Origin of the sequence: Arthrobacter pascens (genome assembly GCF_017052465.1) — a bacterium.
Lineage (GTDB): Bacteria > Actinomycetota > Actinomycetes > Actinomycetales > Micrococcaceae > Arthrobacter > Arthrobacter pascens.
On sequence record NZ_JAFHKT010000110.1, the window covers coordinates 1 to 53098 of the forward strand.

Annotated in this window: 43 protein-coding genes and 2 pseudogenes; 22 read left to right on the top strand and 23 right to left on the bottom strand. The window is 61.8% G+C overall.

All coding sequences use genetic code 11. The features are described from left to right. Window positions 1-662 precede the first annotated feature (662 nt). A complete protein-coding gene (locus tag JYA52_RS03565) occupies window positions 663-1523 on the bottom strand; it encodes a GntR family transcriptional regulator (protein WP_307869300.1) in 861 nt (286 codons plus the stop codon). A 149-nt stretch (window positions 1524-1672) separates the two neighbouring features. Here JYA52_RS03565 and JYA52_RS03570 point away from each other — a divergent pair, with 149 nt between their 5' ends. From JYA52_RS03570 to JYA52_RS03600, 7 genes and pseudogenes are all read left to right on the top strand, one after another. Next, on the top strand, window positions 1673-2686 hold the full coding sequence (locus JYA52_RS03570) for a 2-keto-3-deoxygluconate permease (RefSeq protein WP_205651778.1): 1014 nt from the start codon (window positions 1673-1675) through the stop codon (window positions 2684-2686). A gap of 37 nt (window positions 2687-2723) precedes the next feature. Next, the gene (locus JYA52_RS03575) at window positions 2724-3989 is read left to right on the top strand and encodes a RuBisCO large subunit C-terminal-like domain-containing protein (protein WP_205651779.1); all 1266 of its coding nucleotides are present in this window, start codon (window positions 2724-2726) and stop codon (window positions 3987-3989) included. A 1-nt stretch (window position 3990) separates the two neighbouring features. Continuing rightward, complete coding sequence (locus JYA52_RS03580; RefSeq protein ID WP_205651781.1) at window positions 3991-5289, top strand: four-carbon acid sugar kinase family protein; 1299 nt, start codon at window positions 3991-3993, stop codon at window positions 5287-5289. Between the two features lie 54 nt (window positions 5290-5343). Beyond that, window positions 5344-6387 (top strand): alcohol dehydrogenase catalytic domain-containing protein, encoded by a 1044-nt coding sequence (locus JYA52_RS03585; RefSeq protein ID WP_205651782.1) that lies wholly within the window; start codon window positions 5344-5346, stop codon window positions 6385-6387. Between the two features lie 808 nt (window positions 6388-7195). Next, a complete protein-coding gene (locus JYA52_RS03590; protein WP_205651784.1) occupies window positions 7196-7366 on the top strand; it encodes a hypothetical protein in 171 nt (56 codons plus the stop codon). A gap of 194 nt (window positions 7367-7560) precedes the next feature. Next, window positions 7561-8590, top strand: a pseudogene (locus tag JYA52_RS03595) (NADPH:quinone reductase). A gap of 360 nt (window positions 8591-8950) precedes the next feature. Continuing rightward, window positions 8951-9556: a TetR/AcrR family transcriptional regulator gene (locus JYA52_RS03600; protein WP_205651786.1), complete on the top strand. Its 606-nt coding sequence runs from the start codon at window positions 8951-8953 to the stop codon at window positions 9554-9556. 741 nt (window positions 9557-10297) lie between these two features. On the opposite strand, the gene JYA52_RS03605 is transcribed toward JYA52_RS03600, so the two are convergent. Next, window positions 10298-11230 (bottom strand): LysR family transcriptional regulator, encoded by a 933-nt coding sequence (locus JYA52_RS03605; protein WP_205651788.1) that lies wholly within the window; start codon window positions 11228-11230, stop codon window positions 10298-10300. A 160-nt stretch (window positions 11231-11390) separates the two neighbouring features. Between JYA52_RS03605 and JYA52_RS03610 the strand changes: the two genes are divergently transcribed. Both JYA52_RS03610 and JYA52_RS03615 read left to right on the top strand, forming a co-directional pair. Continuing rightward, entirely contained in the window at window positions 11391-12695 is a 1305-nt protein-coding gene (locus tag JYA52_RS03610; RefSeq protein WP_205651789.1) for an aromatic ring-hydroxylating oxygenase subunit alpha, read from the top strand. Then, window positions 12692-14104 carry a ferredoxin reductase gene (locus JYA52_RS03615; RefSeq protein ID WP_205651791.1) on the top strand — a complete coding sequence of 471 codons (1413 nt, stop codon included), beginning with the start codon at window positions 12692-12694 and terminating at the stop codon, window positions 14102-14104. Before JYA52_RS03610 ends, JYA52_RS03615 begins: the two co-directional genes overlap by 4 nt. Before the next feature lie 593 nt (window positions 14105-14697). Here JYA52_RS03615 and JYA52_RS03620 read toward each other — a convergent pair. The 5 genes from JYA52_RS03620 to JYA52_RS03640 form a co-directional block, all read right to left on the bottom strand. After that, window positions 14698-15930, bottom strand: a complete 1233-nt coding sequence (locus JYA52_RS03620) for an amidohydrolase (RefSeq protein WP_205651792.1) — start codon at window positions 15928-15930, stop codon at window positions 14698-14700. 245 nt (window positions 15931-16175) lie between these two features. After that, window positions 16176-17369: a dipeptidase gene (locus JYA52_RS03625; protein ID WP_205651793.1), complete on the bottom strand. Its 1194-nt coding sequence runs from the start codon at window positions 17367-17369 to the stop codon at window positions 16176-16178. Continuing rightward, window positions 17366-18469 carry an S-methyl thiohydantoin desulfurase family protein gene (locus tag JYA52_RS03630; protein WP_205651795.1) on the bottom strand — a complete coding sequence of 368 codons (1104 nt, stop codon included), beginning with the start codon at window positions 18467-18469 and terminating at the stop codon, window positions 17366-17368. Before JYA52_RS03630 ends, JYA52_RS03625 begins: the two co-directional genes overlap by 4 nt. A 43-nt stretch (window positions 18470-18512) precedes the next feature. Then, a complete protein-coding gene (locus JYA52_RS03635) occupies window positions 18513-20060 on the bottom strand; it encodes a hydantoinase/oxoprolinase N-terminal domain-containing protein (protein WP_205651797.1) in 1548 nt (515 codons plus the stop codon). Beyond that, the gene (locus JYA52_RS03640; RefSeq protein WP_205651799.1) at window positions 20057-21412 is read right to left on the bottom strand and encodes a purine-cytosine permease family protein; all 1356 of its coding nucleotides are present in this window, start codon (window positions 21410-21412) and stop codon (window positions 20057-20059) included. Before JYA52_RS03640 ends, JYA52_RS03635 begins: the two co-directional genes overlap by 4 nt. A 177-nt stretch (window positions 21413-21589) precedes the next feature. On the opposite strand from JYA52_RS03640, the gene JYA52_RS03645 reads away from it, so the two are divergent. From JYA52_RS03645 to JYA52_RS03690, 10 genes are all read left to right on the top strand, one after another. Then, window positions 21590-22681: a DUF917 domain-containing protein gene (locus JYA52_RS03645; RefSeq protein ID WP_205651801.1), complete on the top strand. Its 1092-nt coding sequence runs from the start codon at window positions 21590-21592 to the stop codon at window positions 22679-22681. Between the two features lie 38 nt (window positions 22682-22719). Beyond that, a complete protein-coding gene (locus JYA52_RS03650) occupies window positions 22720-24264 on the top strand; it encodes a PucR family transcriptional regulator (protein ID WP_205651802.1) in 1545 nt (514 codons plus the stop codon). Between the two features lie 479 nt (window positions 24265-24743). Next, a complete protein-coding gene (locus tag JYA52_RS03655; RefSeq protein ID WP_205651804.1) occupies window positions 24744-25799 on the top strand; it encodes a LacI family DNA-binding transcriptional regulator in 1056 nt (351 codons plus the stop codon). Between the two features lie 354 nt (window positions 25800-26153). Then, on the top strand, window positions 26154-27116 hold the full coding sequence (locus JYA52_RS03660; protein ID WP_205651806.1) for an ABC transporter substrate-binding protein: 963 nt from the start codon (window positions 26154-26156) through the stop codon (window positions 27114-27116). A gap of 73 nt (window positions 27117-27189) precedes the next feature. Then, a complete protein-coding gene (locus JYA52_RS03665; protein WP_205651807.1) occupies window positions 27190-28722 on the top strand; it encodes a sugar ABC transporter ATP-binding protein in 1533 nt (510 codons plus the stop codon). Next, window positions 28715-29761 (top strand): ABC transporter permease subunit, encoded by a 1047-nt coding sequence (locus JYA52_RS03670; RefSeq protein WP_205651808.1) that lies wholly within the window; start codon window positions 28715-28717, stop codon window positions 29759-29761. The genes JYA52_RS03665 and JYA52_RS03670 overlap by 8 nt, the downstream gene beginning before the upstream one ends. Before the next feature lie 111 nt (window positions 29762-29872). Further along, entirely contained in the window at window positions 29873-31222 is a 1350-nt protein-coding gene (locus JYA52_RS03675) for a hypothetical protein (RefSeq protein WP_205651809.1), read from the top strand. Window positions 31223-31382: 160 nt separating this feature from the next. After that, entirely contained in the window at window positions 31383-32387 is a 1005-nt protein-coding gene (locus tag JYA52_RS03680; RefSeq protein ID WP_205651860.1) for a LacI family DNA-binding transcriptional regulator, read from the top strand. 125 nt (window positions 32388-32512) lie between these two features. Then, entirely contained in the window at window positions 32513-32794 is a 282-nt protein-coding gene (locus JYA52_RS22760) for an enoyl-CoA hydratase/isomerase family protein (protein WP_205651812.1), read from the top strand. Beyond that, on the top strand, window positions 32743-33396 hold the full coding sequence (locus tag JYA52_RS03690) for an enoyl-CoA hydratase/isomerase family protein (RefSeq protein WP_307869301.1): 654 nt from the start codon (window positions 32743-32745) through the stop codon (window positions 33394-33396). Before JYA52_RS22760 ends, JYA52_RS03690 begins: the two co-directional genes overlap by 52 nt. 1233 nt (window positions 33397-34629) lie before the next feature. On the opposite strand, the pseudogene JYA52_RS03695 reads toward JYA52_RS03690, so the two are convergent. The 10 genes and pseudogenes from JYA52_RS03695 to mftA all read right to left on the bottom strand — a co-directional run bounded on the left by JYA52_RS03695 (window position 34630) and on the right by mftA (window position 43630). Beyond that, window positions 34630-35706 (bottom strand): annotated as a pseudogene (locus JYA52_RS03695) (glycosyltransferase family 4 protein). 79 nt (window positions 35707-35785) lie between these two features. Continuing rightward, on the bottom strand, window positions 35786-35932 hold the full coding sequence (locus JYA52_RS03700; protein WP_205651815.1) for a hypothetical protein: 147 nt from the start codon (window positions 35930-35932) through the stop codon (window positions 35786-35788). Window positions 35933-36450: 518 nt separating this feature from the next. Beyond that, window positions 36451-38214, bottom strand: a complete 1764-nt coding sequence (locus JYA52_RS03705; protein WP_205651817.1) for a GMC family oxidoreductase — start codon at window positions 38212-38214, stop codon at window positions 36451-36453. A gap of 33 nt (window positions 38215-38247) precedes the next feature. Further along, the gene (gene mftF, locus JYA52_RS03710; protein ID WP_205651824.1) at window positions 38248-39657 is read right to left on the bottom strand and encodes a mycofactocin biosynthesis glycosyltransferase MftF; all 1410 of its coding nucleotides are present in this window, start codon (window positions 39655-39657) and stop codon (window positions 38248-38250) included. Next, a complete protein-coding gene (locus tag JYA52_RS03715) occupies window positions 39654-39992 on the bottom strand; it encodes a hypothetical protein (RefSeq protein WP_205651826.1) in 339 nt (112 codons plus the stop codon). Before JYA52_RS03715 ends, mftF begins: the two co-directional genes overlap by 4 nt. After that, complete coding sequence (mftE, locus tag JYA52_RS03720; protein ID WP_205651827.1) at window positions 39989-40741, bottom strand: mycofactocin biosynthesis peptidyl-dipeptidase MftE; 753 nt, start codon at window positions 40739-40741, stop codon at window positions 39989-39991. Before mftE ends, JYA52_RS03715 begins: the two co-directional genes overlap by 4 nt. Next, window positions 40738-41940: a pre-mycofactocin synthase MftD gene (gene mftD, locus JYA52_RS03725; RefSeq protein WP_205651829.1), complete on the bottom strand. Its 1203-nt coding sequence runs from the start codon at window positions 41938-41940 to the stop codon at window positions 40738-40740. The genes mftE and mftD overlap by 4 nt, the downstream gene beginning before the upstream one ends. Before the next feature lie 31 nt (window positions 41941-41971). Further along, window positions 41972-43207 (bottom strand): mycofactocin radical SAM maturase, encoded by a 1236-nt coding sequence (mftC, locus tag JYA52_RS03730; protein WP_205651837.1) that lies wholly within the window; start codon window positions 43205-43207, stop codon window positions 41972-41974. Continuing rightward, window positions 43204-43500, bottom strand: a complete 297-nt coding sequence (gene mftB / locus JYA52_RS03735) for a mycofactocin biosynthesis chaperone MftB (RefSeq protein WP_307869302.1) — start codon at window positions 43498-43500, stop codon at window positions 43204-43206. The genes mftC and mftB overlap by 4 nt, the downstream gene beginning before the upstream one ends. A 16-nt stretch (window positions 43501-43516) precedes the next feature. Next, window positions 43517-43630 (bottom strand): mycofactocin precursor MftA, encoded by a 114-nt coding sequence (gene mftA / locus JYA52_RS22910; protein WP_205651842.1) that lies wholly within the window; start codon window positions 43628-43630, stop codon window positions 43517-43519. 116 nt (window positions 43631-43746) lie between these two features. Here mftA and mftR point away from each other — a divergent pair, with 116 nt between their 5' ends. Then, the gene (gene mftR / locus JYA52_RS03745; protein WP_205651844.1) at window positions 43747-44337 is read left to right on the top strand and encodes a mycofactocin system transcriptional regulator MftR; all 591 of its coding nucleotides are present in this window, start codon (window positions 43747-43749) and stop codon (window positions 44335-44337) included. Here mftR and JYA52_RS03750 read toward each other — a convergent pair. The 5 genes from JYA52_RS03750 to JYA52_RS03770 all read right to left on the bottom strand — a co-directional run bounded on the left by JYA52_RS03750 (window position 44334) and on the right by JYA52_RS03770 (window position 48918). Continuing rightward, the gene (locus JYA52_RS03750) at window positions 44334-44663 is read right to left on the bottom strand and encodes a Dabb family protein (RefSeq protein ID WP_205651846.1); all 330 of its coding nucleotides are present in this window, start codon (window positions 44661-44663) and stop codon (window positions 44334-44336) included. The genes mftR and JYA52_RS03750 overlap by 4 nt on opposite strands. Before the next feature lie 68 nt (window positions 44664-44731). Beyond that, on the bottom strand, window positions 44732-45904 hold the full coding sequence (locus JYA52_RS03755; RefSeq protein WP_205651848.1) for an ABC transporter substrate-binding protein: 1173 nt from the start codon (window positions 45902-45904) through the stop codon (window positions 44732-44734). 23 nt (window positions 45905-45927) lie between these two features. Further along, entirely contained in the window at window positions 45928-46878 is a 951-nt protein-coding gene (locus JYA52_RS03760; RefSeq protein ID WP_205651850.1) for an ABC transporter permease, read from the bottom strand. Beyond that, window positions 46871-47779, bottom strand: coding sequence for an ABC transporter permease (locus JYA52_RS03765; RefSeq protein WP_205651851.1), 909 nt, complete (start codon window positions 47777-47779; stop codon window positions 46871-46873). The genes JYA52_RS03760 and JYA52_RS03765 overlap by 8 nt, the downstream gene beginning before the upstream one ends. Then, window positions 47776-48918: an ABC transporter ATP-binding protein gene (locus JYA52_RS03770; protein WP_240459925.1), complete on the bottom strand. Its 1143-nt coding sequence runs from the start codon at window positions 48916-48918 to the stop codon at window positions 47776-47778. Before JYA52_RS03770 ends, JYA52_RS03765 begins: the two co-directional genes overlap by 4 nt. A 501-nt stretch (window positions 48919-49419) precedes the next feature. On the opposite strand from JYA52_RS03770, the gene JYA52_RS03775 reads away from it, so the two are divergent. Next, entirely contained in the window at window positions 49420-50007 is a 588-nt protein-coding gene (locus JYA52_RS03775; RefSeq protein WP_205651853.1) for a helix-turn-helix domain-containing protein, read from the top strand. Between the two features lie 304 nt (window positions 50008-50311). Beyond that, window positions 50312-50809, top strand: coding sequence for a putative nucleotidyltransferase substrate binding domain-containing protein (locus JYA52_RS23050; protein WP_372433716.1), 498 nt, complete (start codon window positions 50312-50314; stop codon window positions 50807-50809). A 38-nt stretch (window positions 50810-50847) separates the two neighbouring features. Here the strand turns inward: JYA52_RS23050 and JYA52_RS03785 are convergent, their stop codons facing one another. Next, on the bottom strand, window positions 50848-52386 hold the full coding sequence (locus JYA52_RS03785) for an APC family permease (RefSeq protein ID WP_205651856.1): 1539 nt from the start codon (window positions 52384-52386) through the stop codon (window positions 50848-50850). Window positions 52387-53098 lie beyond the last annotated feature (712 nt).

Sequence of the window (53098 nt, forward strand, 5' to 3'; positions counted from 1 at the left end):
ATAGCCAACAAATTAGCCAAGCAGTTCTGAGACACAACGCGACGATTCACGGCCCGACTCCGCTGCTACGGGCAGTTTGCTGCTGCTTGTCGAATAGCGCGTGCATCTCAGGCCCTCAGGCCCACCCAACGGGTCCTGCATATATACCTTGGAGTCCAATAGGTCAAGCTTTGTCCACACTCTGCGCGAAAAAAGCCTCTGACCTGCGGAAACACTGTGCCCGAGGTGGGACTCGAACTGCATGCCGGCCCCTGCAAATACAGGGAACCGGCGAAAACATGCGGAATCCGGTCCGAACCAAACCCAGTACCGCCCAGTCTGAAGCCAAGGGTGTGGACATTGTCCACACCCTTAATTCGTCCCCCATGCACCTTCGAACAACACCACTCCCGACTTGTCACGTGAGTAAGACGTGGCGTTTCTGACGCGTGCAGGGACCAGCGCGTCCATTTGCAGCTCGACGCTCTGGCTAAAAGTACTGACACGGGTGTGCCCCAGTTGCCTCCCCAGGCCATTCTGGCTCGAAAAGCCCGGTCGAAACAGTTGCACGATGAGGCGCGTTTCCGGGACGCAGGGGCTGGCATGCCCGTCCTCCCGACCTGCCAATTTCAGAAGCCATCTGTACCAAGTGTCAGAAGTCGTCTGCACTGGCTGGGAGTCTTTTAGCGTGCGCCGCGTTCAAGATCGGCGAGTTCGGATTCAAGTTGCTGTGTCAGGTTGCGTAGGCGCCGGATGTGTTCTTGGGATACGCGTCCGGGTTGTGATGTCACTTGCGCGTCGACATCGAAGACGGTGTTGGGGCTGTGCCAGACGTTGAACCATTCAAGACCGTGGCCGAGCGCGTCACGGGTTACCCCTTGAAGCAGAAGCAGGGGTTCGCGGGTACCGGTATGGAGTTTTTGAGCCAGGTCGGCACCTGCGGCCACGGCCTGGACCTGCCTGGGTCCGCCTGCCGGATGGTAGCCGTGCTCTCGCATGAGGCCGAGTAGTGAAGCGTTTTCCAGCAGTTCCCTGGTGAAGTGCGGGAAGAGGTCACGTGGCACCCAGGTGCGCATGAAGGCTACCGGGACCTCTTCCAGGTAGCGGATGCGTTCAATCTTCCATGTGTTAGTGGTGTTCAGGGCTTCTACCGCCGATTCTGGCGGGGCTGCCTGTTCGACGGCGATGACGTGGGTTCGCAGGCGCTGGCCGTGCGCGGCGGCCTGTTCGTCCAGCCCGCCGGCGCGCTGGATATGCCTGCGGAGGACCGGGGCGGCGGCCACGACGCTGCCGCGGCCGCGCTGACGGCGGATCAGCCCGAGGTCTGACAGTCCGGACAACGCTTGGCGTACCACGCTGCGGGAGACACCGAACTGTTTTTGGAGTTCCTCTTCGGTCGGAAGGGGAGAGCCGGGGAGCAGTGGCCGTTCCAGTATCTGCCGGTGCAGGATGTCCCGAATCTGCGCATGAAGGGGCGGCCCCTCCTCCCGGTTCAAGCCGTTAGCCCGCTCTCGGGGCTCTGCTCCGGCTGGTTGCACACTCACACTGACTCCTTTACCGCTCGAGCACATCATAGCCCGCGGTTGCTGCATCTCCCGCTTGACGGGTGATTCACACCACAGGTAATGTACGTACTAATTGTACGGACTTGATCCGGCGACTGGAACATACAATGACGTAGAAAGGTCGAGTAATGACGCAGCTGCACTTGAGGACCGGGCGCTCACGCGTACCGATGTTTGCCTTCCTCCAAAAGGTCCCCGCAGGCATGATGCTGATCCCGCTCATGCTGGGCGTGCTGATGAACACTTTTGCGCCCGAGGCCCTGAAAATCGGCGGCTTCACCACCGCGCTTTTCAAGGAGGGCGCCCTGACGCTGATCGCCGTGCTGATCCTCGCCACCGGCGCGCAGATCACCGGCAGCCACAGCGGCAAGGCCGCCGCCTCCACCACCACCGTGGTGCTGGTCTGCAAGACCCTGATCCCGGCCTCGATTGCGGTGATCCTGGGCCTGGTGGTCGGCATCGAAGGCATCGCAGGGGTATCAATCCTGGCGATGCTGGCCATCTTCGGCAACAGCAACGGCGCCTTGTGGCTGGCGTTCGCCGGCCAATACGGCGATGAGCGGGATACAGGCGCCTACGTCGCCAGCGCCTTTGATGACGGACCATTCCTGGCCCTGATCTTCCTGGGCGCATCCGGGCTGGGCGACATCCCGGTACTTGCCTTCGCCGCGGCACTGATCCCGTTCATCATCGGCCTCATCATCGGCGCAGTCGACCGGGAGTGGACGAAGGCCCTGGACCATGTACCGAACATCGTGATCCCGTTCATGTCCTTCGCTGTTGGTACCGGCATCAATCTGAAGACCGTGCTCACCGGCGGTTTCGCCGGGATCTTCCTCGGCCTGATCGTCGTCGTGTTCACCGGAGGCCTGACCTATCTCGGGTACCGGTTCATCCTTCGGCGCGGCTCCAAGAGCGGCATCGGATTCGCCGCCGGGACCACAGCCGGCAACGCCGTCGCCGTCCCCGCGGTAGTCGCCGTCGCCGACCCGAGGTTCGAACCCTTCGTCGCCTCCGCCTCAGCCCAGGCCGCCACCGCCGTCCTCGTGACAGCGCTGCTCGCCCCGATCGTCGCGTCCTGGGCCCTGAAGCGGGCCGGAGGCCTCCAGCCGGCCGATCCGGTCGTTCCCAGCTCAATCTGAACAACCCTTGAACAATCCCTTTCTGGACGGAGAATCCATGCGCGACCCGCGCTCGGTGCGTTGCACCTACTACCTAGAGTCCGAGATTGACCCCGAGAAGGCCGCAGCCATCATGGCGGGCGAGCAGTCCAGCGGCACGTTCCTGCCGGTCCCCGGTGAGTCGGCCCGGATCCGTGAACGGCACGCCGCACGTATCTCGAATGTGCAGGAGCTCGGCTTCTGCCGGCCCTCCCTGCCATCAAGGTCAACTCCCGAGAAGGTCCGGGCGGCCCTCGTCACCGTCGATTTTCCGATGGAGAACGTCGGCACGGACCTGGCCACCCTGCAGACCGCCATCGCCGGCAACCTCTTCGAACTGGGCGATCTCTACGCCTGCCGCCTGCAGGACATAGCCCTGCCCGAGGACTTCGTCGCCGCCCACCCCGGCCCGGCCTTCGGCATCGAAGGGACCCGCAAACTCATCAGCCACGTCCAAGGCGTCATGGTCGGCACCATCGTCAAGCCCAACGTCGGACTCTCCGAAGAGGAATTCCGGCTCGTGGTCCGCGACCTGGCGATGGCCTCCATCGACCTGATCAAAGACGACGAACTGATGACTGACCCCGCCTACCTGCCCCTGGAACGCCGGGTCGCGGTGGCCACCGAAGAAATCCGCGCCGCCGAGCAGGTCACCGGCCACTCCACCATGTACGCCTTCAACATCACCGGCGACCTCGCCGGACTGCGCAAGCGCCACGACCTCGTCGTCGAAGCCGGCGGCCGGTGCGTGATGCTGAACATCCCGGTCATGGGCCTGCCCGCCCTGGCCCTGCTGCGCAGCTTCGCCGAGGTACCGATCCACGGCCACCGCGCCGGGCTTGCCGCCTCGATGCGGTCCAAGGCACTGGGCATGGATTACCGGGTCTGGCAGCAGATGGCCCGCCTCGCCGGCGCCGACCACCTGCACGCCAGCGGACTGGGCAGCAAGTTCTACGAACTGGACGAAGAGGTCGCCGCGAACATCCGCAGCCTGCTCGAACCCCTGGGTGCGACCATCGCACCGCTGCCCGTCCTGTCCTCCGGACAGAACGTCACCACCCCCGGACCCACCTTCGATGCCGTGGGCTCCACGGACCTGATGATGCTCGCCGGCGGCGGCGTCGCCGCGCACCCGGACGGTCCCGGGGCCGGGGTGCGAAGCCTGCGCCAGGCATGGGAAGCGGCAGTGGCCGGCGTACCCCTCCAGGCGGCAGCGGACGAGCGCTCCCGGGCCGGGGACGATGCACTCCTGCACGCAGTCCAGACTTTCGGGAAAGGTGCCTGACATGCCCGCATTCGGTTTCGTCGCAGATGACCTCACCGGAGCCGCCGACGTCCTCGCCCAGTCGCACCGCTACGGCCTTGAAGCGGTCCTCGTCATCGGCGACGCGCCCCTGCCCGCTGATGCTGACGTCGTCGGAATCGCCGGGCCCTCCAGGTCCCTGGCCGGGGAAGCATTCGACACCCTGGTCCGCAGGGACCTGGCAGGCATCGCCGCTCTCAACCTTGAGGTGCTGCTCTACAAGGTCTGCTCCACCTTCGACAGCTCCACCACTGTCGGCAGCATCGGCCGTGGAATCCAGCTATTGCATGAGCAATTTGCCCTGCACGGGCCAATCCCCGTCGTTCCGGCCCAGCCAGCCTTTGGCCGCTACACCGCCTTCAGCAACCACTACGCGACCCATGCCGGCCAAATTTACCGGCTGGACCGCCACCCGGTCATGTCCCGGCACCCGTCCACCCCCATGGCCGAGGCCGACCTGCGCCAGGTCCTGGCCGAGCAGCTCGGCACCGGGGAAGTTCCCGGTGCCATCCACCTGCCCGTCTATGAGGACGGCACCTTCAAGGACGCCTGGGCCGACCGCCGGCGGGAGCTCGGAGCACCTGCCTTCGTCGTGGACGCCGTGGACGAACGGCACATGGACGCCGTCGCCGAAGCACTCACGCGGGAAGAACACGGGCACGGTCCTTCCATCGTTGTTGGCTCCGGTGGAATCATGGCAGCACTGGCGCGATCCATCTCGGATCAGACTCCGCGCACACCTGGACCGCAGCGGCCGTCAGGACCCGTACTGGCCATCAGCGCTTCAGCTTCCAGCACCACAGCAGAGCAGATCAACGACGCCATAACCCACGGTTGGGAGGACGTTCCCGTGCCTGCCGAACTGCTGCAGCGCCATGACACGACGGCCGTAGCCGCCCTGGACCGGCGCGTTTCAGCAGCCCTTCAGAAGGGCCGGAACGTCGTCGTCCACACCACCCGGGGTCCTGGAGATCCTCGCTATGGAGCCGCCAAACCTGCTGATGCCGGCTATGTCGGAGCACTGATCGGAGGCATTGCAGCCCGCATGGCGACAGCCGGCCTCACCCGCGACATCGCCGTGTGCGGAGGTGACACCTCCAGCCACGCACTCATCGCCATGGGCGTGCGAGAACTGCGCGTTTCCGACCAGTTCGTCACCGCGGGCCCAATCCTGCAGGCCGACGGCCGCTCCGCGGTCGCCGGATGCCGCCTGCTCCTCAAGGGCGGACAGGTCGGCCCCACCAACATACTGCGCCGCTTCGCCGGCCAACTCCCCGACTGATACCCATCCAGGCATTCCCCACGCATCACCAGAACCAACGAAAGGCGGCCCCCAATGCGGGCAGTAGTCAAAACCGCGGCCGAACGAGGCGTCACCTACGTCACCGACGCCGGAGACCCCAAAGCAACAGAAGGTACAGTCGTCATCCAGGTAGGGGCCGCATCCCTCTGCGGCACAGACCGGGAACTCTACGAATGGACCCCCTCCGCCCAGGCCTTCAACCTCAACCTCCCGGTCATCCTGGGCCACGAAGGCGCAGGCACCGTCGTCGAAGTTGGCCCCGGCGTCACCGGCCTAAAGGTCGGCGACCAGGTTGCCCTCGAAAGCCACCTCACCTGCGGCCAGTGCTTCCCCTGCCGCACCGGAGACGCCCACACCTGCGAACGCACAGGCATCCTGGGCATGCACATCGACGGCGTCTTCGCCCAATACGCCGCAGTCCCCCAGGACATCTGCGTCAAACTCCCCACAGGACTGTCCCTTGAATCCGGTGCCCTGCTCGAAGCGGCCGGGGTCGCCGTCCACGCCATCCAGCGCGCCGACTACTCCGTCGCAGGACGGGCCGTGCTCGTCAGCGGCGCAGGACCGGTCGGCCTCGTCGTCGTGAACCTGGCACTGCTCATGGGAGCCAGCCATGTCATCGCCGTCGACCCCAACCCCTACCGCCGCGCCCAAGCCGAAAAACTTGGCGCGACCGCACTCCATCCCAACGACGGCATCATCGACCGCTGCCGGGAACTGACCGGCCGGCGCGGTGGCTTCGACGTCGCCTTCGAATGCTCCGGCGCTCCAGGCACCCTGGCAACCCTCTTCGAAGCCGTCCGCCGTGAAGCCACCGTCATCACCGTCGGCCACCCCAGCCGCCCCGCAGAAGTCGACATCGCAGCCCACATCAATAAAAAGGGCATCACCCTGCGCGGAATCTTCGGCCGCCGGCTCTGGGAAACCTGGGAACAAAGCCTGCTGCTGCTGGACTCCGGAAAACTGGAACTCGACTGGCTCATCACCCACCGCATGAAACTCAGCCAAATCGACGAAGCCGTAGAGCTGCTCACCGGAGACGCCTGCAAAGTGCTGCTGATACCGGACCTCGGCTGATCGAGCCGCCTACGGAATTGCCCACCTAAAAGGCAGTACCAAGGTGACCAAGCGGGGCGTGCATACGACAGGCACACCCCGCTTTACCCTTCACATACAGATGCCCCATCTAACGGCCGACGCTTCTTTTGGGTCGGGGTTGAGGGCCTCAGCCGAATCCTGATCTTTCAAGGTGATGGAACGGTAATTCACAAAGTCCTCCCCCAACCGCGCATAGAGGACATGGCGGGCGCACAGCCCTGTCCAGATTGAAGGTCCAATTCACCGATAGAAGAAACCAACCTCTCTCAGCAAAGGGCATATGAGGCCGGACAGTAGATAATCCCCGCGTGAGCTAGTAGAAACCTCCCTTATCCGTGCGCCCCGGAAGCTGGGGTGCCCATGCATCGTGCTGGTCCGGAAATCTGTTTTCCGAACTGCTGCTAACGGAGGCTTCAGAAACGGTCGTTATGATCACCCGGCTTGGACGACGTCCGCGGCGTGTTCGGATGTCTTGGCCAAGGCTCGGCGAATTACCAAGACCAAGCATTGGCTTCCGGGCTGCCTGCCGCCCGGAAGCCAACGTGCATCATGGCGTTGCGCCTCCTTCGAACATGTCATGGCCGAAGAATAGAAGCGTGCATGACCGGGCGCGCCTTCCAGGAGCAACAGTGCTCGAAGCCACGCGGTGGGTTCTCCACGCTCGCCAACGAACTGACTTCCTGTAGCCGCTTTCACTTCCACCTGACCCCCCGGCCGCTCTTATGTCGGTGCTCTCGGCGGTGATTGTCCGGTGCCTGCATTCCCCATTCGAAGAGCCCGCCCCGCAGTGGCCATCCCGCCGGAGCGCATGCGCCACGACATCTCGGAGGACCGGATCCTCCTGCGCACGATCCAGACGGCGGAGACGTTCGGGGCGCTCCTTGCCAACGAAATGCTCAAGCCCAACCCGGCCATGGCTGAACTGCCGCTGCACGCGGACGGCTACGACTGGATGTAGCGGCAGATGGATGCACTGGGCACCCGTTTCCAGGGAACGTCACTGGTGAGCAGCTTCCCGAGGGATATTTCATTCCAGACCACAATCTCGACGAGCTCATGAACAGCCCATCTGCACAGGAAGTTGGCCGCCGTCCTTCGATAGATTGATTCGGTAAGGCTGGCCACTGGTAACCCGACTCATTTGGAGAAGACGTGAAAGCGATTGTGTACGAAGAGACAGGTTCGTCCTCAGTGCTAAAGCTTCAGGACAAGCCGTTGGCTGATCCCGGCCCTGGTGAGGTCCGGGTCCGCGTGGTCGTCTCCGGGGTGAACCCTACCGACTGGAAGTCCCGGGCAGGCGGAGGAGGAAGCACCCCGCTGGCAGCACCGAAGGTTCCTAACCAGGACGGCGCAGGCGTGATCGATGAAGTCGGCTCCGGAGTGACAGGACTCAGCATCGGAGACCGCGTTTGGCTCTGGGACGTCGCCTGGGGCAGCAATGAGGGCACGGCACAGGAGTACGCGGTTGTACCGGCGGCCAAAGCAGTCCCGCTTCCGGATGCTGAATCCTTCGACACAGGCGCGTCCATCGGCATCCCCGCTTTGACAGCGCACCGAGCACTGACCTCGAACGAGGACGGCCCTGCCAGGCTCTCCCCCGGAGCCCTGGCGGGACGAACGGTACTGATCACCGGCGGCGCAGGCGCAGTGGGACACGCTGCCATTCAGCTCGCAAACTGGACCGGAGCAACCGTCATCACCACCGTCAGCGGAGACCGGAAAGCTGAACTCGCACGCCTCGCCGGAGCCCATACAGTCATCAACTACCGAACCGACGACGTCGTGACTGCCGTCCGCGAGGCAGCCCCCGGGGGAGTCGACACCATCGTTGACGTAAACGCTCCAGCCAACATCCACTCAGACGTGCAGGTGCTCAAGCCAAGCGGAACCATAGCCATCTACGCCGCGAATCCCGGAGAATCAGTGACGGTTCCCATCCGTGAAAGCATGACGAAGAACATCCGCTACCAGTTCATCCTCACCTACACCGTCACGGACGAGCAGAAACAGCACCGCCGCGGCCGCTGTCTCCGAGGCGTTGAAGGCCGGTGCGATGCGCGTCGGCGAAGAACACGGCCTGCCGCTAACCCGCTTCCCGCTCGAAGCGACCGCCGCGGCACACGACGCCGTGGAGCAGGGCACCATCGGAAAGGTGCTCATCGACGTCACACCATCATCCTGACCCATGGCCTCCCGACCCATCAGAACGGGCCAATCGGAGCCCGACCAGAACGAGCGGCAGTTCCATTGAAGCCGGAGTTGTGCATGGTGGCCGTGCGTCCTGGCGGGGCCAAATCGCCCACGCCGCAGTTGACGGAATCTCCATGTTCGGCGTTCCAAAGTGCGCCTAGATAGGCGCAGGGTTCTCCCCGGATTGGCGTCCTCAGCGTCGACCCCGGCCGACGCTCTTGGGGTCCGGTGAACTCCCAGCTCGCTGTTCTTCCTGATGTCTCTCCACCGGGCTCGCAGGACAGGCCCAATGTTTCGAAGCAATAGACAGACCGGTCTGTCTTGCCCCCCGGGGGATTGGTATTATCCGTGTGTGGAAACTCCAGAAAGTGGCGCTGAACAGTCAGGGCGCCCTGCAACGGACAGTCCTCGAGAGAAGATCGTTGCCGCGGCTTACCAACTGTTCGCCCGTCGCGGGATCCGCGACGTCGGAGTCGACGAACTGATCCGCGCATCAGGCGTGGCCAAGGCAACCTTCTACAGGCACTTCCGCTCCAAGGACGATGTCGTGCTGGCCTTCCTCGAGCAGTGGTACCTGGAACGCACGGTCGCGATCGAGAACGCAATCGCCCGCCGCGGGACCAGTGACGAGGCAGCCATGCTGACCATCTTCGACGTCTTCGACGACTGGTTCCGCGAGGGCGCGGCCCAGGTAAGCTCCTTCCCGCACGTATTGATGGAAATGGGTTCCGACCACCCCCTCGGGAAAGCGAGCATCCAGTACCTGGACAGGACGCGGCAACAGATCGCGGAACTCGCAGAATCGGCCGGGCTCAACGACCCGGACGACTTCGCCTGGTCTATTCACATCTTGATCAAGGGAGCCATCGTCGCCGCGGCCGAGGGCGACTCCCGCGCCGCTGGCCGCGCCAAGACCATGGCCAAGTTGCTCATGGACCACCACCGGTCGTACAAGTAGCTGCGGGAACTCCCGCACCTCGGAGAAACCAGATGGGCCCTTTGCTAGCGGCACACCCCCCCAATCCCAGCACGGCCATACTTGACGAAAGGCCCGGTTATCGGTGTGTGACACAGGGGGAGTAGCAACTTGCGGGCCGGGTAGTTCGACGTGAGATTAGCAGGAGCTTTCCGTCTAGCTCCTGGTACCCTGGCGGCTCACGCCCGGACGTGTCGTCCGCAAGGCACTCGTACCGCTGTCGGGGATCGTGTGTGCCGTGCCTTACAAGCTCGAGCGATTACGTGAGAACGGGCAGGTGCTGCGAGACAAGGTAGTAAGACACCGCTCCCCGGATTCGCAGATGAAGCGAGGTCCAAATTTTTCTGTCCCGCATCCCTCGCTTTGAAATCCGGATCGATAGCCCGGACGCTGGTGCCTTGGTTAGCGGTGCCATTGCAGCAGACTACTGACTAAGTCTTTCGGAAACCTGCGGAATCCGGCCCGAAGGTTGGCTCTGGCGACACCTCCTTCTCCCATCTCATGGGCCGCTCGGCAGACACATGACGCAGCCAAAGAAGTTGAGGTGGCCATCCGGCTCGGCTCCACAACCGGACGCTGCTATACCGGAGGCATTCAGTGCCACCCGGTGCGTGATCCCAGAGCCGGCGGCCCGTTTAGTGCGGCGAAGAAGGGCGGCCACGCGGACGTGTCGCCACCTTCTGGACCTGCTGGCCCGTCGGCAACGAATGGCGCCATGCGATTTCAGAGATCGTCTTCGGGTCGGGCGGCGAGGATATGATTGGCCCTGACCTGCAGGATGCCGAGCGACTCCTGGATCAGGGGCGATGCGATGCTGCCCCTGCGCACCGCAGCGACAATACGGCGCGCGGGCTTCCCCTTGCCAGTAATGCGCAGTCGAACCACGTTTTCGGCACTACGCAGGGGCGCCAGCCGCGGCAGCAGGCCCACGCCCAGCCCCGCACCAACGAAAGCGATCTGGGTTTCCCATTCCACGGCCTCATGGGCAATCCGCGGCGTCACCCCGACTGCCGTGAACGCCGCGGTGAATAGGGAATGGTAGGTGGAACCGGCGGCCTCGGTGATCCAAGGTTCCGACGCCAACTCTTCGAGCGTCACCGTTTCCCGCGATGCCAGTGGATGGTTGGAGGGAATGATCACGTCCAAGGGATCGTCGAGCAGAACGGTCTGCTCGAAGCGCGGATCGTCCTCACCATAGGTGTCGGACTGCATCGCGACGACGACCGCGAGGTCGATTCGCTCGGCAACCAACAAGTCGAAGCAGCGGGCCGGGTTGGCCTCGAGTACCTGCACCTCCAGCAGGGGGCGTGTCGAGCGCAGCGTGGCGGCCAGCGGCGCGAGCAACTGGGCGGCCGCCGTGGAGAATCCACCGAGGCCAAAACGGGACTGCACCTGGTCGCCGGCCTCCATAGCCGCGGCGCGCAGGCTCTCCCATTCCGCAATCAGGGTGTCCGAACCCGCCACGAGAAAGCGGCCCGTGGCGGTCAGCCGTACACCGCGGCCGTCCTTCGTCAGCAGCTGCATTCCAAGCACGCGCTGGAGCTCCCGCAATTGTGCGGAGACGGCGGAGGGAGAATAACCCGTGAGCTCCGCGGTTGCGCCAACGGTGCCGCACCGGGCAAACACCCGAAGTGTGATGAGCCTTGGATCGATCATGCATCTATTGTGCACGGTTATCTCCTAAATCTTGCGCTTTTGTTGCAGATCAATACTCCCTAATCTCGTAACTAGAAACGTTCTCGACAACGCCAGCTGCACCCACCCACCCGTGGTCCCCACGAATCGCACACTACCCAGGCCCCCCGGGAGGAAACACATGTCTGTTCCAGTGAACTTGCCCCTCAATTCACGCGGAAAACTCGCTTCATCATTGCCTACCGAGCAGCTGGCGGAAATCACGGAGTTGTTCGATTTCCGGCGCGTGGGATATTCCCTCGACGCCCCCTTCTACACCGATCCGACGATTTTCAACATCGACATGCAGGCCATTTTTGGCAAGCACTGGATCTTTGCTGCCAGCATCGCCGAGCTCCCGGAGCCGGGCGACTACGTCACCGTGGACTACGGGCCTTACTCGCTGATCGTTCTGCGCAACGACGACGGCGGCGTGAACGTCCTGCACAATGTGTGCCGCCACCGCGGCGCCCGCGTCCTGACCGAACCCGCGGGGTCAACGGGAAACCTTGTATGCGGCTATCACTCCTGGACCTACTCCCCCAACGGCGATTTGATCCATGCCTCGGCACCGGGGGAAACGAAGTTCGACAAGGGCTGCTTCGGCCTCAAGCGCGCCCACAGTCGCGTGTTCGCCGGACTCATCTTCGTCTGCATTGCGGACGAACCGCCGACGGATTTCGACGAAACCGGAAAGATCTTCGAGCCTTACCTCGCGCCCCACGATCTGTCGAAGACGAAAATCGCCTACCAGCAGAACATCATCGAGGAGGGCAACTGGAAGCTCGTTATGGAGAACAACCGTGAGTGCTACCACTGCGACGGCCACCCGGAGCTCGCTTGTTCCCTCTTTCCCACCTGGGGCCTGACGGAGGGCCTGGTCCCGGCCCATCTCGAGGAAGTGTGGGACCGCAACAAGGAAGCGCAGTCCTCGCTTGAGGAGCGTTGCAGGCGCTATGGCCTTCCCTATGAAGTCGTCGAGGAGCTCGACACGCGCATAGCGGGAATCCGCATCTCACGGGAATCGCTTGACGGTGAGGGCGAATCGTTCTCGCCCGATGGGCGCAGGCTCTCCAAGAAGCTGCTCGGTGACTTGCGGGACTTCCGCCTTGGCCGCTGCTCGATGCACCTGCAGCCTAACAGCTGGTTCCATTTCCTCGGGGACCACGTCATCACCTTCGCCGTCTTCCCCGTCAACGAACACCAGACACTGGTACGCACCACCTGGCTGGTGGCTGACGACGCCGAGGAAGGCATTGATTACGATCTGGAGAAACTCACCTACACCTGGAAGCAGACAAATCTGCAGGACAAGGCGTTCGTGGAGCTGTGCCAGAAGGGCGCCAGCAGCCCCGCCTACGAGCCCGGGCCCTACATGAAGAGCGAATACCAGGTCGAGGCGTTCATCAACTGGTACGTACAGCGCGTGCAGGAGCACTTGGCATGACTGAACTCCGCACCGACACGGCAATCCAGGAACCACAGCGCATTCGCGGTCTTGAGATGCCGTGGAACAGAGTGATGGGCAGCACCGAGGGACCCGCCCGCGCTGCCCACGCATTGGGCCCCTGGCATCCGCAGGAGTTCACGGCGGAATGCGTCGAGACCGTTCCCGAGGCGGGCGGCATGATGACCTTGGTGTTCCGCCGCTGCGACGGTGCGCCCCTGGCGTTCCGTGCGGGCCAGTACGTGAACGTCGCCTTTCCCGTAAACGGCGAGGACCAGGATCCGGTGGACCGCAGCTACTCGCTGTCCAGTTCGCCCACCCAGCCGTGGACCTTCAACATCACAGTCAAACGCGACCCCACTGGACTCGTCTCCCCCTGGGTGCACGAGAACGTCAAACCCGGCACCGTCCTCGAGATGCTCGGACCGGTCGGGGCATTCCACCTGCCTGACGCCGACCGCCGGGCGCGGTACCTCCTGCTGGCCGCCGGCGCAGGCATCACCCCCATTATGTCGATGGTGCGGACCATCCACTCCCTGCCCGGACAGGCCGATGTCGTGGTGCTCTACCATGGAGCGGAGGCCGGAGGATATGCCTTCCACCAGGAGCTTGCCTACATCGCCTCCGTGGACTCGCGAGTCAAGGTCTTCTACGCCCTGGGTGACCGCAGCAAACCCCAAGAGTGGGAATGGCTCAGCGGAAGGCTGACGGCGGCCATGCTCGACGAAGTTGCCCCCGATGCCAACGGCCGCCAAGTCTATGCCTGCGGCCCCGAGGGTTACCTGAACACCGCCACCGAGCTACTGGGGAAGGTCGGCGTCGACGACACCTCCATCAACATGGAATTCTTCTCGGGAGATCGCCAGACGATCCTTGAATACCAGGCGGAGATCGCGCTTGCAGAGGACATTGCCGAGGAAATCGCCGAGGAAATCGCCGATTCCGCCGAGGACTACTATGAAAGCCAGCCCACAGCGTTCGGGCTCTACGAACCCAGCTACAACGCCGAGGGACCCCTGAAGGCCACGGGGCTGCCGCTGGAAATCATGGACACGGCGCCCTATTCCGAAGCCTCCGACGGAAGTTCAGGCGTGGGGCCGGAGGCCGTGTCCCCTGATGCCTCGAGCTTCGACACGGTCGGAACAGGAAGCCTCACCCTGTCCTTCATGCGCACCGGCATCAATGTGCGCATCGACCCCGACGAACACATCCTCGGGGTAGCCCAGCGTGCGGGCGTCAGGATCGGCGCGAACTGCAAGGAAGGGATGTGCGGCTCCTGCAAGGTCGTCAAGCTTTCCGGAGACATCGAGATGAACCACCAGGGCGGGATCCGGGCACGGGAAATCGATGCAGGCAAGTTCCTGCCCTGCTGCTCCACCGCGCGGACCGATTTGGTGATCGATGCCTAACCGCTTCCAGCTGCTCTAGGCCAGACAGCATCAGGGATTGTTTTCACGGCAAGAATACAAGTGCGAGAATGCCACGCGTGGCCTTCAGCTTGCCCCCATGGATGCGCGGGCTCCCCCGCGACGCAAACCGCGGTGGCGGTAGCAGACGCGCCTTTTCCGATCCGGCCAGAAGCGACACCAAAGCACTTGGAGAAAGCCGCCCGTATCGGTGGGATCACACGGGTTAAGCCCGCTGCGCGCACCAGTGCCTTATCAAGATAAGTCTGGATGGAGTACACCCCAACCTGACAGATGGTGCATGGCTGGGTCTTAAAAGCGACGGCCTGAATCTGCAAGCCGCGGAGAAACGCGGCCCCTACCGCCCACACCTGGGGAAAATCCTTATGGGGTTATCCACCGCTACTGCTCTAGGGGAGCTATCCCAACGGCTCCCTCAATATCAGCCGTGGATAACCCGAAATGACCCCAGCTGTGGACGGGACAGCCGAACCAAAGGGAGCTTGTCCGAGCCCAGTCAGGTTGACGGGATTGCGGAGGCCGGCACAAATCGCACCGCAGGCCCGGGTTCTGCTTTTCAACAGGCACGGGGGCTGTCAGCATCCAACTTTGGACAGGATCGCCGTCATAGCAGCCCGGACGCCAGTGCTCAGGGTGGGTGCCAGGGCGGGGGCGAAATGTGGCGAGTGGTTGCCGGCGATGTGCCCGCCAGCCCTGAGCGTCTCGGCGGTATAGCCTCCGAAGGTCCAGTAAACCGAGGGGGCAGAGATAGCTGTTGCGAGGGTCCCGAAGTCTTCACTGGCCAGCATCGGCGGAATCTCGCGGACCTGTTCCTCTCCGATCATGGCCCGAAATTCCTGGAGAAGTTGATCTGTCGCCGTGGGATCGTTGTAGCACAGCGGAAAAGAATACAGCTCCTCAATCTCAGGGGGCGGCGCGGAGGAGGCTTCTGCCTCTGCGCGGATGATTCGGCGGATTGATGTCAGCACGGCCTCGTGCACTTTCTGGTCGAAGGTCCGTACGTTTATGGTGAACTCGGCCATGGCGGGAATGATGTTTTCCTTCACGCCCCCGTGGAAGGTTCCGATTGTCACGACTGCGGACTGCATGGGGTCCAGCTCACGCGAAACGATGGTCTGCAGCCGGACCAACATGTGGGCCCCGAGCACGATCGGGTCGATCGATTCTTGGGGCTGGGAACCATGCGCCTGACGCCCATGCACGGTGACCTTCCAGGAATCGGCCATGGCCATAGCGGTACCGCGGCTGATGCTTACCGTGCCCGCCAGGCTCGGCACGACGTGCTGGCCATAGATTATCTCCGGTTTGGGAGCCCGGTTCCACAGACCATCGTCGACCATCGCCTGGGCTCCGGCGGCCGTTTCCTCCCCCGGCTGGAAGATGAAGACGACTGTCCCGGTCCAGGCATCGGTGGCATCCGCGAGCAAGGCCGCCGCAGTCAGCGCTGCGGTGATGTGCATGTCATGGCCGCAGCCGTGCATTACCGGAACCTGAGTCCCGTCAGCCAGGGCACCGGTGGCCTGGCTGGCGTAATCAAGTCCTGTTTCCTCCTTGATCGGCAGGCCGTCGATGTCGGCCCGGAAACCCACGACTGGCCCCTCGCCGTTGCGCAGTACGCCAACGACGCCCGTCCCGCCACAGCTAAAGGTCTCGGCTCCGATGGCACTAAGATGGTCGGTGATGAGCCTTGCGGTCCGATGTTCCTGCATTGACAGTTCGGGATTGGCGTGCAGATGGCGGTACAACTTGTGCATCCGGACAGTCTCCTCGTCGGTGAGTTCCAGATCCCGCAAGGCATTGCCAATCATGTGTTGCCCTTCTTCGATTGAGTATTTTTCTGTCCGCAGGAGTTTTAGTCGCGTCCGCCAGCCAGCATGGGCGTGCTATGGAGCGCTTGAGGGATGGCGGCAGTCGGCTGTGCGCGCTCCAACCGCTGGGAAGAGCCCGCACAGCGGGGTCGGTGGAGGGTGATCCCAGGCTCCAATGCGGTGGCCTCGTCATAGCCTGGGCAGCTTCCTCGCTGATTTTGCCCGCCCTACGCCAGCGACAGACATCAGCGCTGGTGGGCGATTTCTGCGTGCCGCAGGAACGGACCGATCAGATCTTGATTCGCGGCCGCCTCCGTATCTTCCAGCACCCGGAGGACATTGCCGAAAGCGAGGCTGCACAGATCAGGAGGGGACCAGCCCCGTTCGGCTAGTGCTTCAATGACCGCCGGGTAGCTTGATACCCCGGAAATTCCGCGGGGCAGTTGTTCGATGCCATCGAAGTCCCCTCCAATGCCAAGATGCTGGGGTCCTACTACTTCGCGTGCATGTTCCATGTGTCTAACGATGTCGGCGATGGTGGCCTGCGGAGCCTGGTTCTGCGACGTCCACCGGGCAAATTCTGCGGCGGCCGCGATGTCCTCTTCCACCTGGCCTGCGTGGAACCCTGTCCGAAGGCCGAGTCTCTCCCGGACTTCATCAGCATGTCGCTCATAGTCCGCGCAGGCCTCTGAGATAAAGGCAGGAACGAAGGTAAGCATGAGCACACCGTTGTTTCCAGGCAACCTCTCAAGCACGGCATCCGGCACGTTTCTAACGTGGTCGGTGACGCTGCGGCAAGACGAATGGGAGAAAATTACAGGAGCAGCGCTCGTATTCAGCGCGTCATGCATCGTCTGCTCTGCTACGTGAGATAGATCCACTATCAGCCCGAGATCGTTCATTTCGCCGACCACGCGTCTGCCGAAATCCGTGAGCCCATGGTCGACCTGTTCGCCCGTCGCCGAGCGCGCCCACGGCGTGTTGTCGTTATGTGTGAGAGTCATGTAGCGGACGCCGACACGTCTCATCATCCGAAGCACCCCAAGCGATGCGTCGATGGAATGCCCTCCTTCTATGCCCATCAGCGAGGCAATTTTTCCCTCTGCGGCGGCGGTTCTTACGCCGGCGGCAGAGTCCACGAGGCTGAATGTCTCGGGATTCTTGGAGATGATCCGGTGTACGCAGTCGATCTGTTCGAGGGTCGCCACGACGGCGTCGGCCGGCAGCATGTTGGACGGGACGAAGACCGACCAGAATTGCGCACCGACCCGGCCTTCCCGGAGCCGCGGAATGTCTGTGTGCAGGCGGGGCTGGTGCTGCGATAAGTCGATCTCCTCGACGCGGGAATCGAACTTCTGCCGCAGAGCCCAAGGCAAGTCGTTATGGCCGTCAAATACCAGGGTGTCGGCCAGTGCGGAACGAGTCCGAAACGATGTCATCGGGCGGCGCTCAATTCCTCTAGGGCAACCCATGGCTCATGGAGTCCGAAAGCCTGGGGGCCAAAGACTTGCAGCGCTTCCGGGGTCCGCATGATGGCAGGAGTCGAGATTCCGTAGACGGCAACCCGCTGTCCGAACCGCAGGGCCTCGGAAGTGATCGGTGTGCCCAGATCAACATCAACTATCGTAATAAGATCCGGAACAATGGCAACCACTGCACCATTCTTGTGTGCAATGACGTTCTCGTTCCGGAACTGGATCCGCATCTCGTGGCCACCATCAAATGACTCCACAGTGGCAAACCCTTGGGTGAACCCGTCCCTAACGAACCTCTCAACGTCAACGATTTTTCCCCGCATGAGCACGGTTCCATGACCGTATATTGTGTCCTTCAGGAAGGCACTGAGTTCTGCCAGCGGATCAAGATGTTTGTCCTTGGCCTTACGCAAAGTCCGGCCGATATTGAGGGCCAGTGTGACGGTGTTGCGGATCGCAGTACGCTTGACGTCTGCTCCGCTCATTGGATACTCGGCGATGTATGCCGCGCCCCCCATCTTGATGGTGACCGCGCGGGCGAAAGTCTCCATCCTCTGGTTGTCCTGGCCGGTATCGACGATGCACGTGTGCCCGTTTTCGTCAGAAACAGCGAGCGGTGATCCGGACACTCCATAGACTCCGAACGTTTCCATTTGAAGCTCCGGGAAGGCTCGCCCCATTCCGTCGCCGTCCACCACCGGGATACCTGCTTCGGCGGCGACGACCAGAGGAATCATGGAATTCAGTCCGCCGCACTCCATGGGGATTGTTGCATCGGCTGTTTTTCCGAGGTGTTTCTCCAAGGCACGGAGCGACCGGACTGCCTCAGAGCCGGCGGGGACTTTCTCGACTACGACAGTCGGAGCGCCCATCATGGCCGTGGCAATGACAAAGTCATCGTCATCAATTTCGGTCGGATCGAGGATTTCGATCTTCTTTCCGTTTTTGAGGCATTCCTCGACGAGGAGCCGGCCGATGAGCGGATCTCCTCCGCCGCCTGTACCCAGTATTGCCGCGCCCCGTGCCAAGTCAGGTACGTCGTCTAGTGACAGATAGAAACTCATGTTGTTCTTCCTTCTACTTCTTGCAGTCAGCGTTCGCGTGTGGCTATTTCGACGCCGGCAGGTCGCCGACCGCTTTGACGCGTACCCGGGACGCGTTTCCGGGCAGATAGGCCAGGGGCAGCTCGTCGATCTCCACGATTTGGACAGTGCTGGCTTTGGCTCCGGCAGCTATGGCTTTGCTGATTGCTTCCTCCCTGGCCTGATCGAGCACTTCTTCGCGCTTTCCTGCCGGGATTGCAAAGATACGGTCGACTTCGCCACCGACTTGGGCAATGGCGGCGCCGATGGCATTCGCCACTCCGGAGTGCCCCGGACGGGCAACGTCACTGGCGCAGGCCATCTGTTCTGGTACCAGGAACGCACCGCCGCCGACTGCGACCACCGGGACGAGGTCGGAACTCGTGCGCATCCGGTCTACCGTCTCCGCGATCCTGCGGTAGATTTCTACTTTGGCCGCCTTCACCATGGAAGGATCCAGATGGCTGACGAGGCCGGGGTCACCGATCTCCGCATCACCCGCCGCAACCATGATGTCGGTCGCCGTCAGAGTTTTGCCTCCGAAAACGAGTGCCTCCTCCGTGACTCTGTAGCCAACGCTGTCCGGCCCGACTGTCACACCGTTGTCGAACCTGATGCGGCTGCCGCCACCGAGGCCGACGGACAACACATCAGGCATACGGAAGTTGGTTCGGATTCCCGCCACCTCGATTTCTGTTGCCGCCTCGCGGGGAAAGCCGGACTGGAGAACTCCGACGTCCGTCGTTGTTCCGCCAACGTCCACTACTATGCAGTCTTTGAGACCGGAGAGGTAGGCGGCGCCGCGCATTGAGTTGGTCGGTCCTGAGGCAAAGGTGGCCACTGGGTATTTTCGGGCAAAATCGACATCCATTAACGTGCCGTCGTTCTGGCTCAGGAACAGCGGGGCGTGGATGTTTAGCGCCACCAGGGATTGATCGAGTGAGGAACACACATCTGCTGAAAGCTCACGAAGGGCGGCATTGATGATTGTTGCATTTTCCCTCTCGAGGAGCCCCACCCTGCCGATTTCGTTGGAAAGGCTGACCGGAAGTTCCGGGAACTCGGCGTTTATGATTTCCGCTGCCCTCTGTTCAAACTCCGAGTTGACTGGGGAAAACACGGACGAGATTGCGAAGCTGCGTGCCCCTTTGGCTACGGCGTCCTGGGCTGCCCTGCGTATCTCGTCAGGATCGATCGGAGAGATTTCCCGTCCATCGAACTCATGACCGCCGTGGCACATGTAGGGCAAGGCGTGCAGCGCTTCAGTAATCCGTGCCGGCCAGCCGACGAACGGGGGCAGTCCGCCCGTTGCAGGAAGTCCGAGCCGGATTGCCGCCGTCGGTGCCAGCCGCTCCGCTTCGACAAGTGCATTGATGAAATGGGTGGTGCCGATCATGACGGCGTCTATGTCGGCAGGATCAAAGGAGTACGCACTCTGTAGTCGGCGGAGGGACCCGGTAATCCCCTGTCCCACGTCACTCATTGTCGGACTTTTTACACCTGCGAGAACCTCGCTTCCGTCAATGAGTACCGCGTCCGTATTGGTCCCGCCGACATCGATGCCTATCTTCACGTGTAGTCCTCCTGCAGTGCGCGTTCTTCAGTAATCGATCGGCGTGATAGCGCCTCTTCGGATGTGCCTTTGATTAGGCCGAGTTTGCCCGCGATGACGTAGAGAATCAGGGAAGCGCCAAGCGAATTAAGGGATCCTACCCCCCACGGCAGGAACGTTCCGATCAGCACCGAGGCGGCCCAAACCACCAGGGTCCCGATGACCCACGTTGGCTCTGTTGCCGGCAGGCCGGGGGCAGATGCGGATAGGACGCTTCGCCATTTCTTTACGATGTAGTATTCGGCGACCATGATGCCGGCGATGGGGGGAAACGTGACTCCGAGCAGGATCAGGAAATCCACAAAGTAGTTCAGTATTCCGGCAGCGGCGAGTGCGCTGCCCAGGATCCCGATAAAAATGGTGACGCTCGTGCGGCTCACTCGCTTCTTGAATACTGTCTCGACGAAGTTCACAATGCCTAGGGATGCCGAGTACAAGTTCCAGTCGTTCATCTTGATCGTGCCGGCAACGATGATGATTGTGCCGACGAACCCGCTGCTGGACGTGACAATTGCGATGATGTCGTTGGTCTTGAGTGCATGGGCAAGGAGAACACCGGCGATGGCCACCATGAATTCCCCGAGGGTGACGCCGAGCAGTGTCTGCTTGATGACATCGGAAGGTTTGCGGTTGAAGCGCGTCATATCAGGGGTAATGACCATGCCGACAATGAATCCCCCTGCCACCAGTGTTGTCCCGGCGGCCAGGCTAAGGACCGGTCCCGGGGCCGGCTGGTTAACCAGATCGCCGAGGTCGTGCCTTTGCAGCTCAGAGACAATCGACCAACCGGCGAGCAGGAGGAACGCGGGGATCGTAATGTAAGCGGTCCAGGCCATGCTCTTGAAGCCGTAAATGACTATCGCGGTCACAGCACCACCGACCACAAGGGCCCACGCCCATGCGGGGATAACGGGCGCCAGCTTGGCAAGCCCTTCAGCGGCCACGCCGCTTTGGACACCAAACCATCCGACCAGGCTAAGTGAGATGAACAGGGCGATGATGCTGGATCCATGGCGTCCAAAGCCGGTCCATCTAGCGAGAATCGAAGTTGAGAGGCCTTCTTTTTGGCCAAGGATTCCCGTCATGATGGCAACCACCTCTAGGATCACTGATCCAAGGAAGATGGCGAGCAAGGCGGTGGGAAAGTCCATTCCAAATCCCAGGGCTGCACCCAGAAGGAACTGGGAAAGCGCTGACATCTGGCCGAACCTTTGAACGGCCACCGACCACCAGCTGTATCGGGCGTGGTCGGGAACACGCTCCAGGGCGTAGTCCTCCTCCCCCGCGTGTTTCTTATCAGTAGTTGTTGCCATCGGTGCTCCTTGGCTATGAGGTCCTACCCGGGAAGAGATTCGGGGATAGGAGGGAATGAAACGAAGCTACGGCCCGTGGCCGTCGATATCAATGGTTGCTCTGACTACTAAATGCCCTCATCATGTGCATACTTAACACATTCGTCCCCCACGCACCCACATTCGAAGGAGGAAGCCATGTCTTGGCTTCTAACGGCCACGGACCTGGAAGCGCTGGAGTTTGGCGCGAGAATGCTGGGCTCGGGTGGGGCCGGTGACACTCACGCCATGTCTCTCTTGACGCGGAATCTGTTGGAACATTGCGGCGGCGTGACCGTATTTCCGCCAAGTAAAATCCTTTCTGGCGATGTCGTAGTGGCCGTGGGCCTGGCGGGGTCGGCGTTGGCCTTCAGCGAAAAGCCCAGCGGATCGGAGCCGTACGTAAGAGCTTTTGATGCGGTTGCCCAGAAATTTCCAGGGCGGCGAGCACTTGTTTGTGCCTTCGAAATGGCTGGGATCAATGCCTTTGCACCGATCCTTGTGGCGGCGGCCCTGGGCATCCCGCTGGTCGACATGGATGGCATGGGGCGAGGACTCTCAGGACTGCATCAGACAACTTTCAACGCGCATAGTGTCTCGATGACTCCTTGTGCCTTGGTCGACACTTCAGGGAGGTGCGTCGAAATTTCAGGATCAACTGCCGAGGAGGCCGAGCGTTCCCTGCGCGTTCTCATGGAATTGTTCGGCGGCTGGGTGGCGTTCGCGGGGTACCCCATGGATGGGCGACAGGCGAGGGAAGGCGGCATAAGCCGGACGCTTCGACGAGCTTTGGAGCTTGGACGCCAGTTCCAGCAGTCGAGGAAACTAATTCAGTCCGTGAGTGATGCGATATCCCATTTTTGTTCCCACACTGCGGGGTGCCTTTTTGTGGGCCGAGGGAGTGTTGTGGACGTTCACTGGGAACCTGCCCCCCGTGATTCCGGTGCCGGGGTACAGGCCAAAGGAACGATGATTGTTCGGGCCGCAGGAAGATACCTTCGAATCGAGGCACAGAACGAATTCCTGCTGCTCATGGACGAAGGCCGGCTGCTTGCTAAGGCCCCCCAGATAATCTGCCTCCTGGACAGCCATACCGGCATTCCCCTCCTCAGCGAGCGTATCCTGCCCGGTTTCGGGGTAGATGTCGTTGTCTTTGAGGCCCCGGGCGAATGGAGCGAATATGCTGCGCAGGCCTTGGTCGACATTTCCGGTTACGGGTACACAATCCCTTCCCTTGGAGACTCGCTGTGACAGCCCGGTTGACCCTTCGTGAACTGCTGCGGTGTCCGATGCTGCTGAACAGCTCCGTGATCTTGGAACACCCCGTTTCGAGCTTTACGTTCATCTGCACTAACGAGATCAGCGCCAGCGGCGCCGCCACCACTGCCTATCTTGACCCACCAGACGAAGTGCAGGTCAGCAATCTCGAAGGCATCTGGATATCCTCTTGGATTCCCTCCTATGCCCTGGAAATTCTGCTTCCACAGCTGAAGCGAAAGGGCGTGGGCGTAGTGATCCTGATACCAACCACGCCTCAGGATTTCCAACCACTCTCGGAGTTCGGCCTTTCTACCCTGGAACTTGCGCGAAAACTGAGAATGAACGTGGTTGCGCTCCACCAGCCCCAGGCGACTGTGGCCGTGGCCGCATCCCTCAGCAGGTTCATGGGATCGGATCTCTGGGCACGGTCCATGAATATGACGGCCTTCACCCACGCCGCCCACCAGATGGAGCCAAGCCCCGAGGGCGTCGTTTCTGAACTCAGAAAGTATGTCAACGCGCGGATAGCAGTGATCAATTCGCTTGGCCTGCCGCTCGCGGGCGCAGTGGACCGGCCGCTGGCATTCGGCAACATCGGGGCGTCGCCCGTGTTTGACCCCAGCCAAACTCCAAACCTCATATCGGTTCCGTTGCCCCCGCTCATGGAGGACGACGTTCCAGCGCTTTGGATACTCGCGGAATTCCAGCCCGACGCCCCGTCCTTCGAGCTGGAGGCGGCACAAGAACTCATGGAATTAGGGGCCCTTTCGTTGCTCAGGTGGCTCAGCCGTCAACGCTTCGCGAGCGAGCAGTTTCAGTCCGCAAGATCAGCGATCGTTTCACAGCTCGCTGTCGCTGGCGGAGCAATTCCCGATCACGTCATCTCTCAAGCTCTCAGCGTCGGCTGGAACTTAAGCGGATGGCACACCCTCATAAGCGTTCGTGCCCCACGGAAATCCCTGGCCCACGACATCGGACGAATGCTTCCAGCCGCTTTGACCCGGTATGACTACACAGTGGACTCGTCCGAATACATCGATCATTGGCTTGTCTGGGAAACACGGCAGGACCAACCATCCCGGCGAGACTACAGGGATTTCGTCGCCGCTCTGGACTCCCTACGACCACCGCCAGAAACAGGAATCGTTTTTGGCGTCGCTAGGCCACGCTTTGGACCGGAGGGATTTGCAAGAAGCATCGCCGAGGCTGAAGACTTCGCTCGACAAGCAGGCTCCAGCAAAGGACGCCGGCAGATTGTTGACGCTCAGGAATCCGTCGCCACCCAGTTGATCCGCACTACGCTCCATGATCCGGCACTGGTTCGCCAAGCCACGAAGTTTCTAAAACGACTGTCTGAACCAGACGCCGGCTATCTGAGGAAAACGCTGAACACCTACCTTCAAAGCGAATCTAACCTCGCGGAAACGTCGCGCGCCCTAGAAGTCCATCGAAACACGGTGGTCAAGAGCATCGAAAAAATCGAGGAACTACTGGATGCTCCGCTTGAAAACCCTGACACCAAATTTGCCTTACGCATCGCACTCAGAATCCTGGAAATTGCCGCCACCGAGTAGCCGCATCGTCGCCCGACAGCAGTGAAAGGCTCCGCGCTTGATCCTAGATGAAAGCTCGCGTCCCTGAAGCCGTGGGCCTGTTGTTGTGGATGTTCTCGGCACATTCATCGATATGAGACGTTTCGATGCATGACGGCAAGGACTGAGAATCAGAGGCGTGCCAGCCCGTATGCCCCTCATCGCTTACCCTCCGTATCAAAAGTCTGCCGGCGGCCCACCCCCGTTACCTTTTTCGTAGCCCCAGTCCTGTTGCATGGGTGGTGCGAATAGCTATCGATCGCCACGGAGCGCCCCCAAAGTTCCTATCGGAGCAGGATGGTTCCCTGACGTGCGACTCCCGGGTTAGCTGTTGAGATGGGTGGGTCAGCACACTCTTGACGTGTGCGTGGAATCATATTATCGTTGACCCTAATCCTTTAGGTAACGCGATTGGGACTTCGCGAAGCCTCTCCCTAAACGATTAGAAAGTAGTGGGGAAAATGGCGAAGAAGCCCACGTTGCGGGACTTGAGTGAAGTCACAGGCTTGTCTTCCTATACTGTTTCGCGCGCCCTGAGTAACGGGGCCGATGTCTCGGATGCGAGCCGGAAGCTGGTGTTGAAGGCCGCCCGGGAGCTTGGTTATGTCCCGAACCGTGCCGCGCAGGAGCTCCGGAAGAAATCGCGCAGTTCGGTTGCGGTCATCACGGCGAGCACCTCGAACTACTACTATCTGGACCTGATGAAGGGCATTCAGCGGGTTCTGCGCGGATCCAGCCGGAATGCTGTGGTGGCCGACATTGCCGCGGAAGGCGTGTACACGCCGGAGGTGGAAGATGCCATTGTTCAGGATCTGATCCAGTCACGGACGGCCGGCGTCATCACCACCCTGACGCTGAGCGCCGAGAACGTCAAGCTCCTCGAGAGCTGGGACATCCCGGTGGTATTCGTGGACTCGGCACCGCCGGAGGACGCGACGCGGGTTCCGAGCATCCTCACGGATAACTATGCGGCGAGCATAAAGGCTGGAGGGCATCTGGCTGAGCACGGGTATACGGATTGGCTTTTCCTGGCCTATCCGGGCCGTTGGTCAACGCGTGCCGAGCGGGAGCGTGGTCTCCGCGAAGCGGCCGATAAGCACGGGGCCGCCCTGCAGGTGCTGGAGACGGAAAACGACTCCGACTCGGCACGTAAGACGCTCTCCGCCTATTTGGACACCCCCGGCGGGGCCTTGCCGAGGGCGATCATCGCGGGCAATAACCCACTGCTCCATGGTGTCCTCACCGTGCTCCAGCAGCGTGAAATTGCTGTCCCCACCCAGGTGGCGCTCATAGCGTTTGATGAGTTTGCCTGGGCGCCCTTGCTGGATCCGCCGCTGACAGTGGTGGATGAGGACAGCGAATCGATCGGCGTTCTGGCCGCGCAGACGCTGACACGAATCCTGGATGGGCAGCTGGAGGCCGAACGGCGGGGCGAACCCCCGGTGCCCGACTACCGTCCCGAGGACCGCCGGGAGGTGACCGCGGACCTGATCGTGCGCCAGTCATGCGGATGCTGAGCTCCAGCTCCTCCTGACAACAGACGCAACAAAATTCCCGTCTTTGGCTCAGAAGGGGGCCTCGGCGGCAGACGTGCCAGGTTCTCCACCTGGGCACCTGATAAGGGCCGACCCCCGGCCCGCCCCACACAAGCACCCTTGCCTTGGTACTCCGAGACGATACCGGCAAGGCCTGGTTCCACCGGAGACGACTCCTCAGAGGCCCGTCATGCCGCGGGAACCGACCAGAAAGCCCGGTCTTCGCATCGAAGTGAGCCGGCGTAACAATCACTACCCAATTCCATCGACAACGTTTTCACGGACATGGCCCCGCCGTCACGGCATCGCCGGATCCGCTTCAAAGGAGAATCGAAAATGAATCAGCTCGTCAAGAAGTCGGCAGTCTTCACCGCCGCCGCGTCACTGGCCGCGCTCAGTCTGACGGCCTGCAGCTCTGGCGACACCCAGGCCGGCACTAACAAGCCGGCAAAGATCGAGAAGATCGGTCTGATGGTCCAGGACATGTCCAACCCGTTCTTTTCGGCGATGGACAAGGGAGCCAAGGAAGCCGCAGCGAAGATCGGCGCCACCGCGAACACCCAGGACGCCCAGCTTGACCTGGCGAATCAGAATACCCAGATTGATACCTTCATCCAGCAGGGCGTGAACCTGATTGTCATCAGCGCGGTGGACGAAAACGGCATCCAGCCGGCGATTGAGCGAGCGAAGCAGGCGGGCATCATTGTCATCGCCGTGGACACCCCTGCCAAGAGCGCCGACGCCGTGGTGATGACCAACGCAGTCCAGGCCGGCGAAAAATCCTGCCAGTACCTGTTCGAGCAGATGGGCGGAAAGGGAAATGTTCTTCTGGTGGACGGAACCCCGCTCCAGACGATCCGGGACCGTATCACCGGTTGCAAGAACGTCGTGAAGAAGTTCCCTGACATCAAAATCGTTGGGCAGCAGGCCTCCAAGAACGACCGCGCCTCCGGTCTCGCCGTAACCACCGACATGCTCACGGCCGCCCCCGATGTCCAAGGCATCTTCGGCATGAACGACCCGTCTGCCCTCGGTGCTGTTCTGGCCGTCCAGCAGGCCAAAAAGAGCGCCACTGTGAAAGTCACCGGCGTTGATGGCAGCCCGGAGGCCGTGGCCGAACTCAAGCAGCCCGGATCACCTTTCATCGGAACCGCGACGCAGAATCCCGCCGAGATGGTCCGCAAGGCCGTCGAGGTCGCCCAGAACATCATCGACAACAAGCCCCCGGCAGAAACCACGATCCTGATCCCCAGTGAGCTCGTGACCCGGCCGAACGTCAGCCAGTACAAGGGCTGGTAAGGCTCCCCCACTGCCGTGTGGGGTCGCTCCGCTCCCGGAGCGGCCCACACAACCGGACCGAGAATAGGCCGCCATGACCACAACTTCCTCCCGCCAGCCGCTGCTGCAGCTGGAAGGCATTACAAAGCGCTTCGGTGCCACACTCGCGCTCAACAACGTCCACTTCGACCTGCATGCCGGTGAAGTACATGCCCTGATGGGCGAGAACGGGGCCGGTAAATCCACCCTGATGAAGATCCTGGCCGGGAACGTTGCCCGCGATTCCGGACGCATCCTGTTGGACGGCACCGAGATCGACATCCGCTCCCCGCACGAGGCCGTGTCCAACGGCATCGCCATCATCCATCAGGAGCTGAACACGGTGCCGGCGATGACAGTTGCCGAGAACCTGGCCCTCGGACGCGAGCCGTCAACCAGATTCGGGGCCCTGGACCGCCGCGCCATGATCGCCCAGGCCCGTGAGAAGCTCGCCCGGGTCGGTGCACGGATTGACCCACGCCGCGAGCTCGGCCAGCTCAGTGTCGGCATGCAACAGATGGTTGAGATTGCCCGGGCTGTCAGCGAGAACGCCAGAATCCTGGTACTCGATGAACCAACGGCGGCCCTCTCACGGAACGAAACGCTCCACCTCTTCGCGATCATCAATGAACTGCGCGACGCAGGTGTCGGGCTCGTGTACATCTCCCACCGGATGGAAGAGGTCTGGGAGCTTGCCGACCGTGTGACCGTCTTCCGCGACGGTACGTACGTCGGTACCCGGGGGAAGACGGAGATCAGCCCTCCCGATGTCGTAAAGATGATGGTGGGACGCAACCTTGAGGACCTTTACCACCACGACCGGCACAGCCCGGGGGATGTCATGCTCGACGTCAAGGGACTCACTGACGGAGCCGGAATCGGGCCGGTCAGCTTCCAGGTCCGCTCCGGCGAAGTTGTCGCCCTTTCCGGGCTCATCGGGGCCGGCCGCACGGAAACGGCCCGGATGATCTTTGGCGCCGACCGTTCCCGCGGCGGCACCGTCACCGTCCAAGGCAAGACCGCAGTGGCCTCCAGCCCGGCTCAGGCGATCGCCCGTGGAATCGCCATGGTCCCCGAGGACCGCAAAGACCAGGCCTTGTTCGTGTCCCACAGCGTAGAGGACAACATTGCCGTCAGTTCCCTTGGCGGGCACGTAAACGCCGGCGTGCTCCAACGGGCCAGAATCCGGAATGCCGTGAAAAAGCAGATGGAACGCCTGCATCTGCGGCAGAACGCCCTGCGCCTGCCGGTCAGCGCGCTTTCGGGAGGCAACCAGCAAAAGGCGGTTCTGGCCCGATGGCTGATGCGCGAATCCGACGTGCTGATCCTGGATGAACCCACCCGGGGTGTGGATATCGGCGCGAAAAGCGAAATCTATGAAGTCATCAATGACCTGGCCAAGGCCGGCAAGGCCATCCTGGTCATCTCATCGGACCTGCCCGAAGCGATCGGCATCAGTGACCGGCTCCTCGTGATGCGCTCCGGCCGGATCGTACAGGAACTCAACTCACGCACCGCCAGCGAAGAGGACGTCATGTCCCACGCGACCGGTACCGCAGCACAGACAAACGGAGAATTCCATGACTAACCAGGCTCTCAACCCACAGGACGCGGACGTCCGGCCAGAGGCCGTACCTGCGCCCGCCCGCGGCTTCGACTTCGCCTACTGGTGGGACCGCGTCGGCATCCTCGTAGTCCTGATCGCACTCGTGGCGCTGATGGTAGTCATCGCCCCGAACTTCGCGAGCTTCAACAATCTGCTCAACATCGCCCGATCTATCTCAATCAACGCCATCCTGGCGGCCGGAATGACATTCGTCATTCTCGCCGCCGGAATCGACCTCTCCGTCGGCTCCATCTTGGCCGTCTCCGGGGTCGCATCGGTCATGACTGGCATCGCAGGACTGCCCGCACCCGTCGCGATCCTGGTCGGAGTCTTGACAGGGGCGGTCGCAGGACTTATCAACGGCATGCTCAGCGCCTACCTGGCACTGGCCGCCTTCATCGTCACCCTCGGCACCATGACCTTCCTGCGGGGCTTGGCATACACAATGACCGACGGGCAACCCATCGTCTCGAACACACTCAGTTTCCGGGACATCGGCAATGGCTACCTGGCCGGCATTCCGGTGCCGGTGGTGATCATGATCATCGTCTACGTCGCGGCATGGTTCGTCCTTGAGCGCACCCGCTATGGCCGGCACGTCTACGCCGTGGGCGGCAACGCAGAAGCCGCCAGGCTGGCAGGCATCAACGTCAAACGCGTCATCACCTCCGTCTACGTCATCGCCGGAGTCTGCGCCGGACTCGCAGGCGTCATCTTCTCAGCCCGCGTCGTCTCCGCCCAGCCCACAGCCGGCACCGGCTACGAACTGGACGCCATTGCAGCCGTTGTCCTGGGCGGCACGAGTCTCGTCGGCGGACGCGGACGGATCTACGGCACCCTGATCGGCTCCATCATTCTCGGTGTCCTCAGCACAGGGCTGATCCTGATGAACGTCCAATTCTTCACCCAGCTGCTGATCAAGGGCCTCGTCATCATCCTCGCCGTGGCTATCGACAGCCTGAAACAACGCACGCTCCGCCTGCCGTGGTCCAGGGCCATCGCCGCCCAGACACCCGCATAAGGCAAACCGACGTAACCCGCAGCCGCATCCTGCCTGCCCGCCGGGACATTCCGGCCGCTTTCCTAGAGTGGCCGGGTAGTAGCCCAGCGCCAAATTTGAGAGGAAAAGCCAGTGGCATTACCCACCATCACCGTCCAGGACCCACTTCCCGGCCGCCGAATCAACGAACCAGTGACCTTCACTGTCGACGCCGAATTGACCGAAAACCTCTGGACCGCAACCACCAGCGCCGGAGAGACCCTCATCTGCCAGCGGCTGCACACCCAGCCCGAACCCGGCAAAACCACGTTCATCACCGTCGTGACCTTTGAAGAAAGCGTGGAGCTCACCCTGGCCGCACCCGTCACAGGACGCGTCGACGGGATCACTGAACGGGAACCCGTCGAATCCGACGCCTTCGTCCGCCTGGACACGGGATACTTCGACCTCGAAATGTGCTCGGGGACCGCCGAGGGCACCGGCTCCTCAAAGTGGGGACTGCGTCACTTCGCAACCCTGAAAGAGGGCATCGACCTGCTGCCCTCGGGCAACAACGCCATCGGCGGCTTCTACGGCCCCTTCTTCACCCCCGAAAACGGCCTCATTAACCCGCCCGAACACGCCACCGTAGAAATAGAAACCATCGAACACGGTCCGGTCCTGCACCACTACCGGATGCACGGCACCGTCCCCGACGGCCTGCTCGAGGAGCTCAAGGGCAAGACGTTTTCCATCGACTGGAAATTCACCCACGGCACCCCCTACTTCACGCGCAACTACCGGGTTGATGACTTCCAGACAGTCATCAACGGGCGCTCCATAACCAACAAGATCACCGTCGGCGACGAATTTGAGGCCGGCCAGGGCGATGTGGTCTTTGACCGCTTCGAAGCATACGGCGGCACACGATATCGCGCCGGGGACCCCTACGCCGCTGAACTCGCACACATGGTCGATGAAACCATCGCGAACTCAACGTCCAGCACTGCGAAGTTCCAAGACTTCCGCCGTCAGCTCACCGGCAACATCGAAGCCGCGCACTGGGATCTGTACTGGCGCCTGTTCTGCAGCTGGGAAGGCGCCCTGGACAACGAGGAAATCCGTGCACGCCTCGCCCGGGTCAGGGCAACCTCGCACGTGCTCGCCGACCTGCCCGAGCGGCATTGGACGATAGCGGATGCCCCCGTCGACGTCTCGGCCGTGCCGCACGAAACCATCTTCGCCGGGCCGACCTCCAAAACCGCCGAATTCCATTCAGAACTCGACAGGACCATGGTCTGGTGGACCTCCGAACCCTCCGGTGCCTTCCAGATCGTCCAGCGCCGGCAATCCGGCTGGGTCAACTGGGGAACCAACGGCGAAAACGAGTGCCCCGAACTTCCCGTCGGCGTCCAGATCAAAACCGCATACGGAATGTTCAGCGACGGCTGGCAGCACGTGGCAGACCAACTGGAGAGTGCACCCACGGTCCACCAGGCCTAAAGGCTGGCCGATGGGCCTCTGGACATGGCAGCGGCTGCCAGTCCCCGACAAGATATGAATTGAGGTGAGCCAGACGGGCAGAACGATGGCCGAGGCCAATGACATCATTGAGCCCCGCGTCAGCTCGCATTCGGATGTGGTGGGAGTAGCCAGGCCGCGGATGCGTGATGTGGCTGCCTTGGCCGAAGTAGGCATCAAAACCGTATCCCGAGTCATCAATGACGAGCCTGGTGTTTCTGAAGTCACCCGCCAGAAAGTGCTGCAGGCGGCGCAGCGGCTGAACTACGAGCTGGACATTGCAGCCCAAAGCCTCCGCCGGGCCGGCCGACAAACACTGTCCATCGGGCTGCTGCTTCCCAGCGTTGCCAACCCGTTCCATGGGCAAATTCATCGGGCCCTGGGGGATGTTCTCGCGAGTCACGGCATGGCGGTCCTCGCGGCCAGCCTGGATGATGACGCTGCACGTGAAGAGGCGCTCGTCAAGGCGTTTCTCCGGAGGCGTGTGGATGGACTGGTTCTAACCCCGGTCGCCAAAAGCCAACGATACCTGCCGGAACATTCCAGTGACCTTCCCATGGTCTTCATCGACAGGGAACCGGTCGGCACCGACGCCGATGCAGTGGTCAGCGATAACGCCGCAGGCGCCGCCAAGGCCGCTGCCCACCTCATTTCCCAAGGCCACACCAAACTCGCCTACCTAGCTGGCCGCACCGATATCCAAACCGCGCGGCAGCGGCGGCGGGGCTTCACCGACGAGCTGGGCCGCGCAGGTATTTCCCCCGACACCGTTCACTTCCTGGAAGGACTGCGCAGTGAGGAATCGGCCCGGAAGGCGGTAAGAGAGTTACTCACGGGCGCTGAACCGCCGACGGCCATCTTCTCTGCACAGATTTTGGTGACCTTCGGTGTAATGCGGGCGTTACAGGAGCTGGGGCTGAACCGGGCTGTGGCCCTGGTCGGTTTCGGCGACTTCACCCTCTCGGACATGATGGATCCTGGCATAACGGTGGTCGCCCAGCACCCCGAACATATCGGCCGGGTAGCGGCAGAACGGATTCTGGCCCGTATCAATGGAGACCAGCAGGAACCGCAAACTTACATCGTCCCTTGTGAACTGATCCTCCGAGGGTCAGGTGAAGTTCCGCCGCCCCCGCCTAACCGGTGAGCCGCACGACGCCTCACTTCCCACTTCCGGTACCCCCATTTGGACGTTCTTCTGGAAAGGCCCTAGAACTCAAACTGACAGATTGTGGGTTTGGAGGCACTGGTGGCTGGACAGCGGATCGTGGCATGGGCCTGTCGGTCCAGGGTCATTTCCGCGTAGTTTCCGGCAACGCCAGCATGGCGATGCCGGAAACCGGGATCGGATTCTTCCCCGATATCGGCGCCAGCTACTTCCTGCCGCGTCTCTCGGGCGCAGTGGGCATGTACTTGGGATTAACGGGAGTCAGAATCAGTGCGGCAGATGCGATCTATGCTGGTCTGGCCACACACTTCATTGACAGCAGCACCATAATTCCGTGCCTGCAGCCCTGGCATGCAGGCCCGATATGCCCGTCGACCAGATCCTGAGCTCCCTCGGACCGGGAACCCCGGGAAGAGAGAGCGACCTGGCCCGCCAACGGTCGCATATCGACTGGTGCTACAGCGCCCCTACGCTCAATGGCATCGACGAGAGATTGGCCGCCATCCCCGGGCCCTGGGCCTCAGATACCCGGAATACCCTGCGCAAGCTTTCGCCCCAGAGCCTGCGACTGACCTACGACCTGCTCGCGTGGGGCAAACAGCGCAACCTGCGCGACTGCCTCGCACTGGAAATGCAGTTGACGCGGCAAGTCATCAAGACCGCAGACTTCATAGAAGGAGTGCGAGCCGCGGTCGTCGACAAGGACCGCAACCCCGCTTGGGAACAATCCCGTTCCCTTCAGTTGTCACCCGACGGCATGTCCATCGGGAGCACTGAAAGTGCTCAGAAATGGTTTTCTCCGTCTTCGGCGGTGACCTCCGTCCGGCGAAGTCTGTCTCTGAAGGCTGTACAGGTGCCTCGAGACCTGTCTCAAGAAGAGGATCGACAGTCTCACATCACGGCGTCGGCAGGCTGCTTGCGCGCTGGGGCGTTTAGTCAGCGCTGCGATTGCAGCAAACTACCGGATAGCACTTCTCTCCTCAGTTGACGCGTTGAAGTACACCCCAACCTGACGCCGCTCCGTCATGCAGTCAGACAACAGGCTGGCAATGAACAGACATGAAAGACCAGCCAAGCAGCAGTACCTCGCTTCCGGACATCGGCAAAAAAGTCACAGCGTCATGTACTCGACTCCGACGGCACCCATGGACGGTCATGGACGGATAAAGCCTCGATCCATGGAAGACGGGCGGTGAGCATCATGGGCCACAACGTAGACCAACGTTGCCCCGCTGGCGGTCGCTATCGGACTGCCTGCGGGAGCGACTCCGGTTTCCTACCGGTTGGGCGCAGGTCATGTCATCCTCCACCGCACCCACCATGAACGAGCAGAACAGCCACCAGTAGCCGGTCAGGAGGACCCTGGTGAACAGCCAACGACGATGCAACAAAGAAGGCCGCACCGTATTTTTCCCGGATCATGTTGGCAGAGCCATGAACGCCCATGAACTGGTATCGAACGACAAACCGACGATCCAACTAGGCAAGGAGGCCCCCGGCCCCAGCAACGGCCACCAACAAAAATGGCCCCCGAAGGGGCCCACAAGTTAAGCCTTGTACACAGTCAGCAGCAAGAAAGCCTCTGACCTGCGGAGACACTGTGCCCGAGGTGGGACTCGAACCGCATTCCAACCCCCGCAAACACTTGGGAACTCCCGAAAACATACCGAATCCGGCCCAATCCGACCGATGTACGACCCAGTCCGAAGCCAAGAGTGTGGACAATGTCCACAGTCTCTTTTTGCCACATTCCGGCGACCCAACAAGCGGTGCCGCGCCAGCCGCCTCCCAGAAGGGTCGAATCACTTGACCCCTGTCTTCCCTCACAGGGACGGCCCCTTTCGTTCCGGGAGCCGTTAGCAATCAGGCTGCACTAAGGCCACGTAGTGTCGAAACCGTCAGGCAAAAGTGCCACTGCCCACCGGCGGCATTCGGAGCGCTTCCGTTTTGTGACGGAAGGCCGAATTTCGGCGTTGGAAATGCGTGGGGAGCGCCTGTAAAAGGGGCGGTTTCCTGCCCACGATTCGTGGCGCTTTTCACAGGGCTCTGGAAAGTCGGAACCGCTCAGCTGTTGGGACGCAGATGTCAAAGGCGAACCGCTTCTTTGGCCGGTCTGGTTCCACTAAAACTAATCAGGCTGGTAAAGGCATGATTTCTGTGACGCTCCGGCCCCCGGTCCGCCGTAAGTCCTTGGGGCCGTGATGCTGACCGGTTCCAACCGTCACCTACGCTGCAGGGCTGCTGCTTCTGCTGCGGTGGCCACCAACTGGCGGGCAGCTTGGTCCCAGCTATACTCCCCGGCGCGGGCCATCGATTGACGTGAGGCCTCCCGGCAGTGATCCACGTCGGTCAGTTCCTGAACGGCTACCGCAAATGCCGTGGGCGACTGTGGGTCAACCTAGGAGGCGGCGTTGGCGCCGACCTCGCGGAAGATCGGGATGTCGCTGGCAATCACCGGGGTGCCCAGCGCCATGGCCTCCACCAGCGGGAGGCCGTAGCCTTCGGCCTTGGACAGGCTGACCAGCGCGGTGGTGCGCTTGAGCAGTTCCATGTACTCGTCGTCGGTCACCCCGTTATGGAACACCACGTTGGCCCCGGAAGGGATCTGCCCTTCAAGCTCGGCGCGGCGGTGCGGTGTGATCCGGCTGAGCAAGTACAGCGTGTAGTCAGGCAGTTCGGCCATCCCTGCGAGCATGGTTTCGACGTTCTTGTAGGGCATGAACGAGCCCATATAGAGCAGCGTCTTATCCGGTGCCGTTTCGGGGTCGCGGGACTGCTGGGCCGGCTGCGGCGCGTTGCTGATGATGCGCACCGGACGGCTGGTCAGGCGGTACTTGGCCATCAGGGCTTCTGTGGTCCTGCTGATGGTGGCCACCACGTCGGCACGGTTCAGCAGCACCCGCTGCGGCCAGTACGCCTTGTGGTACAGGCGCCAGAGTATCCGGATCGGGGCGGGCAGGAAGCCGGGGGGTGCCGCGTGTTCGTAGTAGATGAGGTCGTGCAGGGTAAGCACCAGGCCGTACTTGCGGCCCCATGTACCCATGGTCTGCATGGGGCAGACCACGACGTCGGCGTTCAGCTGGTTCACCTGCCGTGCCACGAAAGGCTCCGCCGGGGAGAGCGGGCTGCTGATCAGCGTGTACGGGACGTCGGGAAGCAGCGCGAGTTGCCGGGGATGGCTGATCAGCATCGACACATCGGCGATTTTGGCCGCGGCGGCGATGAGGCTGGCGCCGTAGCGGCTGATCCCATCGTGGTGATCCGTCCGGGTAAAACGAGCGTCAATCACAATCTTCACGCGGGATGGTCCCTAAGGAAGGCAAGCAGGACGGGGTCATTTCCTAGCCGGCATTTGGACGGAAGCAGGACGGCGGCCCTCAAACCGGCACCAGGTTCAGGGCAGACGCAAGGAGGACAATGACCCCCGCCGCGGCGAGGAAACCTGCAGCAGCGGCAGGAGAGACCTCGACGAGGTCAGGCGCGGATCGGGCTGAGATGGGGTAGAGGATGGGTTGGTCGGCCACCGGTCTGTTCTTGCCCGCTCTTGCCCGTCCGGTACGCCTATGCACCGTTTGGATTACAACAGCCGCCGCCATTAGGAACAGTCCAACTATTACCGCGTCCAGGTTCGTCACGATGATGCCTCCGAAGACTCGCTAGAGCTAGAGGCCTACAACTGACAGCATGATAATGAACAAGCCGGCGGCAGCCACCAAGAGAGCCACACTCTTTCCAGGGACTGCATAATCATGGGGCCTGCTTGAAAGCAGGACCGTTCCCAGCGGGCGAGTCGGCTCAGATGTGGCGTGCAGCCGCCAGATGCCGAGCGCGAGCAGAACAAGGAAGATTCCGAAAAGAGCCATGAAGAGACTAGACATCGCTTTATTCCTAACTATTGCTGGCAGCTCACCGTCGAGGTGCCATAAAAGTTCGCAGCTTTTGGCATACGGTGCCATAAATATGCTTGAGATCACTTTACGGTCCAGTCAGGGAGCAAACAAGGAATTTTTTGCCGCCCGACAGCGGGCCATCGGACTCGCCACTAACTTGGGCCGCCGAGAGACCCCCTGGAAACCGCAGCGGAGGCCAGGGTGTCGCTGCAGCCTGTGGAGAAGGTCCTCTGTTGGCTGCGGATGAATCCGGCTATCCTCTCCCCTATCAGGATGGCCGTGGCCGCAGGGCCTCGGGTCGGGGCGGTGGGCAAAATGGACGTGTCGGCTACTCGAAGCCCGGTCACCCCGTGCACGCGGCCGTACTGATCGACGACAGCATACGGGTCATCTGCGGCGCCGAATTTGGCGCTTCCGCAAAGGTGAATAGCCGTTCCGAGATGCGCGTGCATCCAGAGGTCGAGGCGGTCATCGCTTTTCAGGATGTCCTCTGTCAGATCTGTAAGTTGTTTGAATATGGGCTCGAAAGCCGGCGACTGAAGGAGCCCAGCGGCAACACGGACTGCTTCACGCATCCGTCGCACGTCAGTCCCAGTGGACAGGTAGTTGAAGTCGATGCGTGGAGGAACGTCGGGATCCGCTGATTCCAGGGTTATCGTTCCGCGTGATGTCTCAGCTTGCAGGGAGACGAGGAAAGCAAGGTCGTCCTGGTGAAGCACGTGTTGGGTGAACTCGCCCGGCGAAACACCCTTCATAGCTTTCCGGAAGCCTGTTTTGTGTGGAATCAGCTCGCGCGCTCCCATGCCTGCGTTGTCAGGATATCCGGTCAGCATATAGCCCATGGGTTTGAGAAGCGGGAGTATCTCGAGGTCGCCGGGGCATGAGGAGCCGGTGGCGGTGAAGTTTAGGACGCCCGCCATGGACTGCGGCGTACGGTAGTCGATCAAGGGTATCTTGGGCCTCCAGCCAAGGGCGATGCTGGGGTGATCGCTGAAGTCTTTTCCGACGCCCGGCAAGTGCTTGACGACAGGCACGCCAAAGCGCTCCAGCTCCGCTTTGGGTCCCAGCCCGGAAAGAAGCAGGATGTGTGGTGTCTTGACTGCTCCGGCCGCGAGAACGACTTCGTTGGCTTGAATGGTGGCGAGCGTGCCGTGGCGGATGACTTCGACGCCCGTTACACGGTTGCCCTCAAACAACACCCGACGTACGCAGGTGTTTCCCTTAATGGTGAGGTTGCGCCGGTACCGAACGGGGTTGAGGTAAGCCATACCCGTGTTGATCCGTAACCCGTCAACGCTGTTGGTTGGCATAGGGCCGTACCCGGGCTCAGCCTGATCGTTCTTGTCCGGTTCCAATGGGAATCCGGCCTCTTCGGCTGCCCGTGCAAACGCAATCGTGGCGGGATGGTCCTGCCGGGGACGGGAGACGGGCATTGGACCGTCCTGGCCGTGCCCTTCCATCCGCCCAAATTGAAGATCGTCCTCAAGTCTTTGATAGAAGGGCAGCACCTTGGGCCAGGACCATTCGTCATTTCCTCCAGAGGACCACTTCTCAAAGTCGTTTTTTCTCGCACGGATGAAGTAGGTGCCGCTGATCGCCGTTGAGCCGCCGAGGATGCGTCCGCGGGCGATGGAGTAGGGCCGATCGGGTGTGAGATGGCCCATGAATGACCAGTTGTTGGGGTGGCCTGGCATGGCGCCCTGCACTGTGCCGGCATTGAGCAGTTCCGGCGGGAAGGCTTCCGGGTTCGCCGGGACGGGCCCGGCTTCCAGGAGCAGCACCGAGCGGTCGGGGTCCTCGCTCAGCCGCGCTGCGAGTGGGGCCCCTGCTGCGCCGGCTCCCACCACCAGGACGTCGTACTTCATCGCGTGGTCCTTCAATTGTTCACCTTCATGAGCCCAGTCGGCGGCCTCCATGATGTTCCTGGGCCGAGGCCCTGCCCCGATGTGCTATTTGGGGTTTCTCCTTACATCGGGCAGCAGACACCGCAGGGATCTTCCTTTCAGGGCGCTGTACCAAACACCGGATCCGTAGGCGATATCGTCGAGACGGCGTGCCAGGGCGAACCGGAAGGGATCGAGTTGGGGGCGGGTGCGGCGGTACTCCCACAGGGCATCAACCAGGCAAGAGATGAGGAGCGCGCGACGGAGCCTGCGGGAGAAGATGCTGGCGGTTACGGCCAGGGGCCACCAGTGGCGGACCAAGAGGGCCATAGTCTGTGTTTGTGCTGCCATGAGCCCGCGCGCCGTCAGGCCCGCGCCTACCCGGACTGGGTGCTTGCTTCGGCTGAGCTTCCTTGAGATCCGCCATCCGGCGAGGGCGGTGACTGCCCCTGCCGCCGGGACCGACCAGGGACGCTGGAACAGGATGGCGGCCACAACCGCAACCGACCAAGGTGCAAAGACCGCTGGTGCTATCGCCTCGGAATGCCGGAGGGCCAGGACGTGCGCGGAAGTTCCATAGAAGGCCTTTCGGGACAGCCAGTCAACAACGCTCTGGCGGTGCTCGTGCCAAACTTTCGCCTCGGGTTCGAAGCGCACCCGCCAGCCCTGTTCAACCAGCCTCCAGACGAGGTCCACGTCCTCCCCCACCCGGCTGCCGGAAGCAAATCCTTCCCCCATGGCGTCCGTTCTGGCGAGAAGGAAAGCCCCCGGAAGCCATGAAACTGGCGACCGCGGACGGACTGTGGCCGGGTAGATGCCCAGATCAAGCGAGGACCTGGCCTCTTCATACCGCTCAATCCAGTTCATTCCTCCGCCGTCATCCAGACCGAGCACCCTGGGGCCTGCCAGGGCCACGTGGGGGTCATTGAAATGCTTCAGGAGCAGCGCGATGGTGTTCGTGTCGGTGACAACGTCCGAATCGGCGAAGGCCACGTACGGTGTAGCTACGTGTCTGAGGCCTTCGTTGCGGGCCCGTGCCGGGCCGCCGTTGACGGCCAGCCGCAAGAGCTGGGCATTGTGCTTCTCTGCCACTGCCTTGATGGGTTCCGGCTCCGGCGAGCAGTCATCAACCACGATGACCCGGTGTCGGCTTCCGATACTGGTGAGCAGTCTGTCCAGGGCAAGGGGGCGGCCGTAAACGGGAACGACGACAGTGACGGTTGAGAGGTCAAGGTCCGGCAGGGACGTGAGTACCGGGTCGGCCATACCCGCTTCGAGGAGGCGGTCGGCAAGCAGGCCGGTGCCGGCGTCAGTGACCGAAACTGTCCTGTTCACGATCATTCGGCTGGCTGCTTCCGACAGATAAAGGACCCGGGTCGGTGAGCCGCCGATGAGTTCCCTGCCGCCGCCGGAAATCTTGACGCGCCGGTTCAGCCTAACGGTGGTTCCCGTAACGAGCTCTGGTTGGGAAGTCATTTGATCCCCCGGTTGCCTGGGGAGCAGGGGGAAAGCGCCCGTGCTTCCAGGGTGTGGACCGTGAAACCGTCGCCCTGCCAGATCAGTTCCCTGCCGGCGTTGCCCAGCGCCGCCAGCCACAGCCCGGACCCGTCGGGCATGGCGGCATCCACCCACGCCTGCCGGTACGTCCGGCCGTTGCGCTGCACTTTTACAAGCTGGCCCTCGAGAGTGTGCCATTCCGGATGTCCCGCGGGAGGTTCAACCGGGTACTCGCCCGGCATCGGAGCCTCATGCGCTTCGATGTCCTGCGGTGCCGGCGGTTCGTTGCCGGCGTGCTGAGGAAACCCGTTCATGCCGGCATCCGCTCGGTCGCCCGCTCATGCACGGCAAGCATGCCGTGAACATCCGCGGCCCCTTGTGAAATGCGCAGGAGGGCGTCCTCGACCATCAGCTCCAGTGAACGCTGTCCTTCTGCGGCGGAGGCGCCGGCTGGATCGCCCAGCACTCCGGTGGGCGAAACGGCGCGGACACCGTGTGCCTTCAGGTCCGGAAGAATATCCGCTAAAGACCGAATGTCCCCCGCCACGGCTCTTTCCGCCTTGACAGTGTCCGGGAGGAGGTGAAGCATCAGCGAAGTCTCCATCCGTCCCGCGTGGAGATCCCCGCCGTCGGTGACACAGGGCAACCAGGCGACGTCACGATTCTCTGCCCTGAGCTGGCGTACGGCCGCCGCGAGGGCGGCGACGTTTCCGCCGTGGGCATTGATGAGGACGACGCGCCCGGCCCAGGCTGACAGGGACCGGACCAGCTCGACGACAAGGAACCGCAGGGCCACGAACCCGATGGAGGCCGTGCCGGCGAAGGATTGATGCTCTCCGCTGGATCCGTAGCTGATTGCAGGTGCTACCAACACCCGTTCTCTGGTTCTTAGGGACACAGCATCGGCCACGGCGGCGGTTACGGCCGTGGCGATAACGGTGTCCGTGTCCAAGGGCAGGTGGGGTCCATGCTGCTCCGTGGAACCAACAGGCACTATGACCATCGGCTTGTCGGGAATGTCGGGCCAGGTGAGATCCCCCAGTCCGTGCTGGGTGAGAGTCATGCCCGGACTGTCGCAGGGAGGCCCAGCTCGCGGGTAAACCCGGGAGGAATGACAAGGTGTTCGGGCCGGAGGTCCTGCACTGAGGGGACACTCAGACCCATCAAAGCAGAGTCGATGCCTCCCCGCAGGATGTCGAGGACGTTTTCCACTCCTGCCTGTCCGTTAGCGGAAAGCCCCCAGAGGTAGGCGCGTCCGATCATCACCGCGCGTGCCCCCAAGGCCAGCGCCTTGACGACGTCGCTGCCGCGGCGGATGCCGCCGTCGAGCACGATCTCCACCTGGTCCCCTACCGCATTGGCGATTGCGGGAAGAACACGGATGGGGGCCGGTGTGCCGTCGAGGTTGTTGCCTCCGTGGTTGGACACCGAGATTGCGGTGACGCCGGCGTCGACGGCTCGCATCGCGTCATCGACGCGGCATACGCCCTTCAGCATGACGGGCCCTCCCCAGGCGGTGACCATCCATTCGATGTCCTCCCACGTCGGCGGAGGGGTCTGCATCCATTCGTAGTATGCGCCGAAGAAGGTGGGTCCCTTCTCCCCTGGCGGGGCGAGATTGGGGGCGGTGAGGTCAGGCAGGTTACGGGCGAACGACGCCAGCCACCGGGGCTTCAGGGCAACCTCCGGGGCGAGCCTGACAGCGGCCTTGAGATTGACTTTCTCGGGGATCTCCGGGCTGCCCCAGTCCCTTCCCATGGAGAACGACCAGTCCGTGGTGATGATGAGACCCTTGGCGCCTGCAGCCCGTGCACGGTCCATGCGGCTGACCATCTGCTCCCTGGTTCCGGTCCAGTACATCTGGTAGAAAGTCTTGTCGTTCGCGGCCGTGACCTCCTCCACGGGTTTGGACGCGAAGGAGCTCAGTCCCACGATGGTTCCGCGCGCGGCAGCGGCGCGGGCAACCGCCACTTCACCCTCCGGGTGCACGGCCTGGACACCGGTCGGGGAGATGATGACGGGAAGGCCAATGTGCTGGCCCATGACTGTGGTCGCGAGATCACGTTGTGCCGGCTGGCCGACTACATGGGGGGCGAACCCGAGTTCGCCGAAGGCGGCGGTGTTGTCATCGAGCGTGGTGCCGCGTTCCGAGCCGGCCACAAGGGCGGCGTAGACGGATGCCGGGAGCCGCTTCTTCGCACGGCGCTGGGCCTCGGCTACGGACTCGAACCAGGGGTTCTGCGCCCAGGGATTCTTAAACATGCTTGCCTTTCAGAGTGTTTGCGTATGGTGGCTAGGGCTGGAAGCCGGCCAGTGGACTGGCGGCGCAGGCCGATACAGGTGGGGCCGTGATGTCCGGCCGCGTGAGGCTGAGCTGGACCATGACGGGCTGTGCGCGCTTCGGGAGGGCGGCACGTGAATGGTCCTGGCTGGGCTGTGGACGGTTGCGGTCTCCGGCAAGGGCGGCTTCGCCGTGGCCTTGAACGCATTCCGGGTCAGGGCCGTCCAGCGGCAAGCCGGTGAAGAACTTGGCCGCCATGCAGCCGCCGCGGCAGCTGTCGAAGAAGGCGCATTTGGTGCACGCCCCTGAGGTCTGCGGTGAGCGGAGCTCGGTGAACAGGGCCGATTCCTGCCAGACTTCCTTGAAACCTCCCTCGTTCAGGACGTTCCCGGCGAGAAAGGTTTCGTGGATCGCGAAGGGGCAGGCGTAGACGTCACCGACAGGATCGATCAGGCACACGACCCTGCCGGCGCCGCACAGATTCAGCCCCGGCAGGCTCTCTCCAAAGGGTGCCAGATGGAAGAAGGAGTCGCCGGTCAGGACGTTGTCGCCGTTGGCGATGAGCCAGTTGTAGATAGTGCGTTGCTGTTCGGGCAGGGGGTGAAGTTCATCCCATACGTCGGCGCCGCGTCCGGAGGGACGGAGGCGGGTCAGCCGCAGCGTGGCACCGTGCTCGTCGGCGATCCGTTTGAAGTCATCGAGCTGACCGACGTTTTGCCGGGTCACGACAACCGAAACCTTGGCGTCCTTGAAACCTGCTTCCTTCAGGTTTTTCAGGGCCCGGATGGCTGTGTCGTACGACCCGGGCCCGCGGACGTAGTCGTTGACCTCCGCCGTGGCGCCATCGAGGGATATTTGGACGTCGACGTAGGGGGTGGAGGCGAGGAAGGCGGCCTTTTCCTTGTCGATGCGGATGCCGTTGGTGGAAAATTTCACGCCCACCTGATGGTCGACGGCGTACTGCAGCAGATGCCAGAAATCCGGGCGTACTGTCGGTTCTCCCCCACCGATGTTGACGTAGAACACCTGCATGCGCTGCAGCTCGTCGATCACGGCCTCGCACTGCTCCGTTGTCAGTTCGCGCGGGTCGCGTCGTCCCGAGGATGACAGGCAGTGCACGCATGCCAGGTTGCAGGCGTAGGTCAGCTCCCATGTCAGGCAGATCGGTGCGTCGAGCCCGAATTCGAACTGGTCCACCAGGGATCCGCCCGTCGGGCGCGCTACGGGTGTGCTGATGACGTCGGTCATTGGTCTTGTCCTTCACTGGGCCGGATCATGTCGGTGGCCGCGAGACTGCGCAGCGCGCCGATGTAGGCAGGCCACTGGGATTCGGGGACACCTGCCTGGGACAGCGCCTGCCGCACCGTCTCACTGTCCTGGAGGTACTGGACCACCCGGACGAGCTCCGGTCTCTTGAGGAACGTCAGCTTGCGGTTGCCGAAGTGGTAGGCCATGGCGCCGAAGGGTTCCGGCCTCAGCGCGACCGCCGGCGACAGCCTCCACTCCTCGTCGCGCATGGTGTCTGTGCTGGTCGTCTTCACGGGTCTGCCGTGGTCTTTAGTAGACGCCGCACATGCCGTCGATCGACACGTCCTCGACGAGGTCTTCGATAACCAACTCTGCGGTGTCCTCGGAGGCTGCGCTTTCGAGGTTCGGGTTTACGTATTCCACGGTTTTCTCCTGTCCTAAGGGTTCTCCGAACGGTCCGGAGGATGTACGAATCAGAATAATGGCACTCAGCGCCAAAAAGATAGGGGGATTGGAAAGACTGCTAAATTGATCTCACGATGACCGCCACCACGAACCGCTCCCCAGGCCGCCGGGCCGTCACGGACCACGGCGCGATTGAGCGTGCCGCCTTTAGGTTGTTTGAGGAACAGGGCTTTGACGAGACGACGATGGAGCAGATCGCGGAGGCGGTCGGCGTGGGCCGCCGCACCCTGTTCCGCTATTTCCCGTCGAAGAACGACATCCCGTGGGGCCAGTTCGACCAAAGCCTGCGCGCCTTTGCCGCGCAGCTGGCCGATGTTCCATCGGACGTGCCGGTTGCCGAAGCAGTTCACGGTTGTGTGGTGGCTTTCAATGACTTTGATGAGCAGTCATTGCCGCAGCACCGGATACGGATGCGGCTGATTCTGGGCACACCGACGCTCCAGGCCCACTCCGCCCTCAGATACGCCGCGTGGCGGGGCGTCATCGAGGACTACGTGGCAGCGCGGCTGGACGTGGAGCCGGACGCGCTGCTGCCCCGCCTTGCCGGCCACGTGAGTCTGGCACTGGCGGTCTCATCATACGAACAGTGGCTTCGTGAACCCGGCAGTGACCTGACCCGCATCCTGCAACTGGAAATGGAAGCGCTCCGCTCGTATCTGCGCTAAACGTCCCTGGAATCCCCGCTCACCTGGGAGGCGATCTGCATGGCCGCGACATCGGCCGCGGCAGGGCGCAGCACATCATTGACGTAGCTGCGGTGGTTGGGTTCCTCGCGGTAGGCAAGGTAGTCCTCGGCGGTAGCAAAGTCGGCCACTACCGCGAAGTCATAGGTGGGGTGTCCGAGGCCCAACGCAGGACCCGCTTCGAAATGCAGAGCATTCGTTCCCTCCGCTATGGCCGCTAGTTCGCGGGCAACTTTGTCCGGATCCGGACGCGCTCCTTCCTTCCAGCGGAACAAGGCAATATGGCGGACAAAACGGGTCTCACCCATCATGGATCTCCTTAAGAGGAAAAGGTTGCTTCGGGGCGGATCCGCCCCGAAGCAACCTTTTGTGTTGTTTAGCTGCCCAGGCCGAGCTTAAACTCGTTCCAGATCTGAACGCGCTTGCCGGCGTCCTCAGGTGTCTGGCCAAACTTCATCTTAGAGAAGAACGCATCCCCGTCCTTGGTGGCCGGGATCAGGGTCGCGCTGAGCACCTCATCCGTGACTCCGGCGGACTTTGCCTCGGCCGAAGTTGCCTGCTGGTAGTCGAGGATGCCGTTGTTTCCGCTGGCTGTGACGAATTTGGACTGCCAGTCCATGGTCTGGGTGTAGTTGATGAACTCGTAGGCGGCGTCCAGCTTCTTGGAGCCGCCTTCCTTTACGATGGAGTAGTTGTCGCTCCAGGCCGGCACGCCCTGCTTGATGATGTTGTTGACATGCAGGGTCTTTCCGGCCGCCTTGACAGCCTTGAGGCTGGCGATGTTGTTCAGGTAGGCGATGCTGGCTTCACCGCCCGCGAGCTGGTCGGTCTGGTCGTTGAATCCGCTGGTCAGCCGTTTGATCTGGGGACGGAGTTCCGCCAGTTTTGCCTTCATCTGGTTGAACTGCTCCTCCGAGAGGTTGAACGGGTCCTCGAAGCCCAGTGTCAGGGCGACCATGTTAAGGACCGCTTGGGATTCATCGAAGATGGAGACTTTGCCTTTCAGGGCCGGGTCCCACAGCACGTTCCAGTCGTTGAACTGTCCCTTATCGTCTTGGTACTTCTTCAGGGCCGGGGAGGCAAGGGCGGCGTCGTCTGTCCAGGCCAGGGGCTGGTTGCCCCAGTTGTACAGCACTCCGTACAGCTTTCCGTCCTTGCTGCTGGCAGCGGCCTGCCAGTCGAAGCCAAGTTTCATGTCCTTCAGGGCTGTCACGCGTGCGCTGTCGATGGGCTCCAGCAGGTTGGCATTGGTGTAGTTGTCGTACCAGCCTGACGTGACAAGAGCCAGGTCCCATTGGGACGGCGCAGACTTTACCTTGGCGAACATCTCATCGGGGGAACCGACGTTGACGACGTTGACTTTGATGCCGGTCTTTTCGGTGAAGGCGTCCAGTTGTTTTTTGTCGTGATAGGTCTCCCAGGACAGGACGTTCAGGGTCTGGTTCTCGGTGCTGGCCCCCCCGCTGGGCCCACCACACGCGGTGAGCGCCATGGCCACGGACGCCGCTATTGCACCCGCGATGAGCTTCAGTGATGCATGTTTACGCATTTTGTGTCCTCTTATATGGTGTGTTATCGATGGGTTGCCGGTTCCACGGCGCCAGGAGCGGGGATGGGCCCCGTGCCGGCATGGCCGAGTTCGCGCGCCAGGTCCTGTTCCTCGGCTGCTTCGACCAGGTTTGAGGTGAGGCTTGCTCCGCGCTTGCGGGCGTTGAACCACAGGATCATGCCTGCCAGTGCGATGCAGGTCAGGGAACCGCCTCCGATCAGCGTGAACGCTGCGTTGACTTCGGGTGTGAAGCCGAACCGCACCAGGCCCCAGACGTACACGGGCAGGGTCGGCTCGGTGCCGGCCAGGAAGAATGTCACTGCGATTTCATCCATGGACATGGTGAAGCCCAGAAGGGCCGCAGCGACAAGTGCGGCACGGATGCCCGGCAGGGTGACGTGCCAGAAGGTAGCGATCCTTCCAGCGCCCAGGTCAAAGGACGCCTGCTCCAGTGACGGGTCAGCGACTTTGAGGCGCTGAAGGACCAGGAACATGACCAGCGGGGTGATGAAGGCGGTGTGTCCGATGACGATGGTCCAGAAGCCGGTGTTGATCTTCGCGTAATTGAAGACGGCCAGGAAGGAGATGCCCAGCACCATGCCGGGTGCAACGAGAGGGCTGGTCAGGAGGAGGTCCAGCAGCTTCCCTCCCCGAATCCTGACGCGGTGGGAGGTGAGCGCAAAGACTGTCCCCGCAATGATGCTGATCAGAACGGCGGTGAAGGCTACCTGGAGGCTGTACAGGATCGCGGAAATCATCTGCGGGTCCTGGAACAGGTCCTGGTACCAGCGCAGGGTGGGCCCGACCATGGGGAGCGTCTGGATCCGGCTGTCGTTGAAGCTGAACAACGCAGTCACGATGAGCGGCAGGTAGAGGAACAGGTACACAAGCCCCAGACCGAGGAGGCCGAAGGCTGTGCCGATAAACGCGAGGTTCCGCGGTTGGCGTCGGGCGGTGCCCGCATGGTCAGTCAAGGGGTGTCTCCAATCTCGTGAACAACGACACAATGGCCAGGACGACGAGTCCGGTGGCGACGATGGTCAGGCCGATTGCCGCTCCCATGGGCCAGTTGTTGGCTGCTCCGAACTGCTGCAGTACAAGCGAGCCGAGCATGGTTCCCTCCAGGCCACCGACCATTGCTGGCGTGACATAGTCACCGAATGTCAGTACGAAAGCGATGCCGAAGCCCACAGCTGCCCCCGGCCGGCTGAGTGGCCAGACGATGCGACGGAACGTTGTCCATGCGTTCGCGCCGCAATCTGCGGACGCCTGGAGAAGGTGCCCGGGGATGCGGTCAAGTGAGGTGTAAACGGAAAGAAACGCGTAAGGAATGGCCACGTACGTCAAGGTGATGATCACTGAGGTCTGCGAGTAGAGAAACGCCTTGGACGCCTCACTCATGCCGAGGGTTCCGGCGAACCCGGCCAGGACCCCCTCCTCGCCAAGAATGATTTTCCAGGCGAACACACGCATGAGGTAAGACACCCACAGTGGTACGAGGATGAGCAAAGCGCCGAGCGTTTTGTATCGGCCAAATGTGCGAACGACAACGTAGGCGGCGCCGTAAGCGATCACCGTCGCTATCAGTGAGGACGTTATTGCGATGAACAGGCTGCGCCCAAACAGGCTTTGAAAAACCGACGAGGAAAATGTCGCCTGGAAGTTCTCCAAGGTGAACTCGGGAGTGACAGTTCCAAAGTCGTTGCTCCAGACGCTGTAGAGCACCAGGAACAGGTTCGGCAGCAGCACCAGGACGATGACCCAGATTATTGCCGGGGCGGCCAGGAGCTTGTGCTTCCAGCCGTCCCGCGGGGCCGGCCGGGACGGAACGGGACCCAGCCTCTTGTCGGGCCGTGGCCTGGTGAGGGTCGTCATGGCTTCCCCTCGACAATGACTGATGCCTCGGCGGGCCATCCGACCGTGATGTTCTGGCCCCGCTGTACGTCCACGCCTCTGACGCGGGCAACGAGCGGCTCGCCTTCCACCAAAAGGGAAAGCTCCTGCTCATGGCCGAAGTAGATGACTTCCTCGACTACAGCGCTGAACTGGTTTTCGAAGGGTTGTGCGGCGCCGCCTACCTCGATGCTTTCCGGGCGGACACTAACCGTTGCCTTTTCGGAAGTCAGCTCAGCGGATACGACAATACGAAGGTTCCCGATGCGGGCAATGTGAGCCGATTCCCGGCCGCAGTGGAACAGGTTCGTCTTCCCGATGAAGCTTGCAACAAAGGCGGTTGCAGGGTTTTGGTAGATTTCCTTGGGCGAACCGATTTGTTCGATCACGCCGTTGTTCATGACTGCAACCCGGTCACTCATGGCCAGCGCTTCGCCCTGATCGTGAGTGACGTATACGAACGTAATGCCGACGTTGCGCTGGAGATTTTTCAGCACAACGAGCATGGTTTCCCGCAGCTTCAGGTCCAGGGCCCCCAAGGGCTCGTCAAGCAGCAGCAGCTTCGGACGGCCCACCAGGGCCCTGGCCAGAGCGACGCGCTGTTTTTGCCCACCTGAGAGCTGATGGGGCAGGCGGTTGTCGTACTCGGCCATGGCGACTTTGGACAGGGCTTCGTCCACCCGTGGCTTGATCTCGGCCTTGGGGACGCGAGCCATTTGCAGCGGATAGGCGACGTTCGCTCGGACCGTCATGTGCGGGAAGAGAGCATAATTCTGAAACACCGTGTTGACGTCGCGCTTGTTTGGCGGGACGCCGGTGACGTCCTTCCCGTCGAGCAGGATCATGCCGTCGGTTGGATGTTCGAAGCCGGCGATCATCTTGAGCGTGGTTGTCTTTCCACTGCCGCTCGAACCAAGAATGGAGAAAAACTCTCCCTTGCGGATCGAGACGTCAACGCCAGCCACCGCGGGCTTCTCGGTGCTGGGGTAGGTCTTCCTGACTGAGGCGAGCTGCACTACCACCTGAGAGCCTTCCAGATTGTGTGCGGCGCTGCCCAGCGATTCACTGCTTTCAGCCGGCAGATCGCCTGCCGCAGGCATGTTTTGCATGGGATGGGTCATGAATATCTCCTGAGGAGCTGACGGGGGCCGGAGTTGAAGGGTTAGCGGGACTGGCCTTCAGCAGGAAGGCCCGTGATTGGGGGTGAGGATGCCGTGTGAGCATTTATCCCCGAGTTCTCTGCCACCGGCACTCCCGGCGTGTTCGTGTCACTGTTCGCGATACAAGCCAGGACCCGAGGGTTGAACGTTCGATACGCTCGAACGCCGCTTAGCATCTTTGCTTCGCTCATGTCTCAACGTTAAGTTCGGCTACTGGCACCCGTCAAGACTTTTCGCGACTTATTGTTCGATCAAACCGAACACGGTGGCCAAATATCCCCAAAACTGTTCGATATCCATGGAGCTAGGACTAGCCGAACTCTTTCCGCGAGTCCTTCAGGGCGATAAACTCATATCCGGTGGTACCGAACAAGGCCTGCTGATTTAGCTGGCAGCTCCGGTGCGCCGGCATTCACGCCGAGAGATTTCTCGGTCGCTGGGCAGACATCGAAAGGGGCGGCTATGACCGACATTTTTGAGCTTGACGACGAGGCCGAATCTGCAGATCGCATTGGAGAACGCCTGCATGAACTGAGGATGCAGTATAAGTACAGCATCAGGGGGCTCGCGTCCAAGGCAGGGGTATCGGCGTCGCTGGTCAGCGACGTGGAGAAAGGGAAAGTTGAACCGTCGATCTCGACGCTGAAGCGCATTGCAACTGCGCTGGGGACAAACCTCACGTACTTTTTCTCTGAACAGACCCAGGACAAGGGTCGGGTCATCCGGTCCGCGGAGCGCACGCAGCTCTCCGGCATGGCATCTACAGGAGTTCGTTTCGAACTGGCTACTCCCGCCGAATCCGTGGCCCTGGAGGCGATTTACGGGCGGTATGAGGTAGGGGCGTCAACCGGAGAGGAACCCTACACGCACGAGGGTGAGGAGTGGGGCATGGTGCTCTCGGGCCGGCTCAAGGTCGTGCTCGACGACCAGGTCTACTTTTTAGAGCCAGGGGACTCCATCTGGTTCCACAGCTCGCTTCCGCACTACATGGAAAACGTCGCTCAAACCGTCACTGAGTACATCTGGATCAATACGCCGAAGAGCTTCTAGCAGGTCCTGCGTGCCATGGCCATGAATCGGGCCAGCGACTTCGTGGCCGAGTTCGCGGCAAGTGGACCTCGCCCGTGCGATCAGGGCGCCAACGCTTCAATCCCGCTCTTCAACCGGTCGCTGGATGATTGGCGATTGGCCATCGAAACGCTGGATCGGGAATCCGCACGTGCCCAAATCTGGTTCTGGTATCAACTGCCGCGGATTCACGCCCAATCACTCTGCCCTACCTGGGCAATCACGTTTCTAAACACGTCGTGGAGCGTATCTCCGCTCATCCGCCTTTCCTGCGGGCGCTGCTCCGTTGCAGGATCGTCCTCCTATGGGATTCGTGCGAAACACGGTTATGGGACGATTCGGTGAGGGCCAGCGTTATCTAGACCTCAAGAGTTCCGGGCTGCGTCCAATAGTTTCGCTGGCCAGAGTCCTTGCCATTCGGACAGGCGATGCCTACGGTTCGACGGTTCAACGACTGGACTGTGCCGCCTCCGCCGGATTACTGAGCCGGGACGAAGCAGACACCCTGACCAGTGCGTTCACTATGTACATAGCCTTCTCACAGATAGAACGGATTCTGGGTATGAAGCGGTCAGAAGCGCTGAAGACATTTATTGCCCCGGCCCAGCTGGACCCGCTGACGCGCGCTGTCACCTTCGGGACGGATTCCGCGCAACCGCGCAGGTTCAGGAACGGGGCGGTAAAGAGCTTACGGCTATGTACAGGCTCTAGTTGTCCGCTTCCGGGCAGCGGAGACAGCCGCTCTAACGCATGCGGCCCTGCCGGCACCAGGTATCGGTGCTGACAGGGCTGCACGGGAACCGGACTCGGAGGATCAGAGCCTCATGCTGACGGCATTACTCCCCTTCGAAGCTTTTCCGCTACTTCGATTGCATCGCCTTCGGGGGCGGTGGAGTGGCGGTCTGGTTTGGCCAGCAGCAGGTAGGCCAGGCCCGTCAGGGTAACGACTGAAAAGCCGAGGAGGGCGATCCATTGGTCATACCAGGGCAGACCTTCCTTGCTGAAGTCTGGTTTGCCCAGCATCAGCATGCCGGCGAGCAGGTACAGAAGCGCCCCAACGTTGGCGATGAATCCCCATCGGCCCAGCGTGAATTGACCTGCTGGCCGCCATCCGTTGATTCGGGCACGCAGGGCTGCCGTCATGACGATGGCGAAAGCACAGTAACCTGCGAGCATCTGGAAGGCTGCAATCCGGAACAGTGCGTCAGGGGAGAAAAACACGTACACCACGAGGAGCACGGGGAGAATGTTCGTGATGAGCAGGGCGTTGCGTGGCAAGTGGGAGTTGCTGGTCTTGGCAATGAGGTGGCTGCCCGGGAACATGTCGTCGCGGGCAAATGAATAGACCAGGCGTGAGACGGCTGTTTGCTGCCCCATCACTCCGGCGAGGAAAGAGATCAGAACGATCACCAGGAAACACTTCATTCCTATGGTGCCCAGCGAGCTCTGCAGGATGGCAGGGATCGGGTTAACGTCCTGGCCACTGACGATCTGCGCCAGGTTCGGTGCAGCCATAATGTAACCGGCGAATGCGAAGACGGCGGCCACCGCACCCACGCCGACCGTGAGCATCATGGCCCGGGGAACGCTGCGGGCAGGGTTTGGAGTCTCTTCGGCGACCTCACCGCAGGCCTCAAAACCATAGAACATGTACAGGCCAACCAGGGAGGCTCCGATGAACACTCCCAGATAGGATCCTCCGCCTGCCGTGCCCATGCTGTCGAAGAATACGGACCAGTCGTTCTTGCGCTGGAAAATCATGAGGTAGAGACCTACGGCGATAATCCCGATCAGTTCTCCGGCGAGGGCGATCTGGCTGATTCGTGCCAGCGCCTTGCCGCCGCTGAGGTTGAAGAGCAGCGCTAGTGCGATAACGCAGAGAGTGATGACCAGCGTTTGGGTGGGAGTGGCTTCAACTGAGGGTTCCTCATTGGTGCCGAAAAGCAGGCTGGCGATGAAGCCGGAGCTGAACAGTGCGGTACTGGTGATGCCGACGGTGATTCCGCCGATATAAATCCAGGACATCAACCACGCAGCACGGCCATTCCATAACCGCCGTGTCCACTGGTAGAGGCCACCGGCGATAGGGAACTGGGAAACGATCTCACCGAACACCAACGCCACGAGGAACATTCCCAAGCCGACGATGAGGATCCAGAAGATGGAGGGCGGGCCTGCCTGCGTAAGACCGAGGCCAAAGATGGCGACAACACTGACCATCGGCGACAGGTAAAGGAACCCAAGCGCAAAATTGGCTATCAGGTTGATTTTGCGGTCCAGCTTTGGCTCATAACCCAGCGCGCGTAGATGGTCGTCGTCACTGTGAGCTGTGCTCTCGGTCGAAAGGTCGGGGTGAGACATCTGTCCTCCTCGAATAGTGATGCTCTGAATAAGAAGTTGTCTGGGCCCGGCTGCTGGCCGGCGCTGGCCAGGGAAAGTTTGAAGGCTCCAGCGAGTGTCGAAAGTATCGTTCCGCTTATCATTTCCTACAGCCGAGAACATCGATAATCCAAGGCCGATCCATTGTGAGCGTTCTTAAGATTCTGCACACGACTGTTTATCAGCGCGCGGTGCTCGACGGTGCGAGCAAAGTGGGTGACGCGGGCAGGGCAAGCTCATCGCGCGCTCTCTGCGGGCCAGGCCGTCGACGCAGCTCTGCCTATTCGTCTCGAGTTTGCGACTTTCAGGCTCGTGCTTTGCTGATTACGAGCCTATCAGGAGGAGGAATTTAGCCTCCCCGGTGCCGTCGAGAGCGCCTAGGGCATGACCCGCCCCAGTCGTTCGCGTGGGTGCAGAAGAACGTCGCCGTTCGGTTGGCTGGCGGTGCCTGGGGGTTCAAAAGATGGATTTGTCCGCGGGCAGTGGTCGCGACTTCAACTCCGGCACCACCAGGTTTCGGTGGTGCCGGAGTTGAATGTCCGCCGGATAGGTTAGGCCTTCAGGTCGAAGGCGCGCTGGGTGATGTTGACCTTGACGTTTTCGAGTTCGAGGATGGCTTCGGCGAGGTAGGTCGAGAAGCGTTCGAAGATCTGTTCGCCCTTTTCGGCAGTGGCGCGGAAGGGGTTTCCGATGA

Excerpts from the sequence above, each read along its gene's own strand:
- JYA52_RS03610 (WP_205651789.1), top strand. The coding sequence starts at position 11,391 with ATGTCTGTTCCAGTGAACTTGCCCCTCAATTCACGCGGAAAACTCGCT.
- JYA52_RS03620 (WP_205651792.1), bottom strand. The coding sequence starts at position 15,930 with ATGATTGGCAATGCCTTGCGGGATCTGGAACTCACCGACGAGGAGACT.
- JYA52_RS03655 (WP_205651804.1), top strand. The coding sequence starts at position 24,744 with ATGGCGAAGAAGCCCACGTTGCGGGACTTGAGTGAAGTCACAGGCTTG.
- mftR (WP_205651844.1), top strand. The coding sequence starts at position 43,747 with ATGACCGCCACCACGAACCGCTCCCCAGGCCGCCGGGCCGTCACGGAC.
- JYA52_RS03640 (WP_205651799.1), bottom strand. The coding sequence starts at position 21,412 with ATGGCAACAACTACTGATAAGAAACACGCGGGGGAGGAGGACTACGCC.
- JYA52_RS03665 (WP_205651807.1), top strand. The coding sequence starts at position 27,190 with ATGACCACAACTTCCTCCCGCCAGCCGCTGCTGCAGCTGGAAGGCATT.
- JYA52_RS03575 (WP_205651779.1), top strand. The coding sequence starts at position 2,724 with ATGCGCGACCCGCGCTCGGTGCGTTGCACCTACTACCTAGAGTCCGAG.
- JYA52_RS03660 (WP_205651806.1), top strand. The coding sequence starts at position 26,154 with ATGAATCAGCTCGTCAAGAAGTCGGCAGTCTTCACCGCCGCCGCGTCA.
- JYA52_RS03785 (WP_205651856.1), bottom strand. The coding sequence starts at position 52,386 with ATGTCTCACCCCGACCTTTCGACCGAGAGCACAGCTCACAGTGACGAC.
- JYA52_RS03705 (WP_205651817.1), bottom strand. The coding sequence starts at position 38,214 with ATGGAGGCCGCCGACTGGGCTCATGAAGGTGAACAATTGAAGGACCAC.
- JYA52_RS03650 (WP_205651802.1), top strand. The coding sequence starts at position 22,720 with ATGCTGCTGAACAGCTCCGTGATCTTGGAACACCCCGTTTCGAGCTTT.
- JYA52_RS03625 (WP_205651793.1), bottom strand. The coding sequence starts at position 17,369 with ATGACATCGTTTCGGACTCGTTCCGCACTGGCCGACACCCTGGTATTT.
- JYA52_RS03680 (WP_205651860.1), top strand. The coding sequence starts at position 31,383 with ATGCGTGATGTGGCTGCCTTGGCCGAAGTAGGCATCAAAACCGTATCC.
- JYA52_RS03615 (WP_205651791.1), top strand. The coding sequence starts at position 12,692 with ATGACTGAACTCCGCACCGACACGGCAATCCAGGAACCACAGCGCATT.
- JYA52_RS03775 (WP_205651853.1), top strand. The coding sequence starts at position 49,420 with ATGACCGACATTTTTGAGCTTGACGACGAGGCCGAATCTGCAGATCGC.
- JYA52_RS03770 (WP_240459925.1), bottom strand. The coding sequence starts at position 48,918 with ATGACCCATCCCATGCAAAACATGCCTGCGGCAGGCGATCTGCCGGCT.
- JYA52_RS03645 (WP_205651801.1), top strand. The coding sequence starts at position 21,590 with ATGTCTTGGCTTCTAACGGCCACGGACCTGGAAGCGCTGGAGTTTGGC.
- JYA52_RS03750 (WP_205651846.1), bottom strand. The coding sequence starts at position 44,663 with ATGGGTGAGACCCGTTTTGTCCGCCATATTGCCTTGTTCCGCTGGAAG.
- JYA52_RS03670 (WP_205651808.1), top strand. The coding sequence starts at position 28,715 with ATGACTAACCAGGCTCTCAACCCACAGGACGCGGACGTCCGGCCAGAG.
- JYA52_RS03715 (WP_205651826.1), bottom strand. The coding sequence starts at position 39,992 with ATGAACGGGTTTCCTCAGCACGCCGGCAACGAACCGCCGGCACCGCAG.
- JYA52_RS22760 (WP_205651812.1), top strand. The coding sequence starts at position 32,513 with ATGGGCCTGTCGGTCCAGGGTCATTTCCGCGTAGTTTCCGGCAACGCC.
- JYA52_RS03765 (WP_205651851.1), bottom strand. The coding sequence starts at position 47,779 with ATGACGACCCTCACCAGGCCACGGCCCGACAAGAGGCTGGGTCCCGTT.
- JYA52_RS03585 (WP_205651782.1), top strand. The coding sequence starts at position 5,344 with ATGCGGGCAGTAGTCAAAACCGCGGCCGAACGAGGCGTCACCTACGTC.
- JYA52_RS03630 (WP_205651795.1), bottom strand. The coding sequence starts at position 18,469 with ATGAGTTTCTATCTGTCACTAGACGACGTACCTGACTTGGCACGGGGC.
- JYA52_RS03755 (WP_205651848.1), bottom strand. The coding sequence starts at position 45,904 with ATGCGTAAACATGCATCACTGAAGCTCATCGCGGGTGCAATAGCGGCG.
- JYA52_RS03605 (WP_205651788.1), bottom strand. The coding sequence starts at position 11,230 with ATGATCGATCCAAGGCTCATCACACTTCGGGTGTTTGCCCGGTGCGGC.
- mftE (WP_205651827.1), bottom strand. The coding sequence starts at position 40,741 with ATGACTCTCACCCAGCACGGACTGGGGGATCTCACCTGGCCCGACATT.
- mftF (WP_205651824.1), bottom strand. The coding sequence starts at position 39,657 with ATGACTTCCCAACCAGAGCTCGTTACGGGAACCACCGTTAGGCTGAAC.
- JYA52_RS03580 (WP_205651781.1), top strand. The coding sequence starts at position 3,991 with ATGCCCGCATTCGGTTTCGTCGCAGATGACCTCACCGGAGCCGCCGAC.
- JYA52_RS03570 (WP_205651778.1), top strand. The coding sequence starts at position 1,673 with ATGACGCAGCTGCACTTGAGGACCGGGCGCTCACGCGTACCGATGTTT.
- mftD (WP_205651829.1), bottom strand. The coding sequence starts at position 41,940 with ATGTTTAAGAATCCCTGGGCGCAGAACCCCTGGTTCGAGTCCGTAGCC.
- mftC (WP_205651837.1), bottom strand. The coding sequence starts at position 43,207 with ATGACCGACGTCATCAGCACACCCGTAGCGCGCCCGACGGGCGGATCC.